At 38.8% G+C, this 57,671-nt stretch carries 61 protein-coding genes and 2 tRNA genes (1 of these 63 cut by a window edge); 14 read left to right on the top strand and 49 right to left on the bottom strand.

What is annotated here, in order from left to right; genetic code table 11:
• Positions 1–34 carry the 3' end of an SF1B family DNA helicase RecD2 gene (locus HMPREF2542_RS03500; RefSeq protein ID WP_070484333.1) on the top strand. 2,321 nt of this gene lie to the left of the window's left edge, so only the last 34 of its 2,355 coding nucleotides appear in the window; its start codon lies off the left edge, out of view; its stop codon occupies positions 32–34.
• 281 nt (positions 35–315) lie between these two features.
• On the opposite strand, the gene dinB is transcribed toward HMPREF2542_RS03500, so the two are convergent.
• Positions 316–1,383, bottom strand: a complete 1,068-nt coding sequence (gene dinB, locus HMPREF2542_RS03495; RefSeq protein ID WP_058670084.1) for a DNA polymerase IV — start codon at positions 1,381–1,383, stop codon at positions 316–318.
• Positions 1,384–1,618: 235 nt separating this feature from the next.
• Here dinB and pflB point away from each other — a divergent pair, with 235 nt between their 5' ends.
• The 5 genes from pflB (at position 1,619) to HMPREF2542_RS03470 (ending at position 7,852) form a co-directional block, all read left to right on the top strand.
• Complete coding sequence (pflB, locus tag HMPREF2542_RS03490) at positions 1,619–3,934, top strand: formate C-acetyltransferase (RefSeq protein ID WP_003070939.1); 2,316 nt, start codon at positions 1,619–1,621, stop codon at positions 3,932–3,934.
• Positions 3,935–4,034: 100 nt separating this feature from the next.
• The gene (locus HMPREF2542_RS03485) at positions 4,035–4,811 is read left to right on the top strand and encodes a threonine/serine exporter family protein (RefSeq protein ID WP_037596535.1); all 777 of its coding nucleotides are present in this window, start codon (positions 4,035–4,037) and stop codon (positions 4,809–4,811) included.
• 12 nt (positions 4,812–4,823) lie between these two features.
• Positions 4,824–5,264, top strand: coding sequence for a threonine/serine exporter family protein (locus HMPREF2542_RS03480; RefSeq protein WP_006270632.1), 441 nt, complete (start codon positions 4,824–4,826; stop codon positions 5,262–5,264).
• A gap of 133 nt (positions 5,265–5,397) precedes the next feature.
• Positions 5,398–6,570, top strand: coding sequence for a hydroxymethylglutaryl-CoA synthase (locus HMPREF2542_RS03475; RefSeq protein WP_058670083.1), 1,173 nt, complete (start codon positions 5,398–5,400; stop codon positions 6,568–6,570).
• Between the two features lies 1 nt (position 6,571).
• Entirely contained in the window at positions 6,572–7,852 is a 1,281-nt protein-coding gene (locus tag HMPREF2542_RS03470) for a hydroxymethylglutaryl-CoA reductase, degradative (protein ID WP_058670082.1), read from the top strand.
• Positions 7,853–7,880: 28 nt separating this feature from the next.
• On the opposite strand, the gene fni is transcribed toward HMPREF2542_RS03470, so the two are convergent.
• The 8 genes from fni to gla form a co-directional block, all read right to left on the bottom strand.
• Complete coding sequence (gene fni / locus HMPREF2542_RS03465) at positions 7,881–8,897, bottom strand: type 2 isopentenyl-diphosphate Delta-isomerase (protein WP_070484332.1); 1,017 nt, start codon at positions 8,895–8,897, stop codon at positions 7,881–7,883.
• Complete coding sequence (locus tag HMPREF2542_RS03460; RefSeq protein WP_058670080.1) at positions 8,894–9,892, bottom strand: phosphomevalonate kinase; 999 nt, start codon at positions 9,890–9,892, stop codon at positions 8,894–8,896. The genes fni and HMPREF2542_RS03460 overlap by 4 nt, the downstream gene beginning before the upstream one ends.
• A complete protein-coding gene (mvaD, locus tag HMPREF2542_RS03455) occupies positions 9,885–10,829 on the bottom strand; it encodes a diphosphomevalonate decarboxylase (RefSeq protein WP_039677451.1) in 945 nt (314 codons plus the stop codon). The genes HMPREF2542_RS03460 and mvaD overlap by 8 nt, the downstream gene beginning before the upstream one ends.
• The gene (mvk, locus tag HMPREF2542_RS03450; protein ID WP_058670079.1) at positions 10,811–11,689 is read right to left on the bottom strand and encodes a mevalonate kinase; all 879 of its coding nucleotides are present in this window, start codon (positions 11,687–11,689) and stop codon (positions 10,811–10,813) included. The genes mvaD and mvk overlap by 19 nt, the downstream gene beginning before the upstream one ends.
• A gap of 165 nt (positions 11,690–11,854) precedes the next feature.
• A complete protein-coding gene (locus HMPREF2542_RS03445) occupies positions 11,855–12,790 on the bottom strand; it encodes a serine hydrolase domain-containing protein (protein ID WP_058670078.1) in 936 nt (311 codons plus the stop codon).
• On the bottom strand, positions 12,787–13,527 hold the full coding sequence (locus HMPREF2542_RS03440; RefSeq protein WP_058670077.1) for a CppA N-terminal domain-containing protein: 741 nt from the start codon (positions 13,525–13,527) through the stop codon (positions 12,787–12,789). The genes HMPREF2542_RS03445 and HMPREF2542_RS03440 overlap by 4 nt, the downstream gene beginning before the upstream one ends.
• Positions 13,528–13,608: 81 nt before the next feature.
• Complete coding sequence (locus HMPREF2542_RS03435; protein ID WP_058670076.1) at positions 13,609–14,874, bottom strand: hypothetical protein; 1,266 nt, start codon at positions 14,872–14,874, stop codon at positions 13,609–13,611.
• A 338-nt stretch (positions 14,875–15,212) separates the two neighbouring features.
• Complete coding sequence (gene gla / locus HMPREF2542_RS03430; protein WP_006269234.1) at positions 15,213–16,064, bottom strand: aquaglyceroporin Gla; 852 nt, start codon at positions 16,062–16,064, stop codon at positions 15,213–15,215.
• 109 nt (positions 16,065–16,173) lie between these two features.
• Here gla and HMPREF2542_RS03425 point away from each other — a divergent pair, with 109 nt between their 5' ends.
• A complete protein-coding gene (locus tag HMPREF2542_RS03425; protein WP_058670075.1) occupies positions 16,174–18,453 on the top strand; it encodes a Xaa-Pro dipeptidyl-peptidase in 2,280 nt (759 codons plus the stop codon).
• Between the two features lie 36 nt (positions 18,454–18,489).
• On the top strand, positions 18,490–18,789 hold the full coding sequence (locus HMPREF2542_RS03420) for a YbaB/EbfC family nucleoid-associated protein (RefSeq protein ID WP_058670074.1): 300 nt from the start codon (positions 18,490–18,492) through the stop codon (positions 18,787–18,789).
• Between the two features lie 175 nt (positions 18,790–18,964).
• On the opposite strand, the gene HMPREF2542_RS03415 is transcribed toward HMPREF2542_RS03420, so the two are convergent.
• From HMPREF2542_RS03415 to HMPREF2542_RS03380, 8 genes are all read right to left on the bottom strand, one after another.
• Positions 18,965–19,825, bottom strand: a complete 861-nt coding sequence (locus HMPREF2542_RS03415) for a helix-turn-helix domain-containing protein (RefSeq protein WP_003034626.1) — start codon at positions 19,823–19,825, stop codon at positions 18,965–18,967.
• Between the two features lie 30 nt (positions 19,826–19,855).
• Entirely contained in the window at positions 19,856–20,476 is a 621-nt protein-coding gene (locus tag HMPREF2542_RS03410; RefSeq protein WP_003034658.1) for an ATP-binding cassette domain-containing protein, read from the bottom strand.
• A complete protein-coding gene (locus HMPREF2542_RS03405) occupies positions 20,463–21,095 on the bottom strand; it encodes a hypothetical protein (protein ID WP_020999434.1) in 633 nt (210 codons plus the stop codon). The genes HMPREF2542_RS03410 and HMPREF2542_RS03405 overlap by 14 nt, the downstream gene beginning before the upstream one ends.
• Positions 21,082–21,873, bottom strand: coding sequence for a hypothetical protein (locus HMPREF2542_RS03400; protein WP_070484329.1), 792 nt, complete (start codon positions 21,871–21,873; stop codon positions 21,082–21,084). The genes HMPREF2542_RS03405 and HMPREF2542_RS03400 overlap by 14 nt, the downstream gene beginning before the upstream one ends.
• 60 nt (positions 21,874–21,933) lie before the next feature.
• A complete protein-coding gene (locus HMPREF2542_RS03395; protein ID WP_003034674.1) occupies positions 21,934–22,323 on the bottom strand; it encodes a hypothetical protein in 390 nt (129 codons plus the stop codon).
• Positions 22,324–22,472: 149 nt separating this feature from the next.
• Positions 22,473–24,227 (bottom strand): glycerophosphoryl diester phosphodiesterase membrane domain-containing protein, encoded by a 1,755-nt coding sequence (locus HMPREF2542_RS03390; RefSeq protein WP_070484327.1) that lies wholly within the window; start codon positions 24,225–24,227, stop codon positions 22,473–22,475.
• A complete protein-coding gene (locus tag HMPREF2542_RS03385; RefSeq protein ID WP_070484339.1) occupies positions 24,224–25,042 on the bottom strand; it encodes a hypothetical protein in 819 nt (272 codons plus the stop codon). The genes HMPREF2542_RS03390 and HMPREF2542_RS03385 overlap by 4 nt, the downstream gene beginning before the upstream one ends.
• A 48-nt stretch (positions 25,043–25,090) precedes the next feature.
• Positions 25,091–25,585: a DUF536 domain-containing protein gene (locus tag HMPREF2542_RS03380; RefSeq protein ID WP_003029403.1), complete on the bottom strand. Its 495-nt coding sequence runs from the start codon at positions 25,583–25,585 to the stop codon at positions 25,091–25,093.
• A gap of 157 nt (positions 25,586–25,742) precedes the next feature.
• Between HMPREF2542_RS03380 and HMPREF2542_RS03375 the strand changes: the two genes are divergently transcribed.
• The gene (locus HMPREF2542_RS03375) at positions 25,743–26,918 is read left to right on the top strand and encodes an aminoacetone oxidase (protein ID WP_070484324.1); all 1,176 of its coding nucleotides are present in this window, start codon (positions 25,743–25,745) and stop codon (positions 26,916–26,918) included.
• Positions 26,919–26,962: 44 nt separating this feature from the next.
• The gene (locus tag HMPREF2542_RS03370; RefSeq protein WP_070484321.1) at positions 26,963–27,418 is read left to right on the top strand and encodes an 8-oxo-dGTP diphosphatase; all 456 of its coding nucleotides are present in this window, start codon (positions 26,963–26,965) and stop codon (positions 27,416–27,418) included.
• Positions 27,419–27,449: 31 nt separating this feature from the next.
• Here the strand turns inward: HMPREF2542_RS03370 and HMPREF2542_RS03365 are convergent, their stop codons facing one another.
• From HMPREF2542_RS03365 to tsaB, 10 genes are all read right to left on the bottom strand, one after another.
• Positions 27,450–28,190 carry a MerR family transcriptional regulator gene (locus HMPREF2542_RS03365; RefSeq protein ID WP_070484318.1) on the bottom strand — a complete coding sequence of 247 codons (741 nt, stop codon included), beginning with the start codon at positions 28,188–28,190 and terminating at the stop codon, positions 27,450–27,452.
• A 95-nt stretch (positions 28,191–28,285) separates the two neighbouring features.
• Positions 28,286–28,957 (bottom strand): CPBP family intramembrane glutamic endopeptidase, encoded by a 672-nt coding sequence (locus HMPREF2542_RS03360; protein ID WP_070484315.1) that lies wholly within the window; start codon positions 28,955–28,957, stop codon positions 28,286–28,288.
• Positions 28,958–28,991: 34 nt separating this feature from the next.
• Entirely contained in the window at positions 28,992–29,177 is a 186-nt protein-coding gene (locus HMPREF2542_RS03355; RefSeq protein WP_070484312.1) for a hypothetical protein, read from the bottom strand.
• A 217-nt stretch (positions 29,178–29,394) separates the two neighbouring features.
• Positions 29,395–30,621 carry an MFS transporter gene (locus tag HMPREF2542_RS03350; protein WP_070484336.1) on the bottom strand — a complete coding sequence of 409 codons (1,227 nt, stop codon included), beginning with the start codon at positions 30,619–30,621 and terminating at the stop codon, positions 29,395–29,397.
• 371 nt (positions 30,622–30,992) lie between these two features.
• Positions 30,993–31,904, bottom strand: coding sequence for a helix-turn-helix domain-containing protein (locus tag HMPREF2542_RS03345; protein ID WP_070484309.1), 912 nt, complete (start codon positions 31,902–31,904; stop codon positions 30,993–30,995).
• Positions 31,905–31,921: 17 nt separating this feature from the next.
• Complete coding sequence (locus tag HMPREF2542_RS03340; RefSeq protein WP_049476304.1) at positions 31,922–32,248, bottom strand: AzlD domain-containing protein; 327 nt, start codon at positions 32,246–32,248, stop codon at positions 31,922–31,924.
• On the bottom strand, positions 32,238–32,933 hold the full coding sequence (locus HMPREF2542_RS03335; protein WP_058670067.1) for an AzlC family ABC transporter permease: 696 nt from the start codon (positions 32,931–32,933) through the stop codon (positions 32,238–32,240). Before HMPREF2542_RS03335 ends, HMPREF2542_RS03340 begins: the two co-directional genes overlap by 11 nt.
• A 2-nt stretch (positions 32,934–32,935) precedes the next feature.
• A complete protein-coding gene (gene tsaD / locus HMPREF2542_RS03330; protein WP_006269210.1) occupies positions 32,936–33,949 on the bottom strand; it encodes a tRNA (adenosine(37)-N6)-threonylcarbamoyltransferase complex transferase subunit TsaD in 1,014 nt (337 codons plus the stop codon).
• Entirely contained in the window at positions 33,939–34,382 is a 444-nt protein-coding gene (gene rimI / locus HMPREF2542_RS03325; RefSeq protein WP_058670066.1) for a ribosomal protein S18-alanine N-acetyltransferase, read from the bottom strand. The genes tsaD and rimI overlap by 11 nt, the downstream gene beginning before the upstream one ends.
• Entirely contained in the window at positions 34,379–35,062 is a 684-nt protein-coding gene (gene tsaB, locus HMPREF2542_RS03320; RefSeq protein WP_058670065.1) for a tRNA (adenosine(37)-N6)-threonylcarbamoyltransferase complex dimerization subunit type 1 TsaB, read from the bottom strand. Before tsaB ends, rimI begins: the two co-directional genes overlap by 4 nt.
• Positions 35,063–35,339: 277 nt before the next feature.
• Between tsaB and HMPREF2542_RS03315 the strand changes: the two genes are divergently transcribed.
• Together HMPREF2542_RS03315 and rnjA are read left to right on the top strand one after the other, a co-directional pair.
• Entirely contained in the window at positions 35,340–35,570 is a 231-nt protein-coding gene (locus HMPREF2542_RS03315) for a DNA-dependent RNA polymerase subunit epsilon (RefSeq protein ID WP_003070969.1), read from the top strand.
• Positions 35,571–35,573: 3 nt separating this feature from the next.
• Positions 35,574–37,259, top strand: a complete 1,686-nt coding sequence (rnjA, locus tag HMPREF2542_RS03310) for a ribonuclease J1 (RefSeq protein ID WP_003070971.1) — start codon at positions 35,574–35,576, stop codon at positions 37,257–37,259.
• 153 nt (positions 37,260–37,412) lie between these two features.
• On the opposite strand, the gene gap is transcribed toward rnjA, so the two are convergent.
• The 11 genes from gap to rsgA form a co-directional block, all read right to left on the bottom strand.
• Positions 37,413–38,420 carry a type I glyceraldehyde-3-phosphate dehydrogenase gene (gene gap, locus HMPREF2542_RS03305; RefSeq protein ID WP_003070973.1) on the bottom strand — a complete coding sequence of 336 codons (1,008 nt, stop codon included), beginning with the start codon at positions 38,418–38,420 and terminating at the stop codon, positions 37,413–37,415.
• Between the two features lie 359 nt (positions 38,421–38,779).
• Positions 38,780–40,861, bottom strand: a complete 2,082-nt coding sequence (gene fusA, locus HMPREF2542_RS03300; protein ID WP_003074701.1) for an elongation factor G — start codon at positions 40,859–40,861, stop codon at positions 38,780–38,782.
• Positions 40,862–41,009: 148 nt separating this feature from the next.
• Positions 41,010–41,480, bottom strand: a complete 471-nt coding sequence (rpsG, locus tag HMPREF2542_RS03295) for a 30S ribosomal protein S7 (protein ID WP_003026449.1) — start codon at positions 41,478–41,480, stop codon at positions 41,010–41,012.
• Positions 41,481–41,499: 19 nt separating this feature from the next.
• Positions 41,500–41,913 carry a 30S ribosomal protein S12 gene (rpsL, locus tag HMPREF2542_RS03290; protein ID WP_003026451.1) on the bottom strand — a complete coding sequence of 138 codons (414 nt, stop codon included), beginning with the start codon at positions 41,911–41,913 and terminating at the stop codon, positions 41,500–41,502.
• 199 nt (positions 41,914–42,112) lie between these two features.
• Positions 42,113–42,679, bottom strand: coding sequence for a hypothetical protein (locus HMPREF2542_RS03285; RefSeq protein ID WP_058670064.1), 567 nt, complete (start codon positions 42,677–42,679; stop codon positions 42,113–42,115).
• 13 nt (positions 42,680–42,692) lie between these two features.
• Entirely contained in the window at positions 42,693–43,511 is an 819-nt protein-coding gene (purR, locus tag HMPREF2542_RS03280) for a pur operon repressor (RefSeq protein ID WP_020997566.1), read from the bottom strand.
• Positions 43,512–43,603: 92 nt separating this feature from the next.
• Entirely contained in the window at positions 43,604–44,548 is a 945-nt protein-coding gene (locus HMPREF2542_RS03275; RefSeq protein ID WP_037596486.1) for a 3'-5' exoribonuclease YhaM family protein, read from the bottom strand.
• A complete protein-coding gene (gene rmuC, locus HMPREF2542_RS03270) occupies positions 44,538–45,794 on the bottom strand; it encodes a DNA recombination protein RmuC (RefSeq protein WP_058670063.1) in 1,257 nt (418 codons plus the stop codon). Before rmuC ends, HMPREF2542_RS03275 begins: the two co-directional genes overlap by 11 nt.
• Position 45,795: 1 nt before the next feature.
• On the bottom strand, positions 45,796–46,428 hold the full coding sequence (locus tag HMPREF2542_RS03265) for a thiamine diphosphokinase (protein WP_058670062.1): 633 nt from the start codon (positions 46,426–46,428) through the stop codon (positions 45,796–45,798).
• Positions 46,421–47,080: a ribulose-phosphate 3-epimerase gene (rpe, locus tag HMPREF2542_RS03260; protein WP_058670061.1), complete on the bottom strand. Its 660-nt coding sequence runs from the start codon at positions 47,078–47,080 to the stop codon at positions 46,421–46,423. Before rpe ends, HMPREF2542_RS03265 begins: the two co-directional genes overlap by 8 nt.
• Before the next feature lie 12 nt (positions 47,081–47,092).
• Positions 47,093–47,971 carry a ribosome small subunit-dependent GTPase A gene (gene rsgA, locus HMPREF2542_RS03255; protein ID WP_037596477.1) on the bottom strand — a complete coding sequence of 293 codons (879 nt, stop codon included), beginning with the start codon at positions 47,969–47,971 and terminating at the stop codon, positions 47,093–47,095.
• A 112-nt stretch (positions 47,972–48,083) separates the two neighbouring features.
• Here rsgA and HMPREF2542_RS03250 point away from each other — a divergent pair.
• Together HMPREF2542_RS03250 and HMPREF2542_RS03245 are read left to right on the top strand one after the other, a co-directional pair.
• Positions 48,084–48,166 (top strand) — tRNA-Leu (locus tag HMPREF2542_RS03250).
• Positions 48,167–48,297: 131 nt separating this feature from the next.
• Positions 48,298–48,386, top strand: a tRNA-Ser gene (locus HMPREF2542_RS03245).
• Between the two features lie 64 nt (positions 48,387–48,450).
• On the opposite strand, the gene rsmA is transcribed toward HMPREF2542_RS03245, so the two are convergent.
• The 11 genes from rsmA to glpK form a co-directional block, all read right to left on the bottom strand.
• Positions 48,451–49,326 carry a 16S rRNA (adenine(1518)-N(6)/adenine(1519)-N(6))-dimethyltransferase RsmA gene (rsmA, locus tag HMPREF2542_RS03240; protein ID WP_049476295.1) on the bottom strand — a complete coding sequence of 292 codons (876 nt, stop codon included), beginning with the start codon at positions 49,324–49,326 and terminating at the stop codon, positions 48,451–48,453.
• Positions 49,327–49,344: 18 nt separating this feature from the next.
• Positions 49,345–50,061, bottom strand: a complete 717-nt coding sequence (locus HMPREF2542_RS03235; RefSeq protein WP_003070999.1) for a hypothetical protein — start codon at positions 50,059–50,061, stop codon at positions 49,345–49,347.
• Positions 50,051–50,629 carry a ribonuclease M5 gene (gene rnmV, locus HMPREF2542_RS03230; RefSeq protein ID WP_058670060.1) on the bottom strand — a complete coding sequence of 193 codons (579 nt, stop codon included), beginning with the start codon at positions 50,627–50,629 and terminating at the stop codon, positions 50,051–50,053. Before rnmV ends, HMPREF2542_RS03235 begins: the two co-directional genes overlap by 11 nt.
• Entirely contained in the window at positions 50,630–51,406 is a 777-nt protein-coding gene (locus tag HMPREF2542_RS03225; RefSeq protein ID WP_003071005.1) for a TatD family hydrolase, read from the bottom strand.
• A gap of 132 nt (positions 51,407–51,538) precedes the next feature.
• The gene (gene rpmH, locus HMPREF2542_RS03220; RefSeq protein WP_003026476.1) at positions 51,539–51,673 is read right to left on the bottom strand and encodes a 50S ribosomal protein L34; all 135 of its coding nucleotides are present in this window, start codon (positions 51,671–51,673) and stop codon (positions 51,539–51,541) included.
• A gap of 136 nt (positions 51,674–51,809) precedes the next feature.
• Positions 51,810–52,442, bottom strand: coding sequence for a hypothetical protein (locus HMPREF2542_RS03215; RefSeq protein WP_049476291.1), 633 nt, complete (start codon positions 52,440–52,442; stop codon positions 51,810–51,812).
• A 17-nt stretch (positions 52,443–52,459) separates the two neighbouring features.
• The gene (locus HMPREF2542_RS03210) at positions 52,460–53,470 is read right to left on the bottom strand and encodes a DUF6287 domain-containing protein (protein WP_058670059.1); all 1,011 of its coding nucleotides are present in this window, start codon (positions 53,468–53,470) and stop codon (positions 52,460–52,462) included.
• A 55-nt stretch (positions 53,471–53,525) separates the two neighbouring features.
• On the bottom strand, positions 53,526–54,563 hold the full coding sequence (gene jag, locus HMPREF2542_RS03205; protein WP_003071016.1) for an RNA-binding cell elongation regulator Jag/EloR: 1,038 nt from the start codon (positions 54,561–54,563) through the stop codon (positions 53,526–53,528).
• A 12-nt stretch (positions 54,564–54,575) separates the two neighbouring features.
• Positions 54,576–55,391, bottom strand: coding sequence for a YidC/Oxa1 family membrane protein insertase (locus tag HMPREF2542_RS03200; protein WP_037596440.1), 816 nt, complete (start codon positions 55,389–55,391; stop codon positions 54,576–54,578).
• Positions 55,375–55,734, bottom strand: coding sequence for a ribonuclease P protein component (gene rnpA, locus HMPREF2542_RS03195; RefSeq protein ID WP_003071021.1), 360 nt, complete (start codon positions 55,732–55,734; stop codon positions 55,375–55,377). Before rnpA ends, HMPREF2542_RS03200 begins: the two co-directional genes overlap by 17 nt.
• A 265-nt stretch (positions 55,735–55,999) precedes the next feature.
• A complete protein-coding gene (gene glpK / locus HMPREF2542_RS03190) occupies positions 56,000–57,511 on the bottom strand; it encodes a glycerol kinase GlpK (protein WP_058670058.1) in 1,512 nt (503 codons plus the stop codon).
• Positions 57,512–57,671 lie beyond the last annotated feature (160 nt).

The raw sequence follows: 57,671 nt of genomic DNA, 5'->3' as shown, positions 1-57,671 counted from the left end.
GGATGAAGATATTCAGAACATTTTTGGAGAATGATATAAAATAGGAGCGAGGCAGAACTAAAACTTGAAAATTTTTAATTCCTAACCTCACCCCCACAGAATTGCTCACCAACCCGAAAACTGTTGAGTTGGTGAATGACAAAAACGAAGCGTTCATCAAAAATCCTCTTCCGATCTAAAAAAGTGAATGAAGAAGGACTTACTTCGCAAATCCTAACTTCAACCCCAAAGCATCACTTTGAGCCATTAGCTACTACACTCTTTATTTATCGCATCATATCTTTTGAGGCTGAAGACTTTCGTTTCAGCCTCATTTTACATTCCAAATCCAGTTACTGTCACACCCAAAAGGCGTACACCTCTTGCTTGCTCATCTAAGCTATCATAAATCTCATGTGCAATGCGCTCAATCTGCTCTGCATCTTGCGTCCTGGTCACTAAACTTTGCCTCTTTGTCAACGTCGAAAAATCTGCATAACGAATCTTCAGGACAATCGTCTTTCCAGACTTTTCATGTTTTTTTAAACTACGAGCAACCTTTTGCGATAAAAGTGTCAATTCCTTTTTTATGTCGTCTTCGTCATACAATAATTTTCCGTAAGTCCTTTCCTTACCAATAGACTTACGAATACGATTGACTTTCACTGGTGAATTGCTGATGCCTCTTGCCTTGCGATAAAGGTCAAAACCAAACCGCCCAAACAAATCAATCAAAGTCATCTCAGAAATTTTCAACAAATCTTCCCCCGTATAAACACCCATATCATGCAGCTTCGCTACTGTCTTTTTCCCAACACCATAAAATTTGGCAACATCCATTTGAGACAGAAAAGATTCTGCTTCTCCCGGCAAAACCACGGTCAGCCCGTGAGGCTTTTCATAGTCACTAGCCATTTTTGCCAAAAATTTGTTATAGGAAACACCAGCAGAACTGGTCAAATGAAGCTCTGTCCATATCTCGTGCTGGATTAACTTGGCTATCTTGACAGCAGATTTCATTCTCAGCTTATTTTTGCTCACATCTAGATAGGCTTCATCAATACTAATGGGCTCAATCACATCTGTATATCGCCTGAAAATTTCTCGAATTTGCTGGCTAACCGCCTGATATTTCTCATAATTTCCCGAAATGAAAATCGCTTGCGGACAACGTTCGTACGCTTCTTTGGAACTCATTGCTGAATGCACGCCGAACTTTCGCGCTTCATAATTACAAGTCGAGACAACGCCTCGTCCACCTGTCAAACGGGGATCAGCTCCAATGATGACTGGCTTACCTTTTAGTGCTGGATTATCTCTTTCTTCTATAGCGGCAAAAAAGGCATCCATATCAATGTGAATAATTTTCCGAGACGTATCATTGATTAGAGGAAAGATTAACATCAACACAACTCCTTTCTTGCTTCTGTTCTTTCATTATACAATTTTTATATAATATTTGAAAATAGCTTGTGCTTTTTCAAATATATAATACAATTATTTCTTGTTTTTAAAACTGTATTATAAAAGAAAGTGTTTTTATAACCAGATTCTATTTGTGGAAACGATTACTATATGATATACTTACTTTATAAATGTAACAGTTTTCTGTTGCTAGAAAGATACAAGAGGAAAAAACATGGTTGTTAAAACTGTTGTCGAAGCACAAGATATTTTTGACAAAGCCTGGGAAGGCTTCAAGGGTGAAGATTGGCGAGAAAAAGCCAGTGTATCTCGTTTTGTACAAGCAAACTACACTCCTTATGACGGAGATGAAAGTTTCTTAGCTGGTCCAACTGAACGCTCTCTTCACATTAAAAAAATTATCGAAGATACAAAAGCACATTATGAAGAAACACGTTTCCCAATGGATACACGTGCTACTTCAATCGCTGACATCCCAGCTGGATATATTGACAAAGATAATGAATTGATTTATGGTATCCAAAATGATGAATTGTTCAAATTGAACTTCATGCCAAAAGGTGGTATCCGTATGGCGGAAACTGCTTTGAAGGAACATGGCTATGAACCAGATCCTAAGATGCATGAAATTTTTACAAAATATGTAACAACTGTAAATGACGGTATTTTCCGTGCTTACACAACAAATATCCGCCGTGCACGCCATGCGCATACTGTTACAGGTTTGCCAGATGCTTACTCACGCGGACGTATCATTGGTGTTTACGCACGTCTTGCTCTTTACGGTGCAGATTACTTGATGGCAGAAAAAGTTGAAGATTGGAATGCTTTAACTGAAATTGACGAAGAAACAATCCGTCTCCGCGAAGAAATCAACCTTCAATACCAATCATTGAAAGAAGTTGTCCGCCTAGGTGACCTTTATGGTCTTGATGTTCGCAGACCTGCTATGAATGTAAAAGAAGCTATTCAATGGGTGAATATCGCTTTCATGGCTGTCTGCCGTGTCGTAAATGGTGCTGCTACTTCTCTTGGACGTGTGCCAATCGTTCTTGACATTTATGCAGAACGCGACCTTGCTCGTGGTACTTTCACAGAATCAGAAATCCAAGAATTTGTTGATGACTTCGTCTTGAAACTTCGTACTGTAAAATTTGCTCGTACAAAAGCATACGATCAACTCTACTCAGGTGACCCAACCTTCATCACAACGTCTATGGCAGGTATGGGAAATGATGGTCGTCACCGTGTGACAAAAATGGACTACCGTTTCTTGAATACACTTGACAATATCGGTAACTCACCAGAGCCAAACTTAACAGTTCTTTGGACAGATAAATTACCATATGCATTTCGTCATTACTGCATGCACATGAGCCACAAGCACTCTTCTATCCAATACGAAGGTGTAACAACAATGGCGAAAGATGGCTATGGTGAAATGAGTTGTATTTCATGCTGTGTGTCTCCGCTTGACCCAGAAAATGAAGAACAACGCCATAACATCCAATACTTCGGTGCTCGTGTAAACGTGTTAAAAGCTCTTCTTACAGGTCTTAACGGTGGTTACGATGATGTTCACAAAGATTACAAAGTATTTGACATTGAACCTATTCGTGATGAAGTCCTTGACTTTGATACTGTTAAAGCGAACTTTGAAAAATCGCTCGATTGGTTGACAGATACTTACGTAGATGCATTGAATATCATTCACTACATGACAGATAAGTACAACTACGAAGCTGTTCAAATGGCTTTCTTGCCAACCCATCAACGTGCTAATATGGGATTTGGTATCTGTGGATTTGCCAATACAGTTGATACATTGTCAGCTATTAAGTATGCGACAGTCAAACCAATCCGTGACGAAAATGGTTATATCTACGACTACGAAACTACTGGCGAATACCCACGTTGGGGCGAAGACGATCCTCGTTCAAACGAATTAGCTGAATGGTTGATTGAAGCTTACACTACTCGTCTGCGCAGCCACAAACTCTACAAGAACGCAGAAGCTACTGTATCCCTTCTTACAATCACGTCTAACGTTGCCTACTCTAAACAAACTGGTAACTCACCGGTCCACAAAGGGGTATACCTCAACGAAGATGGTTCAGTGAACTTATCTAAATTGGAATTCTTCTCACCAGGTGCAAACCCATCTAACAAAGCTCGTGGTGGTTGGTTGCAAAACCTCAACTCACTAGCCAGCCTTGACTTTGGCTATGCAGCAGATGGTATCTCTCTCACTACACAAGTTTCACCTCGTGCTCTTGGTAAGACTCGTGAAGAACAAGTGGATAACTTGGTCACAATTCTTGACGGTTACTTTGAAAATGGAGGACAACACGTCAACTTGAACGTTATGGATCTTAAAGATGTCTATGACAAGATTATGAATGGTGAAGATGTTATCGTTCGTATCTCAGGTTACTGTGTCAATACCAAATACCTTACTAAAGAACAAAAAACTGAATTGACTCAACGTGTCTTCCACGAAGTTCTCTCAATGGATGATGCCCTTAGCTAATTCAATTCTATTCTCAAAAACCAGTTGGAAATTCCAGCTGGTTTTCTTCTTTTTTATGCTATAATAGAGATATTGTTAGTTAAAAGAAAAGGGTGTAAAAATGGTGAAGAAAAGAGATGTAGAAAGGGAAGACAAATTTAATCTAACTGTTGATGTCCTGATGTTAGCAGGTACGCTTCTGCTTCAAAGTGGTTCTGAAATTTATCGGGTTGAAGATACCATGATTCGGATTGCTCATTCTCAAGGAATTATGGATTGTAATGCACTCGCAATGCCAGTTGCCATTTTCTTTTCAATTGAAAACACCAATATTTCGCGTATGAAACGCATTACTCATTCAAACTATAATATTGAAAAAGTATGTGATGTCAATCAAGTGTCACGTGAGCTAGTTGGTGGGAAGATCAGTCTTGAAGAAGCTTTTAAGAAACTGATTCAGCTAAAAAAGAAAAAACCTCCATATACAAACAGGCAACTAACACTTGCTGCGACCATTAGTGCCCCTTTTTTCTCCATCATGTTTGGTGGCAATCTCTATGATGCACTCGGAGCTGCTCTTGCGACCTTCTTTGGCTTTTCTTTTTCTCTTTTGGTTAATAAATATGTGCGTATTCCCTTTGTCACAGCTTTTGCCGGTGCTTTTGTTTTTGGACTGCTGGCACAAATCTGGGCACGCTATTCTGGCTTTCCTTCAAGTGCTGACTTAATCATCGCAGGTGCTGTCATGCCTTTTGTTCCTGGTATTGCTCTAACCAATGCTGTACGTGATTTAATGACCAATCATCTCAACTCTGGAATGAGCAAAATCTTTGAAACATTGCTAATTACCCTAGCGCTAGGAGCAGGCACTTCCGTAGCTCTCGTCCTAATGAAATAAAAGGTGAATCCATTGATTGTCTTACTACAAGCTGCAGCAAGTTTTCTTGCGATTGTAACGTTCTTAATCGTTTTAAATGTTCAAAAAAGCATGCTCATTCCAGGGGGAGCTCTTGGAATGTTTATCTGGTTATTATATTATGTACTAAAAGGTCCGACAAATGTCATCATTGCTACGTTCATCGCAGCTATTATTGGGTCTTGCATTAGTCAAGTGTTGAGTATTCTCTACAAAACGCCCGCAGTCGTTTTTATCTTAGCCATTTTGGCTCCTTTGGTTCCAGGTTACCTTTCCTATCGTACAACCGCTTTTTTCGTTACCGGAAATTATAGCCACGCTATGGTAAATGCCACACTAGTGGTAATTCTGGCCTTAGTGATTTCGATCGGAATGGCAAGTGGCACAGTGGTGCTCAGACTATACCATTATCTACAAAAGCATCGCTCCTCATAATTCGACATAACTCCTGAAAATGTCCCAAGTCTTTCTTTTCGCAAGAAGGCTTTTTTCTCAGTTTCCACTTTAATTATGATAAAATGGAATAGAATAAGTTTGGTATCAAATCGAAAAATATATAGAGGTAATGATGAACATTGGAATTGATAAAATTGGCTTTGCAACAGCCAATTATGTATTAAAGTTAGCCGATTTAGCAGAGGCACGTAATATTGCGCCAGAAAAATTAAGTAAGGGACTTCTGGTAAAGGAATTCAGTGTCGCTCCTGTTACAGAAGATATTGTAACGATGGGAGCAAGCGCTGCTGCAGCCATTTTGACAGAAGAAGATAAAAATGAGATTGACATGGTTATCGTAGCCAGCGAATCTGGAATTGACCAAAGCAAGGCTTCCGCTGTTTTTGTTCATGGTCTGCTCAGAATTCAGCCATTCGCACGCAGCTTTGAAATGAAAGAGGCTTGCTATAGCGCTACTGCCGCATTGGATTATGCGAAGCTGCATATCGAAAAGCGTCCTAGTTCAAAAGTATTGGTCATTGCAAGTGACATTGCCAAGTACGGTATTGAAACACCGGGAGAGCCAACACAAGGGGCTGGAGCAGTAGCTATGCTCATCACAAATAACCCACGGATTCTCATTTTTAATGAAGATAATGTTGCTCAGACGCGAGATATTATGGACTTTTGGCGACCAAATTATTCTACAACGCCGTTTGTCAATGGTCTATATTCTACTCAGCAATATTTGGATAGTTTAGAAACGACTTGGATAGAATATCAAAAACGCAACCAAGTATCCTTAAAAGATTTTGCAGCAGTTTGCTTCCATCTGCCTTATCCCAAACTAGCCTTAAAAGGGCTGAAAAAGATTATGAATAAGAGTTTGCCAATTGAGCAGCAAGAGCAACTACAAGCGAATTTCGAGCAATCTATTCTTTACAGCCAAAAGGTTGGGAATATCTACACAGGCTCTCTCTTTTTAGGTCTACTTTCTCTGCTTGAAAATAGTACGTCTCTTAAAGCAAGTGACCGGATTGCACTTTTTAGCTATGGGAGCGGGGCTGTGTCAGAAATCTTTAGTGGTCAGCTCGTAGCAGGCTTTAAGCAGCAACTGCAAACCAATCATATGGAAATACTCAACAATCGCACGCTGTTAAGCATTCCAGATTATGAGAAACTATTTTTTGAAGAAGCAAATCTGGATAAAAACGGATCTGCTAGCTTTACAAACTATGAAAACCAGGACTTTGCTTTAGCAGAAATTGTTGAGCACCAACGTAGATACATCAAGGTGGAAAAATAACATGAAGTTAAGTTGGACAGGTTTTTCTAAAAAATCGCTACAAGAACGATTAAAGTTCCTGCAAGATTATCACTTGCTAAACGAAAACAATCAAGCAAACCTTGAATATAATCACACACTTCCTCTTTCAACGGCTGATCAGATGAGCGAAAATGTCATCGGAACCTTTGCCCTTCCTTACGCTTTCGTTCCCGATGTCATAGTAGACGGACAAGTTTATCAAGTTCCTTTTGTAACAGAAGAACCTTCTGTCGTTGCGGCTGCCAGCTTTGCAGCAAAAATGATTAAACGTTCTGGAGGTTTCAAAACAACCATTCACAATCGCCAAATGATTGGACAAGTTGCCCTCTATCATGTGCCAGATATTAAAAATGCCATAAACAACATTCAGGAAAAGAAGCAAAAGTTACTAGAATTGGCAAATCAAGCCCATCCATCAATTGTCAAACGTGGAGGTGGAGCACGCCATTTGCATGCGGAATACCTAAATGGTGAAGCTGAATTTCTAATCGTCTACCTAACAGTTGACACCCAAGAAGCTATGGGAGCCAATATCCTCAATACCATGCTAGAAGCATTAAAATCACCATTAGAAGAGTTGTCTGGTGGTAAAAGTTTGATGGCAATTTTATCAAATTATGCGACGGAAGCCTTAGTAACTGCCACCTGTGAAATTGATATCCGTTTTCTCGACCGAAATAAGTCAGAAGCCCTTGATATTGCTAAGAAAATAGTGTTAGCAAGCCAATTTGCCAAGCAAGATCCTTATCGCGCCAGCACCCACAACAAAGGAATCTTCAATGGGATTGACGCCGTCGTACTGGCAACAGGAAATGACTGGCGGGCAATTGAAGCGGGCGCACATGCCTATGCTAGCAGAAATGGAACTTATCAAGGATTGACGACTTGGTCCATCAAGGAAGCTACTCAAACACTCTACGGAGAGATTACTCTTCCACTTCCCATCGCTACAAAAGGCGGTTCCATCGGACTCAATCCTACGGTGCAAGTTAGCTTTGACTTGCTAAACCAACCAACCGCCAAAGAGTTAGCCAGTATCATTGCGTCTATTGGTTTAGCACAAAACTTTGCGGCTTTGAAAGCACTGGTCAGTACCGGCATTCAGCAGGGTCACATGAAACTGCAAGCTAAATCTCTCGCTCTTTTAGCCGGAGCTCAAGACACAGAAATCTCTCCTTTGGTTTCTCAACTCATTTCCGAGAAAAATTTTAGTCTCAAAAGAGCACAAGAAATTTTAGAAGACTTTCGTCAAAAATCATAAGCAAAAAAGAATCCGATAAGTGAACAACTCATCGGGTTTCTTTTTTCATTTGATTTTGTGCTTCTCGCAAACGTCCATACAAAAGATAAGGTACTTGCCTTAACTCCGTCAAATTTTGACAAGCAAGTGCACACATAATCAAGCGTATATCTTCCTTCCAACTATTGATAATAGAAATGACTTCGGTTACTGAATACCTCTCGATTAATTCTAACATCGTGCGCGAAAGCCCAACAGCTTTAGCGCCTAAAACAAATGCCTTAACCATATCAAGCGGCTGACGTACTCCGCCGCTAACAAGAAGGTCCATTTTATCCATCATCGACCGAGCATTCAATAAGGCTTGGAGAGTAGACTGCCCCCAATCATTGAGATAATCTCGATTGCCGCCACGCCTGTTTTCAATATAGGCGAAGCTCGTTCCGCCACGTCCAGAAAGGTCTACTGTTCGGATACCCAAGTCATAAGCCGTTTGAATCGTCGCTAAGTCCATACCAAAACCAACTTCTTTTAGTACGATTGGGACTGTGCTTTTTTCAGCATAGTCTTTTAAATGTGCTCGCCAAGTTTTAAAGGAGCGTTCTCCTTCAGGCATTAGTAATTCTTGCATGAGGTTCACATGCACTTGTAAAAATAGAGGGTGAAGATTTGTGATAGCTTGCTGTCCCAGTGAATAGGGCTTATCCAGTCCAATATTGGTGGCAAGGAGCAGGTTGGGCTTGTCTTTGTTTACAGTATAAGAATCGTCTGCTGGATTATTCAAAGCAGCACTGTAAGATCCTGTGACAAACAGAATACCGCACGCTTCCGCTACTTGAGCCAAGCGTTGATTGATGGCTTTCCCCTTCTCGCTTCCACCTGTCATAGCATTAATGTAAAATGGAAACTCCCAGTCTCTACCTGCAAAATGCGTTGTTACATCAATCTCGTCCAAATCATACTTAGGAAGCGAGCAATGAATGAGCTCCATATCATCAAAACTATTATAAGGCGACTCGTACTTGAGTGCGTACTTTATGTGTTCATCTTTACGATTTTGGCTCATCTATCCCACCTCTCCTTATATAAAACCTCGATTCCTGCTACTTGCCAACGCTCCACTAAGATTTGACTGGCTTTGGAATCAAAAGACAGGGCTATGCCACAGTCACCACCGCCAGCGCCGCTGCTCTTTGCCATACAGTCCAATCCTTGACTAGATCTTTTTAAAGCTCTCAATTTTTCATTATAAATAGCAGGGCTAAGTTGCAGCAGGAGGCAACTAACTTTTTCTAGACTTTGCTTCACAATTTCTTTCTCACCAACAAGCAACGCTTTCTCCAGTCGAAGGACTTCTTCTTGCGTTTGTGTTAAAAAACTTGATGAGATTTTTGCTTTGACTTGATTGATGAGAACGCTAGAAATAGCTGGTTCTCTCGTCCAGCCCACGAGGAAATCACATGGGAGCTGTGGATGGATTGTCCGGATAATGTATCCCCAATCTTGGGCCACTATCTTTTCTAAAGGAAGCTCATTGATCTGCTCTGCTATTTTTTTTCGATTAAAAGATTGGTAATAAATCAAGTCCTCATAGGCGATACAAGCTACATCCCCCATTGAACCATTATCTCCCCGTTTAAGGAGGACATAGGCTGCCAACTTAAAGGTTTCATCCGCAGATAATGGCACATCAAACAAAGATGCTATCGCCCTTATCGTCACAACCACTACGCTACCACTAGACCCCAAACCGATTTTTTTCCCATCTCGTTCCATTTTTCCAGTAATGGTTAAAGAAAACGGGCTTAATGAAATAGATTGATTTTGTAAAAACTCATTCATGACAGCAACCGTGTCTTGAATGAGACTGTAATCATCATCAGGTGTCAGATCCACAGCATGGTCAAACATATCTGAAAATAAGTGATACTGTTCAGCAAAATGAATTTTCCCAGTCATGTAGATAGGAATATGTTTCAAAATCGCTCCTTGCCCCGCCGTCAAGACAGAATATTCTCCTGCTAAATATAATTTCCCACATGTTCTTACTGTCTTAGTCATCTGGTAATTCCTTCGTTTTAGAAACAATAAGATGATATTTTTCAGCAAATATTGGTACTAAGTGTTCCAAATCTTCTTCTAAACACAAAACTTTTACATTTGGTCCTGCATCCATGGTGAAATAGCAGCGCTCTCCCTCACTTCGTAATTGCTTAACAAAATCCATCGCTTCATAACTTTTCTCGGTCAAATAAGAAAAAGGAGGGCTTGCAGTCTGAGTGGTAGCATGCATGGCAAGTGCATTTTTTTCTGTTAGTTCTCCAATTTTAGAAAAATGATTGTTAGAAAGATAAATCAACATAGCTTTGTAATCTTCTTCTGACTGTCTCACCCAATCATCAAATATTGTTGAAGTTTCTGCACACCGTTTCATACCTTCACGACTCGAAATGGGCTTTTTCTGATCATATAAGACCAACATAATCATGGCTAATTTCAAATCCGTCTTTACTGGATAAATTTCACCGCTATCTTTGTCCCAAGCCGAAATTGGACCATAAAAGCTCCGCGAAGACGAGCCAGAAGCTAATTTTGCTTTTTGCGCCAGTTGTTTTGTGGACAAGTGTAGTCCAAAAAATTCATTGCATGCCTTAACGAGGGCAGATAAACCGCTTGAACTAGAAGATAACCCTGCTGCTGTCGGCATATTATTTTTTGTATCAATTCGCACAAACCCAGAGCCTGCTGGACGGAAACGATCTATGATTTCACCCATTTTTTTGTGTTCAGTTTGATCTTGCAAAATACCATTGATGTAAAATTCATCTGACTGGGCACTGGCTGGCAAACTTGATAAGCTCGTTTCTGTGTACATATTTTCCAAGGTCAAAGAAATGCTGCTCGTCGCAGGAATCATCTTAGCAGTATCTTTCTTACCCCAATATTTGATAATGGCAATATTAGCATAAGACCGCACGTTTACAGACTTTCGATCCATGTATGCACCGCTCCTTTCTCTCTCAATAACTGGGATAGCCAACTAGCTTTTTCTTTGTTAGCCACTAGAGCAATGATACAACCGCCAAGACCACCACCGCTCATTTTCGCACCAAGCGCTCCATTTGCTTGCGCTATGGAAACCAGTTTATCTGCTTCTGAGCAACTAACACCTAAACTTTTTAGGCTTAGATGAGCTTCTGACATAGCCATACCAATTGCTTCTAAATCTTTAATTTTCAACGCCGCTTCAACTTCATTCGTCAATTTACCAAGCTGATGCAAATGTGGCAAAGCCCTTCTTCCAATACTTTCCACCTTTTGAATCGCTTCGCGTGTATGCCCATAAATCCCTGTGTCTGCTATCACAAGATAAGCTCCAAGATTCGTCTCGAACTCTGAAAAGCCAACATTTTTGATAAATTTAATAGCACGATCGCTCAAGCAAGTCTTCGCATCCAATCCACTCGGATTCATGTGGGCAATCATCTCCGCTCGATTCGCTAAAATCTCAAGAGTTTCTTTATCTAAATCTTGCTCATAATAGTCAAAGACAGCTCGAATCGCAGCAATGCTCACTGCTGCAGAAGAACCCATTCCCCGCTTTTCAGGTACCATTGATTCAATCTCGCACCGAATATCAGCCTCTTGTATCCCCAAAAATTCTAAAACAGCAAAAACCGCCATAGAGAGGGTATCTTCCTCGTATAAAACCCACGTATGATTTGACGGTAGAATACGACAAGTCACTTCGATATTATTTAAAGGCAAGGCTAACGCAGGGTAACCATATACAACAGCATGTTCCCCTATCAAAATAATTTTACTATGTGCCCGACCGACACCTACTTTTTTCGTCATAGTTTCTCTCTATATCACATACTTCATCTATTATTTTAATATAATTCAGAGAAAAAAGCGATTGTTAATTTCCAATTCCTTTTATATTAAAAACTAATTTATTTCAACTCCTAAAACAGCGAAAAAGAGCAGGAAACCCAGCCCTTACTCTTACTGTCTTCATTTTTACAGTTCTTGTTTTATAACATCCATGAGCTTATTGCGTTCTAAAATCCACTGCTCACGTTCATCCTTCTCATACGTCCGATTGGAAAGAAAAATAACTGCTTTCTGCTGCGCACGATTAAACATAATGAACGTTCCTGTATAGCCTGTATGCTGCAGCCATTCTCCATCTAAATCCCAAGCAAGGCTACGCTCTTTACCGGTTTCTTTTGAAAAATTTTGCCGCAAAGCTGCTGCAAAATCATCCTGCAAATAATGTTCCAAAAATATTTCTAAATCCTGAACAGTAGAAAACAGACCCGCACTCCCTGCATGTCTGCCCAATACACGCGCTTTTGGGTCATGTACAATTCCTGCTTTCACACCACGAACAGTCGGAACTGCCTGTGCGACAGGTCCAAAGACTGTTTTTTTCATATTCCATGGTTGAAAAATCTTCTGCTTAAATATGCCAGTCAAAGATTGACCAAAGATTTCTTCCAACATAAACCCTAACAACAAGAAATTCACATCTGTATAACGAAAACTCTTGTCGTCTAGTACTGTCAAATGATTCAAGGCATCCGTTAATTCTGTGGCATTGAGTTTATTACGATTGGGAATAAAAGGATCGACCCCTGATGTGTGAGTGGCTAGCTGCCTCACCGTGACAGAATCATCCTGAAAAGCTGGGTAGTAATTCGTCAAAGGCTGATTAAGATCAACAGCTTGCTGATCCACCAAGAAAGCAAGTATCGTTCCGACACCCACAACCTTACTGACACTTGCCAAGTCATACAATAATCCCGCCCGACTTTTCTCACCCTGTTCAGGATTGCTCTCACCAAAATAGTATTCTTGCCACTTTCCATGAGCATATAAAGCTAAGCTAGCTCCAGGATAGATTTGCTGCAATATCTGTTGTTCGACTTTTGAGAGAATCTTATTCAAACTCATACTGCTTCAATCCAAACTTCAATCTGGCTGTCATCTTTTGTTAAGAAAAATTTACCCGATTTAGGTATAAAATTTTCTCTTCCTTGAAATAAGGTTTGCAAAGCTGCTACGTCGAACTGTTCAACGGTAAATTTAAACATTGCCAAGTCCCAAGTTTGACTGCTCTCTGTCACCAAATCTGGCCCATCTGCTTGTGAGAATGCTAGAATAGACTGATTTTCTAGCCATTCCCGATAAAAAGTGACTGCCTTTTCCTCATCTAGAACGTTAATCTGAATTTTCTCTATGGTAAATTGACTAAGTCCAATAAAATCCTCTAGTGGCTCAAATGCTGGGGCTATCAGCATTCTATCCAAAGTCGTCCAGTCTTCCTCACTATGCAATAAAAACTTATCTCCTTCTGGAGAGCTTGCTTCAAAGGCATAACCATTTTTCCCTTGATACAGCGTATCAATCTTATTGCCACGCGCTAAAAGCGCTTCAATTTCTCGTGGATTGGCTACTTTGATAATAATTTTAGCTAATTTCTTTGTTCCTACAACTTTGCGAGTCCGCATACTGGGTGACTCTTCTAGCTGTAATTTTTCAACCTTTGTTTGATCTCCAAGACTGACAAAAGCTCCTTCTTCTAACAGATCTTTCATCCCTAAAGTTTGACAATAAAAGGCAAGATTGTTTTTCCGATTATTGATTTTTAATACTGGTATCGTATTTACAATTTTATTTGTTGAATGCATAACTTCCTCCAAGCCTTTCTATTTTAAATAATTTTTGTATATTTTACAAATATTTATGTTCAAATAGAAAAAATTGTACTATTACTGATAAATATTTTGCGCCACTACTAAATCATTCGCTGACTCAAATTCATATTGAAGGTAAGATTGATAAGTTCCCGGAGTAATAATCCCACGCATATCTAAAATAGCTGTTCCAGCCTGTCCAATAATACTGTCTGCAAGTAAGCAGCAATTAGTAGACAGGATAAAATAGGTTTTAAACTGACTCGTTTTAAACTTATATAATTGAGCTCCTAATCCATGCTTCAATTTATAAGCATATGTGTGTTCATTATTTTTTAACTCAGCCGATGGATTCCACACTGCCAGTAGTTCATCAATTTCAGCCAAGCGTTTCTCCACAGCACGTTTTTGTGCATCTGTTAAAGACAAACCATAACCAAACAAGGTTTTTTTGCTTTCTTCTTTGCACAAGTCAATATAAGCATCTTTATCCACTTTAAACAAAACACCATCTCCAATCGTACCAAATAAACGCTCAGAAAAGACATCATAACTACCATAAGAAATAACTTTTCCTTGATAGCAAATATCAACGTGCCCAATCATCCCAAAAAGATTTTGATCCGATGTATGAACGAGCACTTCTAAGTCAACCGACTTTTGATCATTTTGAATACGGCTGTAAACTTTTTGGTGACCTCGTTTTTCACCCTGCAACAAATGATTGAAACGATTCAATTGCTCTACTGGAAAAAAGGCGGCAATAATGACAGGCAGATTAATCCGAATACGACGCCAAAGCTGCTTTTGCTCCAAATCTGTATTGAAAAAAGCACCATCACGAACATTGGAAAAGCCTAACAATATCAGGTAAATACCAACGATCAAAAATTGTAAACGCCCATCTGTACTGGGTGAAAAAATGGTTGTTAAACCAATTCCTCCATAAAGTACGGTATCAAAAAAATAGCGAAAACCACCTTTTAATTTATTTTGACGATAAAGAAGATAAGTAATGCCATAGACAGCTGCCGTACACAGTTGATAGCATCCTAATATGATAATGACAATATTGACCGGCAAATTACTGGCACGATTAAGAAAACCAACAACCAGTCCTACAAGAACATGAAAAAAAGCAGAGCTTAGACTAATACGATTCTTCTTGACTAAAAAACGAAAGAAGAGGTTGCTAACTCCGACAAATAAAAAGTAAATGACTAATAAATCTAGAGCAAATTTTGTAACATTAACACCATTTGCGATAATAATGGCTCCAAAAAGAATCGCCAAAATGCCGAATAACAGTGTCCGTCTGCCACTTAATCTATCTAATTCCATCTCATCTCTCCCAAATAAAAGATGGGAGCAGGACAAAATCGGTATTTCGCAAAAAACGATTTTGCCTTCTCACTCCCGCATAATGACTAACTTTGTTGCCATTTTTCACACAGCAAGAATTTAGAACTACCAGTCAACCACTGCGTTTCGTTGTAAAAATAATATATATTGTAAGAGGCTGAAACATTTTGGTCTCAAACTCATTGCATTTGTTATCTCTAACCTGCCAGTATAACATTTTCACTCAGTAAGCGTCTAGTCACTTTCCCATTTTTAGCTCAATCTATCGCTTGCCCATCAAAAAACGGCTCGCAAGAACCGTTCTTCATTTTTACGGATTATCCATAAATCAACTTGTAAAGTGCCACAGCAACAATACCGGCAAGAATCGGAGATACGACTGGTACCCAAGCATACCACCACTTTGAATCTCCTTTATGTTCACCAAGAACTGATTTCGGAAGAAGGAAGTGAAGAATACGTGGACCTAAGTCACGTGCAGGGTTCAGACCTGGACCTGTAGGACCACCGAGTGATGTTACCAATGCCATCACAAGAAAACCAAGCGCTAAATGAGCCACAGCGAGACCAGCATTGATGTGGGATCCAATGGCAACTTTTCCTTGAAGTTGTGTTGCATCAACTCCTCGAGTTGCAGCGTATTTGATAACTTCTGCACCAAAATAATTTTTGGTCATCGCCATTGCCGCAAAGAACAGCACAAACGATCCAATAAATTCATTGATAAAACCATTTATCATAGAAGCAGCATGTGATTGCTTGCTTCCATCATCTGTATTCACAATGGTTGAGAACGAACCCAAAATAGCATTTGGATTGGTTGTTTGTAAGTAATAAGGGCGGTGACTTGCTACTACTAGTGCTTGACCAAACATTGCTCCTAATAACTGTGCAATAATGTAAGGTGCGACTTGCACCCAAGGGAAGTAACCGCTAATCGCAAGTCCTAGTGTGAAAGCAGGATTGATATGGTTTCCTGATACATTTCCAAACATAAGAGCAGGAATCATAACCCCCATACCGTAACCAACTGCAATGACTAACCAGCCACTTTGATGACCTTTCGTACCCTTTAACTCAACATTGGCAACAGCTCCGTTCCCCAAGATAATGAGAATTGCCGTTCCAAGAAATTCTGTAATATATTTCACAATCCATGTGACGTCCATTTTTGTTCTCCTCTTTCATTAAAAAATTTTAGACAAATCCTATTTTATCAGTTACAATGGATAATGTAAAGGTTATTTTTTGAGAAAATGTAAAAAAAGGAGTAAAAATATGCGTTACAACCAGTATAGTTATACACCAGAAACAAGCGAAAAAATCCTAGCTGAAATGGAAAGCATTGGATTTTCTTTCCGCCAAGAGTATTCTGATAAAGAAAATTTAGAGACTTTTGTACGTAAAACTTTTTTTAATTATAAAAATACAGACTATGCCTTAAAATCTTTGGTTGCCAATTCAAAAACAGACTTACTCAGCTTTTTTACGTCCAATCAGGAATTGACAGCAAAAATTTTTTATACGATTGCTTTTCAATTGCTAGAATTTGTGCCATTTGTTGACTTTGACGATGTAGAAAAGTTCCGAAAAAACGTAAATTTCCCCATTATCTATGGAAACCTACTTGAAAATCTCTATCAGTTGCTCAATACGCGCACCAAAAATGGTAATCTTTTGATTGACAAACTCATCAGCGACGGCTTGATCCCCGAAGACAACACCTATCACTATTTCAACGGAAAGAGTTTAGCTACTTTTACTAGCCACAATGCTATCCGTGAAGTTGCCTATGTAGAATCGCGCGTGGATACTGATAAGGATAGTCTACCTGATTTGATTAAGGTCAGTATCATTCGTCCTCGTTTTGACGGACAAATTCCTGCGGTTATGACTGCTAGTCCCTATCATCAAGGAACGAATGATAAGGCTAGCGACAAAGCTCTGTATAACATGAATGTGGACTTGATTAAAAAAGAAACTGGAAAAATTACTGTTCATGACCCAGAAGTGCACTTGATTGAGCCTCAAGGACAAGCTACATTAGTTGAGCAAGCAGAAGAAACACTCGGTCATATCGGAACTTATACACTCAATGACTACCTTCTTCCTCGTGGTTTTGCTAATTTATATGTATCAGGTGTGGGAACAAAGGACTCTAACGGTCTCATGACGAGCGGAGATTATTATCAAATCGAGGCTTATAAAAATGTTATTGATTGGTTAAATGGTCGCTGTCGTGCTTTTACTGACCATACCAGACAACGAGAAATCAAAGCCACTTGGTCCAATGGGAAGGTTGCTACAACAGGAATCTCTTACCTCGGAACTCTGTCAAATGGGCTGGCTACAACTGGCGTAGATGGTCTTGAGGTCATTATTGCTGAAGCTGGCATTTCTTCTTGGTACAATTATTATCGTGAAAATGGTTTGGTGACAAGTCCTGGGGGCTATCCTGGTGAAGATTTTGACTCTTTGACTGAATTAACTTACTCACGCAACCTCTTAGCTGGTGAAAATCTTCGTCACAATACTGCATATCAAGCTCATCTGGCGGAATTAAAAGAAAATCTAGATCGTAAAACGGGCGACTATAATCAATTTTGGCATGATCGCAATTACCTTATCCATGCCCACAAAGTCAAAGCTGAGGTTGTCTTTACGCACGGATCGCAAGACTGGAATGTCAAACCGCTGAATGTTTACAATATGTTCCACGCACTACCAAAACATCTCAAAAAACATCTATTTTTCCATAACGGCGCTCACGTTTACATGAACAATTGGCAATCTATTGATTTTCGTGAAGCTATGAATGCACTTCTTAGTAAGAAACTACTGAGTTACGATTCACGCTTTGAATTACCAACTGTGATTTGGCAAGACAATCGTCAGGCTCAAAGTTGGCTGTCTTTAGAAACATTTGGCGATCAGAAGTACGGCACTCATTTCAACTTAGGTAAAGGCACACAAATTATCCCAAACCAATATGCTCAAGAAGACTACGACCGTTTTAGCAAAACTTATCAGACTTTCAAAAATGAACTTTTTGACGGAAAACTCAATCAAGTGACAGTGAATGTGACACTGGAAAAAGATTTATTCTTAAATGGCCCTGTTAAACTTAACCTTCGCCTTAAATCCAGTACTGATAAAGGCTTGATTTCTGCACAATTACTGGATGTTGGTCAAGCTAAACGACTCCTTCCACTACCTAGTGTACTTGCACCAAAAGCTATGGATAACGGTCGCTTTTATATGTTGGAACATTTGATGGAATTACCCTTCAAAGAAACACCACATCGCGTCATCACCAAAGGTTTCCTAAATCTTCAAAATCGCACTGATTTGCTAACAGTCGAAGAAGCCACACCAGATCAATGGATGGAATTTTCTTTTGAACTTCAACCCACTATCTATAAAATGGCAGCAGGTGATACACTCCGTCTTGTTCTTTATACTACTGACTTTGAACACACTGTCCGTGATAATACCGACTATCACTTAACAATTGATTTAGAAAAATCTAGCCTAGATATACCAGATGTGTTAAAATAAAATCATAACTATTGAATATTAAGGAGAACCCAAATAATGATGAACATGCAATCAATGATGAAACAAGCACAAAAGCTACAAAAACAAATGGAAAAAGGACAGGCAGAACTGGCTGCGACAGAATTTATTGGCAAATCTGCCCAAGGTCTCGTAGTCGCAACCCTTACAGGTGATAAAAAAATCGTCAAAATTGACTTTCAAGAAGCCGTTGTAGATCCAGAAGATTTAGAAACTTTATCTGATATGACAACCCAAGCCATCAATGCAGCTCTTGATGAGATTGATAATGCAACAAAGAAAAAATTAGGTGCATTCGCAGGGAAAATGCCGTTTTAGGCATTAGAATAATCTATTCAAAACTAATTTTATCAAACTATAAAAGAACAGCCGCTAAATACTCACTTAATGGCTGTTCTTTTTCTTAATATCTTACCATTTTATTGGTGGTAAATCTCCTATCAGCGTAAATAGAATAACTCCTACAATAATTCCTAAAAACAATTTTTTCCATTCAGTCTTCATTTTTGACCTCTTTCTGTAGTTTAGACTGCAATGATAGAGCAATATTTTTCAACTGCCTATTATTTTCCAACTCAAATAGAACAATTGATCTTTTGCAAGTTGTCAACGCTTCTTCCATTAAGCCCTGAGCTTTAAAAATATTGGCTTGCATCAATAACAATTCCCCCAAGAGATAAAGCGATTTATGCTCTAGGACACTTTCGATAGCAATTGTATTATAATAAAGCGCCTTTTCGATATCGTTCAAGCAAAAATAGCACCTAGATATGCTAATCAGAAAGCTCCATTCATATTCTAATTGATTCAACAATTTATAATTTGGGAGAATTTCTAAAAAGTAAGACATGGACTGTTCATAGTCTTCTTCTCCCATATAGATATTGCCCAAACTATTTAACACTCTTAAGTGCAATTCAGGATATTCCTTAGAAGATTCTGCTAAAACTTCTAATTCCTTTTTAGATTTTTCAAAATTTGAAAAATGATGATAGTCTAAAATAGCTTTATACCAATCCACATATAGTAGTTCTTTTGGGGTGAAGTTTTCAACTGGAAAGTTTGAAACAATATAAAGCAGTGTCTGATGATCTCGCTTATAAAATAACTCTTGAATTTCTTTTGAATAAACATCATGATTAGTTGAATGAATCGCAAAAATTTCTTCCACTTGTTTCATATCAATTTCTAATTTTTTGATTAAACCAAAGAAAATATCGGTAGAGGGAACCATTTCACCTCTTTCAATACGACTGATAATTCCCTGTGCACAAATCCCTTGTGCCAGCTCTTTTTGAGACATTCCGCGTCTCTTCCGATAACGTTTGATTAAATCTGCGATTTCCTTTTTCATTCTACCAATCCTTTTATTCTGCTCTCTATATTATACCACCTTCCCCTCTTGAATGCGATAAACTACATCACAAAGATTATCAATATCAGAAGCTAAATGGGAAGATAATACGACCAACCCTTTCTGTTTTTGCTTCAAAATCAAGTCTTGTGTGACAGCTACACTTTTTTCATCAAGAGCATTCATTGGCTCATCTAAAATTAAGATTTCAGGAGAATCTATAAATGCTTGTATTAACGCCATTTTTTTCTTAGTACCAAGTGATAAATTTTTATAAGCAGTATGTGTGAATTTTTCTAAACCATACAAAGAAATCCAATAAGATAAATCAATTTCTTTCTTATGGCGGCATAATTGTTTAACTAATTCTAAGTTTTCCAACAATGATAAATGGGAAATAAACTCTGGATTTTCGATCAAAACCCCAGCTCTTTCAATATAGTTTTTTCGCTTACGAATTTGGATATTATCCTGATAAACAGTACCTTTATCCAATTTTATATAACCAGCTAAAGCTTTTAAAATCAAGGTTTTACCTGAACCATTGATTCCCACTAAGCCATAAATATGATGATTTTCAAATGTCAAATGAATATCATTTAGAACAACATTTCCTTTATAGGTTTTAAAACCATGTTCAATTTTTAACATGCTGTCTCTCCCTCCAATACGATTCTAATAAAAATAAAGCTACTATGATAAACACAAACCACCCTATATAGGTCATCAATAGATATCGCACTAAAATTTCCCCTGCAAGAGCCATAATGACAATAACAGATGAGGAGCTATAGAGTTCAATCATTGAAAAACATAGCCAATCAACCACAAACCAAGACACTAAGAGATACAAAACTTCTGCTAGATTCCAAGAAAGACTTGGTAAGGTTAATGCTACTCCTACAATGCACACAGCTTGTACGATAAACTCTACTAGATAGTGCGGTAAAACGACTTTTCCTATTTTATATTTATAGTCCATGCTATTTTTTGAATGAAAACGAACTAATTCCCTACCTCCATTTGATAAATCTGACAGTAAAAGAAAGGTCATGAAAAAGCTAGTAAAAGATAAGCCTAAAATCATAATTACTCTTAAAAAATTGAAATTTTCTTGTGGGAAGACAGGAAAAGGATATAGGATTTGGTAAGTGAGTAGCTGCTTCAAATCTGTTAGATGGCGATCATTAAACTTGGTCATTAACAGATAAATCATGACACAAGTAAGAACACTTTTACTAATGAAAACAAATCTTTTAATCCACCTCATAAGATTTTCTCACTTTTAAGACTCCATACATAAGCAAAAACGGAAGGTAGGTCAGCGCTACTTGCCACAGTGAAACACCTCCGTAAGCCGTAATCATAAGATTCGACATTGGTACCAGATAAACTGGTAAAAAGCTGTATAAAATTGGTGCTAAGCCCCACAATAGGAATAAATATAAAAGGGCTGCTTTTGGGAAACTAACATAATAATCAACAAGATAGCAGGCAAAGAGTGTTTGACCAAAGAGAGCGCTTGCTTTTATCAAAAAATAATAAAGCAAATAAGCCCATGTACCGCGCGCAAAAATCCTTAATATAGAATGAGGATTAAAATACATTTCTAATTGAGGATATTCCATCCTGTTTATCACTAGAGCAATACCAATGATTACTAGCAATAGTATGGTAAATAACCCAACAATCAATCCTCCCATTTGACATTTTAAAGAAAAAAGCCTACGATCATAATCCCTCTGCTTCCCAATTACATACTTCAGATGACGGGTTTTAACAAAATGATAAATAAAAACAGCAAAGACGATAAGAATAGGAAATATGAAAGATTGGAAAAAATTATACTCAAATAAACTACCCTGGATAGATAACATTGTTCGTAAATATTGTTGCTTGATAGCCGCTCCATCTAGTTTAGCCAAGTCTGGAGCTTTGGGATTAAAAAACAAAATATGTTCGATGGCAGCATGATAAATCATCCCTAAAAATAAAATGGGAATCAGGAACATTGAGCGTCGAAAAGGGAATAACTTATATTTGACCATTTTAGTCTCCTTTTAAAAAACGAGGAAGAAACTATTTCGTAAAAATACTATACTATCCGATTAGTGTGAGTCTGGAGACCAGCTTCCATCAATAAAGAAAGAGCCATCCCAAAAATTTTCACGAGCTAAATTCAAGTTGTAAATATAACCAGCTTGCGCATTATTTGTATAAACTCCACGTTGCCCTGTCCAAGTAAGGTCAACATCACTCCGACGTGCTCCGTTTGAATTTGCCAAATAGTGTTTTACACGAATTTGTGGACTTTTTGAATCTAAATTCACAACATAGTAACTACTATTCATCTTCTGCAAGTAAGAGGTTCCTGCAAAGGCAGGAGTAATCCGAAAGCGGGAAAGTTGACCTATTTGTCTGCCTCTTGCACCAACCAAACCTGCTGTCAAAAGAAGAGTAGCTAGTACAGCTATAAATCCTAATTTACTTTTTGTCATATTATACCTCATTTCTAAAATAGTTGCTTCCTCTCTACAAAATAATATAGCACATAGAGAAAACGCCGTCAATCTTTTTTAGATATTTTTATCACAAAAAGATTTTTGTCAAAACACCCCTCCTAGTTCATTACTAAGAGGGGCTTGTCTTATGTAAAATTAAAAAAGTCAAAAGCTTGATTGATTAGCAAGTCGGTGTATTTAGGATTATTTTGCAATTCTTTAATAGCTGTTTGTACTAACTGCACATCATCAGTGATAATGCCATCTACACCTAAACGCAACGATTTTGAAATAGCATTTTCATCATTGACCGTCCAATCATACAGTTTCTTGTCCGTTTGCCACAGCTTGAAAATAAAATTATCATCAAGTGTGGAGTACTCCATTGTATAGCCACTTGCCTTAGTGCGTGGGAAAATGGTATTGTAAGGAAGAATGAAAAAAGTTGGAATGCTGGCATCATATTTAACTACTTTATTGATGACTTTATAATCCAGTGAATGCATTTGGTGACCATATTGTTTAATGGTGTTCCCATATTTATTCAGAAAGCGATCCATCATATCAGGCGAATCTTTCTTACTGGTTTTTATTTCAATCAGCAAGCGTTGACCTAATTCATTAGCACGTTTTAAATAAGCATCAAAACTCGAAATCTTTGTACGATAGCCATTTTCAGTAACATCCAAAGCTGTTAATTCTGTCAACGTCAAATCTTGTGGCTTCGCGTTAACTCCAGTCAAGGCAGATAAATTCGCATCATGCATCATGACAAATTGTCCATCCTTTGTTTCTTGAACGTCCATTTCAATATAGTCTGGCTTTAATAAGGCTGTCTTCTCTAACGATTGAATCGTATTTTGGACACCGTTTGCCTGTGAAACACCACGATGCGAAATCACAGCAGGATTGTTGCTCAACGGAATCTGAAGATAGCTATAACCCTCAGCTGCAAATGCTAAAAAAGCAATCGACATAACAACCCAACGATAGAGTCGATCTAACTTCCTGCGTGCACTGTGACAAAGTCTTTTCTCTGTCAAAAAAGCTACAAATTTAACTAAAAAATAGGTCAACATCAAATAGTGAGTCGTTTTCATCAGCACATAATTGACAACTCCGGTTATAAGCGCAGTTTGATTGGACTGACCGTCCGTATAAGTTTGAAGGCACAATAATGGAATCGTTATGGCAAAAAAGAGTAGAAAACTCTTGGTAACAATCCAAAATAAGTGCCAAGAATAGAACAGCAAACGCTTATGTGTTTTTTCCAAACTAAATCGAACCGCTTCTCTGACAGAGACATTTTCAATCAGAATTTTTGGCAACGCAAACATCAAACGGACAGCAATCAACAGCATCAGCAATACTAGTAAAGCAAGTCCAATTCCAGCTAAAAAGTAAGTATCTCGTAAATAAGACACGATAAAATTCGGAATTAAAATTTTATTTAAATAATAAATTTTCAAGATTTTCCGAATGAACGGAAAAAGCAAAGCAATGTACAATAAAACAAATGCAACTTTGCTGGGACGAACTTGTTTTAAAAGTGAAAAACCATCAGAGACTGTTTTTTTAGTGAATGCAAAAAGTGTACTTCCCTGCTGAGTCAGCAAATTATGAGCACCTAAAAAGAGCAAACCAACCTGAAAATAAGCGACTAGCAGGTTCACCAAAAATAATACAATAAATGCTAGAGTTAGCAACAGATTGCTGGATAGTACCGCTAAGACATTATTGTACGATAAAAATTGATAACCTGTCAGCCTCAGCAAAGAATCTGCAGCCCAGGAATTAAAAGGTAACCAGAGATACTCCATTACCATAAAAATGATAAAAAATAAAAATAAAATTTTATCAAGGTTGTAATACAGCTTATGAAAGTCTAAACGTTGTTTCATCGTTCTCCTTTAACTATCTCATCAGTAGAAGCATAGAGAGGATTTGCTATGCGAATCAAATCTCCATAACTTTTCTTTAATGTTTCAAAAGCAGTTCTAACCTCTATAGGAATTTCTACGTGCGAAATATAGCTTCTTCCCCTTGGTCCATAGCCCGATTCATCATCTGACAAACGATGAATTTCTCCCATCAACAGACTGATATAATGCTCTATTTCCCACATACCGTAAATAGACTGTTTAAATTCAAGCTTCTGATTCTTTACGGTTACATCAGCCTGATAAGTAGCAAAATTGATGATACATGTATCTGGAGAAAGATAGTTCCTGATTCCCGCTTCCATACGCGCCTGCATTGTCGCATCTTGACTAAGAATGATAGAATGAAAATCAATCTTCTCTCTTTTCAGCAAATCCAACAAATAAGTGATGTTGTTCCCACAATTAGTCGAGTGAGATTCCAAGTAATCAGCCGTTAAATTATACCTTTCTTTCAAATAAGCATTAAAAATTTCTGCCTCCGAAAAAGTTTGGGTTCCTATTTTCGGATATTCCTTTGCGACCACTTGCCGAAGAGTCTCCGTCGTATGTCCTGCCCCACCGACAATAATATAAGTCTTTGCTATTCCCTCTAACATAGCCTGCGCCAAAACGTCTCCACCTGCCAAAATACTTCCGCCAAACAGAACCATGACATCAACTTGTTTCAAGTGATATTTCTTTTTCAATGCTAACTGTGTTAATTCTGGCAAATCGCGTTTTCCACAAAAAGAGCCAAGGATATTGATATTGTTTGCTAGTTCTTCCTTTACCATACTTTTCATTCTATAAAAAAATCCCAGTTTCTTCAACCGAGATTCTCATTATCTTCCAAATAATCTTGCAAAGAAGCCTTTTTGTTCTTGTGCTTGTACTTTTTCCTTAGCTTCGTCTAATTCTAATAGCAACGTTTCACGTTCATTCATGGCCTTTGCAGTCAGTTGTTGCTGTTGATCTAATTGCTTATCTTTTTCAGCAATTTGAACATCTTTCACACGCAACTGCTCATCTTTTTTAGCCAATTGAACATCTTTTGCTTTTAGCTGATCATACAAGCGCACGATTTCAGCATTTTTCTCATCTACTAAAATTTCCATGAGTTCACGCTGTTTCACGTCCTCGCTGACTGGTTCATCTTCAAAAATCGTCTTTTTGTAGATTTCCTCCAGTTTTATCAAACCGCTACGCGTTACAACAGTGACCCCTTTTTCATTTTTGTCAGTATCTTCGGGTGCAAGAGTTTTAACTCGATTGTTCATTGCCTGACGGCTAATTCCTAAAATTTCGGCTAACTCGCTGACTGTTTTTTCAATTGCCATAATTTCCTCTGAAACTTTTTCTAGATATAGATACCTAAATCTTATCATATCAAGGCTTAACTGTCAAATTTGCTCTGGATTTTAGGGAATTTCACTGCATTTATGATACAATGAAATTTAAAGATTCCTTACAGATTTATCTAAAGAAAGAGATACTATGAACCATTTTGATACAATCGTTATCGGAGGTGGTCCTGCCGGCATGATGGCTGCCATTTCCAGTTCTTTTTATGGACAGAAAACCCTGCTCCTTGAAAAAAATAAAAAATTAGGTAAAAAACTAGCTGGAACAGGTGGCGGTCGCTGCAATGTGACTAATAACGGTAACTTGGATGACCTCATGGCTGGCATTCCTGGCAATGGTCGCTTCCTCTACAGCGTTTTCTCTCAATTTGACAATTATGATATCATCAACTTTTTTACAGAGAATGGTGTCAAACTCAAGGTCGAAGACCACGGTCGTGTTTTTCCAGCTACAGACAAGTCTCGGACGATTATTGAAGCCTTAGAACAAAAAATGAAAGAGCTAGATGCTACAATTAAAACACAGACAGAAGTGGTTTCCGTAAAGAAAAATGAAGATTGCTTTATCATCAAATCAAGTAAATGCAGGTGGAGCTGCGACCGCTTAATTGTCACAACAGGTGGCAAGTCCTATCCTTCAACTGGCTCTACCGGCTTTGGCTATGAGATTGCTCGCCATTTCAAACATACGATTACCGAGCTAGAAGCTGCTGAAAGCCCGCTTTTGACTGACTTCCCACACAAGGATTTACAAGGAATTTCCCTTCAAGACGTCACTCTCAGCTACGATAAACATGTCATCACTCACGACTTGCTCTTTACCCACTTTGGCCTATCCGGTCCGGCAGCTCTGCGCTTGTCTAGCTTTGTCAAAGGCGGCGAAACCATCTATCTAGATCTTCTGCCACAGATGAGTAAACAGGATTTGGCAGACTTTTTAGAAGAAAATCGGGAAAAATCCTTGAAGAATGCCTTGAAAGCCTCACTCCCTGAACGCTTGGCTGAATTTTTTGTTCAAGGCTTTCCTGAAAAAGTCAAACAACTCACTCCTACACAAAAAGAAGAGCTTCTCAGTATTATCAAGGGATTAACCATTCCAGTCACAGGTAAGATGTCCCTGGCAAAATCTTTTGTCACAAAAGGCGGAGTCAGTCTCAAAGAAATCAATCCAAAAACCTTAGAAAGCAAGCTCGTACCTGGTCTACATTTTGCTGGTGAAGTGTTAGATATCAATGCTCATACTGGCGGTTTTAACATCACCGTAGCTCTTTGTACCGGCTGGGTGGCAGGGAGTATGCATTATGAGTGATTGCTCATATTTTACTATTCAGCTCAAACAAAAGGAATCATAAAATGAATCGACTCGAAAATGTAGAATTTGTTAACATGTGCATGATTTATGACGGAGAAAAAGTTCTCGTCCAAGAACGAGTGAAGTCTGACTGGCCCGGCATTACTTTTCCTGGCGGGCATGTAGAGCGCGGAGAATCTTTTACCGATGCAGTTATCAGAGAAGTCAAAGAAGAAACTGGACTAACCATCTCCAAGCCTCAACTTTGCGGTATAAAGGATTGGTATGATGACGAGGCTTTTCGTTATGTCGTACTGCTCTACAAGACAGAGGACTATTCCGGTGTGCTGCAATCCTCAGATGAAGGAAAGGTCTGGTGGGAAGATTTTAAAAATCTGTCCCATTTAAAGCTGGCAACCAGTGACATGTCTGAGATGCTGCGTGTTTTTTTAGAAGACGATTTAAGTAAATTTTTTTACTATAAAGACGGTGACGACTGGATTTATGACTTGAAGTAGAACAAAATAGGCTAGGAAATTCCTAGCCTATTTATTGCGCATTGGTTCGAACGTAAGCCGTAATCACTTCTGCAGCGTACTGAGCTGTACCTGAACCAAATTTATCAATATTCTCTTTAAACTCAAGATTTGCCACATAGCCTTTTCCGATAAAAGCAAAAACTTCCAACGAGCAATCAAAACCATAAGTTCGGATAGCTTGTAAAAGATTAGCTGCTTGCACTTGATTTTCTGCTGCATCTACTTTCAAACCTACTTGTAGATTTTCTGCCAAATTTCGGAATACTTGATTAAAGGCTTCCGTTGCTTGCTCCTCTTGACCTGCTTGTCTACTTGCCGCTTCATCTATAACAGCTTGCCCATATTTTTCGACAGCTTGGTCGCGATAGTTTTGATGATCTTGATAGGTAAATCCAACAAATTTTTCTTGTGTTGTCATTTTTCTTTCTCCTTTTTGCGCTTGAATTGTCTTTTGTAAGGTAGAAATCAAGGTATCTAAATGTTTCCTTTCCTGCTGCAAATACTGCAATTGTTTGTTCAAGTGAGGCAATAATTCCTGCTCTTGCTGACTTAGCAGCTCTGCTATTTCCTTTAAAGAAAATCCAAGATATTTGTAAAATAAAATAATTTGCAACCGCTCCAAATCTGACTCACTATAAACGCGATACCCGTTTTCAGACTTTTGCGGAATCAACAGTCCAATTTTATCGTAGTGATGCAACGTTTTAACAGAAATACCAGAAAGCTGCGCAGCTTCTTTGATTTGATACATGATTTCCTCCTTACAATGATGATTATACACCCTGACCTAAGGTCATAGTCAACACATTTTTAAAATATTTATCAAAAAAAGATAGCTGGGAGAAACTATCTTTGTGAAAGAGTATATAAGAGAGCAAGAAAGCTATTCCAGGCAACATGAGTCGCCATGCTATAGTAGATCCCATTTGTTTTCCTAAAGACCCAACCTAAAATGAGCCCAGGAACAAAATATAGGATAAAATCCGTCGTCGACCAACCAAACTGCACAATATGACCCATACTAAATAGACTAGCAGAAACGATTAAATCCAAATGGAAGCTTTGAAATTTCTTTAAAGCTGTCATGACAACACCTCGATAAATCAATTCTTCCCAAATGGGGGCCAGAATACCTAGAATAATCCACATCCCCCAAAATAAAGCAGCACCTGTTATTGAGTGCAAAACTTCATTGATGGCATTTTGATTTTGTCCATGCGGAAGGATCAGTGTCGCCAATGCATTCCACAGCAAATTCATAACGAAACCTGCTACACTATAACCTAGATAAGACCATTTGAATCGCGGTTTAACGATAATCAATTTTTCTTTATGTTTATAAATGACAAAAGTCAATAAAGCCACATGAACAGCTGTAGCAATTGCTAGCCAAAAATAATACCAAGCATCTGATAAACTTCTAACGAAGTCTAAATGAAACAGCAGCCCTAAACCAGAATAATAAGATAGGCAAATACAGCCTATGCATACATAATATCCTATTGTCTTCTTCCACATAGAGCATCCTCCCTCTATCTTTTATCACATCACATTATGGTCTTTTCTTTGAAAAAGCAGGTGCTAGTTGACCAACCCAGCCCCAAGCACCATTACCACCAGAATTTCCCCATCCCATATAGATGCCGGGAGTTCCATAAGGGGTACCCGGACCACCTCTAGGAGTGATTGTTGCTAGATTTCCGCCCGTTATTTGTGCTAAATTTTGTTCTTCTAACAATTGAAAGGTTGTATTTAATTTTGTATCTCCTTTAATTCTATCAAATCTCTATCAAAAAAATTCATCAAAATCCTGAATGGTAGTTATTTGGTTCTGAATGGTATTTTTTACCAAAAAAATTCTACTTTAGTAATTGATTGCAAATCATTTCCAAAGCAGAATGTTTATTTGATAGATGAAAGTCACAGATTGTCTAAATGATGCCTCACTTTAATTTCTATTCAGCAATATTCTTTATTGAATAAACTAAAAACATTCCTAAAAATAATAGAACTCCTAATGATACAGCAACATATACTACCCCCAGACTACTTGCTATCCCAACAAGTACTATAGATAAAATTCCTGGCAAAACAATACTGAGCATACTAATCCCAGACTGTACAGCACCCATTGATTGCTCCGGTACTAATCTAAAAACAGATTGTTGAAGACGAGGGCTTAGTATTCCAATTGAAAATGTATTGCCAAAAGCAGCAAGTAAGACAACTAGAAAATTATTGTTCAAAAATCCGACTAAAATCACGAATTCCATCACTTGGCTAAGATAAACACTTGTTTTTGTTGACATTTTTTTCATCACATTGCCACTTAGGAAATTACCGCACACTATACCAATCAATTCAACTGTTGTTAAGATAGCTATGGATTGACCAGTTTCTAAGCCAGCGAAAGGATACTTTATTAACAAAAGCGTCGTCACAGGAATCGTGACATTTATGACAGCTTGGTTGATGGATAAAATCCCAATCAGTCTAATAATATTTCCAAGACTTCCTAAAATCTTTAAAGAATCCAGCAAATGTTTCCAAAAATTTTTGCTATCTAAAGCCTGTGTAATTTCAATCTGTTCTTCAAAACGAACAAGATTTGTTCTAATCAATAAGATACCAAAAAACGCAAATAAAAAAGTTAAGGCATTCATCCCGGCAAACATTCCAATATTGATAAAACCAATCAAGGCGCCTCCGCTTAGATTACCAAAGACACGAACTAAATTTGCTGTCGCTTGCTTAAAACCTAACGCAGATGTCATATCATTGTTAATAATTTTTACATAAATAGGCGTTATCATAGCACTTGAAAAATAACCAATCGTATCCGATACAAAATTGATGAGGCAAATAAGAAAAACAGAAACAAGTGAAAATTTTGTCCCGACCAGTATCAATGCTACAGTTGCGTACAGGACAAACTTAACAAACATTAAAACAGAGTACTTTCCAATCCGATTCTTTTGAAAATCCGCTACAACTCCTGTGAATATCTGCATAATTTGCGGTAATGTTTCAGATGTTGTAATCATAAGAATCGCAAGAGGTGCAAAAGCATAAGAAGATACATAATTGATAAACGCTAAGTAAAAAACTGTATCACCAAATGTAGAAATCCATTCATTTATTGAAAGTTGCCTAAAGTTTCGATTTGAAAGAAAAATATTCAATTTCATCCCTCCAAGTGTGTTTCAAACGGGAATTTATTCCCCAATAATGCCCAATAAATTCCTAATGTCCCAATTCCAAAGTCAAAAACATCTTGACGATTATTTTCACTTTGAAAAACTAATAAATGATGTTTATCTCGATAAGAACGTGTTAATATTCTTTTGATTTTTTCTTGCAACTCTTTATTATCATTTAATGCTTAATGTGACTAGTATATCATTAAAATTCACCATTTCTTTAAAATCGCATATTTGACATTTTTATTCTATAGACTTTCTAATTTGAAATTATTGTAATTTTCTGAATTTTTAGAGTATACTACTTTTCAAAAAGGAAAGCTTAAATGAGCAAACGCAAATTTATCGCCATTCTATTCACTATTATCATGGATATTATTATTTTCTGTCCTGTTATCTTCTGTTTTTAATAATTTTTCATATTGCTGTAATTTCAAAGTTAATAATGCTATTAACTGCGGATTATCCAGTACTTTCAGAGATTGAATGAAATCTTCAATCTCTTTTTGATTTTCTCCTCCTGTCTGAAGATAGATATTGATTTTTCTTAAAAATTGCAAAAGTAATTTTTCAAAGACATCGTAGGGTGTCAGCAACTTTTCTAGCTCACTTTCAAAAATGCTGATGTATTGATAGAGTTCACGTTCCATCATTTCTGAAATGACATTTAATAACCCTTTCTTAAGATACAGTTTATTCTGCATTAATTGTTGAAATTCCTGTGATTTTTCAAGTAAAGCAGTTGATAAAAATAGCAGATCTTGGTCTGATAAAAAGGGCATCGTATTAAAAAATAGATATAACTCAAACCAAGTCCATGAATCAATGGCAAAAAGATAAGCTGTTATAAATTGCTTATCTTCTTCTTTTAAAATATAACTAGAATCCAAGGAGTGCAAGGCATTTTGAATCACAATTTTATTCAGACGGATATATTGTTGAGAGGATACTTTTTCTTGAACTTTGTGAAGCAGATCCTCCAAGCCGTCTTTATCCTGATGAACAAATAAATCAACAACTTGATGTCCCAATTGAACATGTTGAGATTCTTGATAACTATTGAGTTTATATGCAAACTCTGCAAATGTCATATTGATTCCTTCAATGGCAAGAAATAATTTATCTGCCGACAGCATAGATTGCCCTAACTCAAACTTAGAAAGCTGTGAAGCCGTCAGTCCTTCACACGCAACTTCATTTTGCTTCACACCTCTTGCTATCCGTAATTCTCTATAAAATTCACCTAGTTCCATTTTATCAATCATAAAGGTTCTCCATCACATCATAAAAACATAAATCGCAGACCAGCTACCAATATCACACCAAAAATCACGGTCACCACTAAGTTACGATAGCGAAAAGCAATATAAATTGTTGGAAAAACAGCTATTAAATCTAGCCATTTGAAGGTTGGAAACTGCCCTATCTTCCCATTTACAATGCTGGATAAAATCAAGGCAAAAATAATAGAAATTGGTAAATACTGTAAAAACCGTTCTACAATCTTAGGCAAACCACGATATTTCACCAATATAAATGGAGTAATCCGTGATAACCATGTCACCAGGGCAGAGAAAAGAATAGCGACAAAAATATAATTATTTATCATCTAGCATTACCCCCACAGCACAGCCTAATAAGGTCGACATTAGAACAGCTAAAGACGAAGAAACAAGCATACTTAAAGCATAGAACGATAAAGCTACCACAACCAAAATTACGATTAGTTTTTGAAGTTTTGTTTTATGTAGCATCACTAAAAATTGGGAAGAAAAAATACCAATAAACATGGCAACTAGAGCAAAGTCTAATCCAAACACTTCTGGATTCGGCAAAAGACTTCCTAATGTCGTTCCGACCACCGTTCCTATCATCCAAGCAAGGTAGCTTGTTATATTATTTCCATACATCCATTGAAGCGAAATATCCTTTGTATGAACGTGCTCACTTAGTAAAACGCCGTATGTTTCATCTGTCAAAAGGATTCCGATACCGATATTTTGCCATAGACTTGCATGTCGAAAAAAAGTAGATGTATGAAGTCCCAGCAAAAATAGACGCAAATTGATTAAAAAGACTGTCAGAACAATAGCTGTCACCGGTGCATGGATAGCGAGAAGCGCTAGCATAGCAAACTGAGCACTTCCTGCATAGACAAGAATACTCATCAGTGCCATTTCAAGAGGAGTGACATAAGAAGCACCAATAATGCCACAGGCTAACCCAATACTAATATAACCCAGAGCTGTTGGCACAGCTGCCTTAACACCAGCCTTAAAATTTTTTCCTATCATTCTTATTCTTCCATTGTCTCAAACGCCAGACTTGGCTTGGCATTCAGATTTAATGTTGCAAGATTGGCGTTGTTCCACTCACTGACACTGGCATAAGCAATCATTCCTGCATTGTCCCCACAGAGACGCAAAGGCGGTATGATAACTTTAATATCTGTTATTTCAGCTGCTAAACGTTCACGTAAGCCTTGATTAGCTGCAACACCACCCGCAACCACCAAGGTCTTGACAGGATATTTCCCTAAAGCCTTCTTTGTCTTTGCCATGAGAATATCTAAAACAGCAGCTTGAAAACTAGCTGCCAGATCTTCCTTGGAAAGAAACTCACCTTTTTGCTTGGCATTATGATGTAGATTAATAAAGGCTGATTTGAGACCAGAAAATGAAAATTCTAGATTGTCTTCCTTGATCATAGCCCGCGGAAAATCATAAATATCCCGTCCTTTATGGGCCAATTCATCTATCTCACGCCCTGCTGGATAAGTCAAACCCATCACACGACCAACTTTATCATAGGCTTCTCCGACCGCGTCATCACGTGTTTCCCCTACAATCTGATAATCACCGGCTTCGCTAACATAAACCAACTCTGTATGCCCTCCGCTGACTAGTAGTGCTAAAAGAGGATATTCTAAGTTCTCGACATTCTGAGCAGCCATTAGATGTCCCGCCATGTGATTGACAGGAATAAGTGGTAAATGATGTGCCCACGCAAAGGACTTGGCAGCCGCCAATCCAACCAAAAGAGCCCCCACCAAACCAGGTCCATAGGTCACAGCTACGGCTGTCACATCTTGCTCGATAATGCCTGCTTCTGCCAAGGCTTCCTCAATGCAAGCCGTGATAGTTTCCACATGGTGGCGACTGGCCACTTCCGGTACCACGCCGCCGAAACGCTTATGACTCTCAATCTGGCTGGCAATGACATTGCTCAAAAGCTCCGTCTCATTCTTCAAAACCGCCACGCTGGTCTCATCGCAAGACGTTTCAAAAGCTAAAATATATCTATCTTCCATAGTTCTCCCTTTTCATGACGATCGCGTCTTCCACTGGCGCATGGTAATAGGCCTTCCGCCGCGCGATTTCTTCAAATTTTTCTTTTTTGTAGAATAGCAGAGCTGGCTTATTGGACTCCCTCACTTCAAGGAAAATCTCTTTGTTAATTGGCAGATGTTCAAACAAAGCGGTCGCAATTTTCTTACCTTGATAAGCCTTCTTAACCGCAATTTGCAAAACTTCCGCTTCAAAATCTGACTCCTGAAAAGCCAGAAAACCAATTAAATTTTGACCCTCTAGAGCTAAAATATAGCTCGACAAAGGATGTTGTAAAGCTTTCTCTATTTGTTCCATACTCCACGGACTGACTGCATACACGTCTTTCAATACCTGATAAATCCGCTCTGTCAAATCAACGGTCTGCTTTTTTTCATCTTTTTTAATCTCAATCATAAGCGCTTAATGTAAGAATCGTTCGTTTCTTCATGGTTTTTGAGCCAATTTTCCTCCGCTTCCACTCGCTTGAGGTAGTTTGGCACAAAGTCATGAACAGAGCGAGCTGGTAATTGCAGACCGATTTTAGCAAGGAGTGCAGCGTTTGGCAGAGTTGTTTTGATAAAAGCTTCTGGCAAAACTGCTTGAATCTGCTCTGTGAAATTTTCCACTTCTCCTACAAAGGTTACTTGAGAATCAGGCTTGGCTTTTTCCAAGACCTCTTCAAAAGATAAATGAGCTTCTGGCTGAACGATCCTACCATTTTTATAAAAACCAGCATAAACATTGTTGCGTCTAGCATCCATGAGAGGAATAACCAAGCCATCAATACTTTCTGGTACCAGAATCCGTAAGCTAGAAACTCCAACCAAGCCAATCTTAAGGGTATGAGCCAGAGTTTTAGCTGTTGCTACAGCAATCCGCAAACCTGTATAACTACCCGGACCTTCTGCAACCACAATGCGTTCTAGGTCCGTTGGTTTTAAATCCAAACTTTCCATGAGAAAATCAATTGCTGGCATCAATGTAATGCTATGATTTTTTTTAATATTTATTGTCATCTCAGCAAGCAACTGTTCATCCTCTAAAATAGCAATTGCCAATGCTTTACTAGAGCTATCAAAAGCTAAAATTTTCATTTTTATATTTCCTTCGTGATAATCTAGTTTCTATTATACTACAAAAAATACGGATTTCCTCAATATGATTTCCAAAAAAATAAGACCTTGTGAAAATCATTTTCCTAGATTTTCTAACTTCTTTCTTTTACTAAATCAGCTTTTTATGATATAATGATTATAATTGTAACGTATCAAAATCAATTTATTACCCGGAAAATTAAATAGATGAAGACCGCCCTTGAAAATAAGGTGGCTATTTTCTGGTAGATTGATTATGAATGAGAAAGGAAATTAAATGATTTACAAAGTTTTTTATCAAGAAACAAAAGAGCGCAATCCACGACGCGAAAATACGCAGTCGCTTTACTTGGATATTGACGCTAAGGATGAATTAGAAGGACGCATTAAAGCGCGTAAACTCGTTGAAGAAAAAACGCCTTACAATGTCGAATTTATCACACGCTTGTCTGATAAACATTTAGAATATGAAAAAGAATCAGGCAACTTTACAATTACGGAGCTCTAAACCATGTCTTATACTTTAAAACCCGAAGAAGTCGGTGTATTTGCCATTGGTGGCTTAGGAGAAATTGGAAAAAATACCTACGGAATTGAATACAAAGATGAAATTATCATCGTTGACGCTGGTATCAAATTTCCTGAAGATGACCTTTTAGGGATTGATTATGTTATTCCTGATTATTCCTATATCGTAGAAAACGTTGACCGTATCAAAGGTGTTCTGATTACTCATGGACATGAAGACCATATCGGTGGGATTCCTTTCCTACTCAAACAAGCCAATGTTCCGATTTATGCAGGACCACTCGCTCTAGCACTTATCCGCGGGAAACTAGAAGAACACGGTCTTTTACGTGATGCTAAGCTCTATGAGATCAATCAAAACACTGAACTTCAATTTAAACATTTAAAAGCAACTTTCTTCCGCACAACCCACTCTATTCCAGAGCCGTTAGGAATTGTCATTCACACACCTCAAGGGAAAGTTGTATGTACAGGTGACTTCAAGTTTGACCTTACACCCGTTGGAGAACCAGCGGATTTGCATCGAATGGCAGCTCTTGGCGAGGATGGGGTTCTAGTTCTTCTTTCTGACTCAACCAATGCAGAAATTCCGACTTTTACAAATTCGGAAAAAGTGGTCGGTCAGTCCATTATGAAAATCATTGAAAACATCCATGGACGGATTATTTTTGCTTCCTTTGCTTCCAATATTTTCCGCCTACAACAGGCTACTGATGCGGCTGTCAAAACAGGACGGAAAATTGCAGTCTTTGGTCGTTCAATGGAGAAAGCCATCGCAAATGGAATTGAACTTGGCTACATCAAGGCGCCTAAAGGTACTTTCATCGAGCCAAATGAGATTAAAGACTATCCTGCCGGCGAAATACTTATCATGTGTACAGGAAGCCAAGGAGAGCCAATGGCGGCTCTTTCACGCATCGCCAATGGAACACATCGTCAAGTACAGCTTCAACCAGGTGATACAGTGATTTTCTCTTCTAGTCCTATCCCAGGAAATACTACTAGTGTCAATAAGCTTATCAACACCATTTCAGAAGCTGGTGTTGATGTTATCCACGGTAAAATCAACAATATTCATACTTCCGGACACGGTGGACAGCAAGAACAAAAACTTATGCTTCGTTTGATAAAACCGAAGTATTTCATGCCAGTCCATGGTGAATACCGTATGCAAAAAGTGCATGCGGGACTTGCAATGGATACTGGAGTGCCTAAAGACAATATCTTTATCATGAGTAATGGAGACGTTTTAGCCTTAACTGCTAATTCTGCTCGCATTGCCGGAAGTTTCAATGCACAAGATATTTATGTCGATGGCAATCGTATTGGAGAAATTGGTGCTGCAGTCCTCCGTGACAGACGTGACCTTTCCGAAGATGGCGTCGTCCTTGCAGTCGCTACCGTTGACTTTAAATCGAAGATGATCTTAGCCGGTCCTGACATTCTCAGTCGCGGTTTCATCTATATGCGGGAATCAGGTGAACTGATCCGTCATAGCCAACGTATTCTTTTCAATGCGATACGTATCGCATTGAAAAATAAAGATGCCAGCATCCAGTCTGTCAATGGAGCTATTGTAAATGCTCTTCGACCATTTTTATATGAAAATACAGAGCGTGAGCCTATCATTATTCCAATGATTTTAACACCAGATGAAGATACTTTATAACAGAATTCTTACATAGATATAAAAAGAACTTAAATCTATTTAGATTCAAGTTCTTTTTTTCGTGGAGCAAATCATAATCGGAGTAATTATATACGGTTTTCAAATAACAACAAAAAAGAGAGGGCAAACCTCTCTTCTCTATATACTAATGAATTATTTAGCGATTTTTGCAAAGTATTCAAGAGTACGTACAAGTTGTGCAGTGTATGACATTTCGTTATCATACCAAGATACAACTTTCACCAATTGTTTTCCATCAACGTCAAGAACTTTAGTTTGAGTTGCATCAAACAACGAACCGAATGACATACCTACGATATCTGAAGAAACGATTGGATCTTCAGTATAACCGTATGATTCGTTAGCTGCTGCTTTCATAGCTGCATTTACTTCATCAACAGTAACGTTCTTTTCAAGAACAGCAACCAATTCAGTAACTGATCCAGTTGGAGTTGGAACACGTTGAGCTGAACCATCAAGTTTACCGTTCAATTCTGGAATAACCAAACCGATAGCTTTAGCAGCACCAGTTGAGTTAGGAACGATATTTGCAGCACCAGCACGAGCACGGCGAAGATCACCTTTACGATGTGGACCGTCAAGGATCATTTGGTCACCAGTGTAAGCGTGGATAGTAGTCATCAATCCTTCAACGATACCGAAGTTGTCTTGAAGTGCTTTAGCCATTGGAGCCAAGCAGTTTGTAGTACATGAAGCACCAGAGATAACTGTTTCAGTACCATCAAGAACATCGTGGTTAGTGTTAAATACAATTGTTTTAACGTCACTTCCACCAGGAGCAGTGATAACAACTTTCTTAGCACCACCTTTAAGGTGTTTTTCAGCAGCATCTTTCTTAGCAAAGAAACCAGTTGCTTCCAAAACGATTTCTACACCATCAGTAGCCCAATCGATTTGTTCTGGGTCACGTTCAGCAGAAACCTTAACGAATTTACCGTTAACTTCGAATCCACCTTCTTTAACTTCCACAGTACCGTCGAAACGACCTTGAGTTGTGTCATATTTCAACAAGTGTGCAAGCATTACTGGATCTGTAAGGTCGTTGATACGAGTAACTTCAACACCTTCTACGTTTTGGATACGACGGAATGCAAGACGACCAATACGACCGAAACCGTTAATACCAACTTTAACTACCATTCGTGATTTCCTCCTTATGAAAATCAAAAAAATTTTTATGTGAAAAGAGTAACTTGAGTCGCTACAAATCACCTTTCAACATATCTATTATATACTTTCTCTCTTAAAATTGCAACTGATTTCATTGTTATTAACAAGTATTATGAGTTCTTTCACTAATTTTCATTTCGACTTTCATTGATTTGAAAAAGCAAGGTAATATCTTCTGAAAACAGAAGAACACAACTTACAAAATAGACAAGAATTTATAAATTCAGATTCATCAGATTGATTATTTTTTCTTTTGATTGACAGAGAGATTATTTTCCAAAAAAAGAAAAGGCACTCGCAAATGCGAGTGCCCAGGTTTAATTCAAAGCTTAAGCTTCACCTTTGTTTTTCTTAATGATTTCTTCTTGTACTGATTTTGGTACATCTTCGTAGTGGTCAAAGACCATCATGAAAGTACCGCGTCCTTGAGATGCTGAACGAAGAACCGTTGCATAACCGAACATTTCAGCAAGTGGTACATAAGCACGAACGATTTGGCTGTTACCATGAGCTTCCATACCATCAACACGTCCACGACGAGCTGTTACATGTCCCATAACGTCACCAAGGTTTTCTTCTGGAACAGTAATGGTAACAAGCATCATTGGTTCAAGAATAGTTGGTTGTGCAGTCTTAGCAGCTTCTTTCAACGCAAGTGAAGCTGCAACCTTGAAGGCTGTTTCAGATGAGTCAACATCGTGGTATGAACCATCATACAGTTTTGCCTTCACGTCAACGATTGGATAACCTGCAAGGACACCGTTTGCCATTGACTCAACCAAACCTTTTTCTACGGCTGGGATAAATTCACGTGGAACGACACCACCAACAATAGCATTTTCAAATTCGAAGCCTTTTCCTTCTTCATTTGGAGTAAATTCAATCCAAACATCACCGAATTGACCTTTACCACCTGATTGACGTTTGAAGAATCCACGTGCTGATGTTTGTGCACGGAAAGTTTCACGGTAAGATACTTGAGGAGCACCCACATTTGCTTCCACTTTGAATTCACGACGCATACGGTCTACGAGGACATCCAAGTGAAGCTCACCCATACCAGAGATAACTGTTTCACCAGTTTCAACGTTTGTTTCAACACGGAATGTTGGATCTTCTTCAGCCAATTTTTGAAGAGCAATACCCATCTTGTCTTGGTCGGCTTTAGATTTTGGTTCCACCATCAATTGGATAACTGGCTCTGGGACTTCGATCGATTCAAGGATAATTTTTGCTTTTTCATCCGTCAATGAGTCACCAGTCGTGGTATCTTTCAAACCAACAGCTGCAGCGATATCACCTGCGTAAACAGTTTCGATTTCGTTACGGTGGTTTGCGTGCATTTGCAGGATACGTCCGATACGTTCGCGTTTACCTTTAGAAGTATTCAATACGTATGAACCGCTGTTCAAGACACCTGAGTAAACACGGAAGAATGTCAAACGACCTACAAATGGGTCCGTCATAATCTTGAAAGCAAGTGCTGCAAATGGTTCTTCATCAGAAGCTGGACGAGTTTCTTCTTCGTCTGTATCTGGGTTTACACCTTTAATAGCTGGAATATCAAGTGGGCTTGGAAGGTAGTCAATAACTGCATCAAGCATCATTTGAACACCTTTGTTCTTGAAGGCAGAGCCAGCAAGAACTGGGAAGAATTCAACATTGATCGTTGCCTTACGGATTGCAGCTTTCAATTCTGCCTCAGTAATTTCTTCACCTTCAAGGTATTTCATCATCAAGTCTTCGTCAGTTTCAGCAACTGCTTCGACTAATTTTTCACGCCATTCTTGGGCTTGTTCAAGGTAATCAGCAGGAATTTCTTCTTCAAGAATATCTGTCCCAAGGTCGTTTGTATAGATTTCAGCTTTCATGCGAACCAAGTCAATGATTCCACGGAAGTCGTCCTCTGCACCAATTGGTAATTGAATTGGGTGAGCATTTGCTTGAAGACGATCGTGAAGAGTGCTTACTGAATAAAGGAAGTCAGCACCAATTTTATCCATTTTGTTAGCAAATACGATACGTGGAACACCATACTCAGTTGCTTGACGCCAAACTGTTTCCGTTTGAGGTTCAACACCTGATTGTGAATCAAGAACAGTTACAGCACCGTCCAATACACGAAGCGAACGTTGTACTTCAATAGTGAAGTCCACGTGTCCTGGCGTGTCGATAATATTGACACGGTAATCTTTCCATTGCGCTGTTGTTGCAGCAGATGTGATGGTGATACCACGTTCTTGTTCTTGTTCCATCCAGTCCATTTGTGAAGCACCTTCGTGTGTTTCACCGATTTTATGGATTTTACCGGTATAGTAAAGAATACGTTCAGTCGTTGTTGTTTTACCAGCATCGACGTGAGCCATGATACCGATGTTACGAGTTTTTTCAAGTGAAAATTCGCGAGCCATTTGCTTATTTCTCCTATTATTTTATTTACAGTTTATTATAACATATTTTAAGAAAAGCGAGTAGGCAAATCCTACCCGCTTGTTGATTACTCATGCTAATTAGTAAGAGTACTGAACTTTTTGCAAGTCTCTAAAAAGAGTAGCAATCTTACCAACGGAAGTGAGCAAAAGCACGGTTAGCTTCAGCCATACGGTGAGTATCTTCACGTTTTTTAACAGCTGCACCAGTATTGTTTGCCGCATCCATAATTTCTTTCGCAAGACGATCTTGCATAGTGTGTTCTCCACGTGAACGTGAAATAGTTACCAACCAACGAAGTCCAAGGGTTGTACGACGTTCTGGACGAACTTCAACTGGAACTTGATAGTTAGACCCACCAACACGGCGAGCACGTACTTCAAGTACAGGCATGATGTTTTCCATAGCTGTTTCAAATACTTCAAGTGCATCGTTTCCAGTAGCTTCTTTGATTTGCTCAAAAGCGCCATATACAATTGAAGCGGCTGTACCACGTTTCCCATCAAGCATAACGCGGTTGATAAGACGTGTCACTAATTTTGAATTGTAGAGCGGATCTGGCAATACTTCGCGCTTAGGCGCACGGTTTTTACGACTCATTTATCTTTATCCCCTTTCCTTATGCTTTTGGTTTTTTGGTACCGTATTTAGAACGGCCTTGCTTACGATCAGTTACACCTGCTGTATCAAGTGCACCACGAACGATGTGATAACGTACCCCTGGAAGGTCTTTTACACGTCCACCACGAAGAAGCACAACACTGTGTTCTTGCAAGTTATGTCCGATACCTGGGATATAAGCGGTTACTTCAATAAGATTGCTCAATCGTACACGAGCAAATTTACGAAGAGCCGAATTCGGTTTTTTAGGTGTCATAGTACCAACACGAGTTGCTACACCACGTTTTTGTGGTGAGTTTTCACGAGTAGGCACACGTTTCAGACTATTATAACCAACGTTTAAAGCTGGTGATTTAGATTTTTCTACTTTTGATTTACGCGGTTTGCGAACCAATTGGTTAATTGTAGGCATCTACATTTCTCCTGTATTTTTTAATTTTGGTGATGATACACTTGGTGACAGCTATCATCTGCGTGTACTTTTGCAACATTTGTCAGCACGTCTCTGTACACTTTTGAGAGACCAAAAGTAAAAAGTACCGTCTATTAGTATAACACGACGACACTTTCTTTGTCAATATATTTTTATAGTTTTCTTGTTGAGTTCCCATCTATTGTCCCGTAGTATTTGTGGCTGGGACACCTGCTCTGTTAGTCGTTGGAGTTTGAGCTGAATTGGTCTCAGCCTGTCCTGTGGTAGCTGAAGTTGCAGGAGCTTGATAGGTTTGTTGATAAGTTTGCCCTGCATCTGTTTGAGGCGTCACAGCGTTTTGATTTGCTGTAGCAGCTGCTTCATTGGCTTCACGCGCAGCAATCGCGTCACTAACTGCCTTAATCCGTTGTTGAAGTTGAGCTTTTTGAGCTTCGTCTTTCAACTTGTCCACTTTTTCTTGAGCAGGCGTTACATTAGCCGTCGTCTGCTCTGTCTCCAATTTTTTAACAGCATCTTCTGCCTCTTGTGCAATTTTGGCTTGCTCTTTTTTCTCTTTTTCTGCTTTCGATTCTGAAGATTTTGATGTTGAAATGGTTCGCCTTACAGTCGGAGCAGCTGCACGCGTCGCATCATCTTGCTTTTTAACGAAAAATAATCCAGCAGCAAGAATGAGCGCCAAAGCTATAACAATCGAAATTCTTAGCCACAAAGAGCTTTGATCCAATTTATCCAATATATTTTTCAAATTCTCACCTCATCTATTTGTCAAAAATATTGCCAACTTCTACACTGATTTTGTTAGACTTCACATCAATATTTGTTACTTTCAACAAAGATTTGTAATCTAAGTGCTCACGCTCTGTCTGTGCATTTTCCGCAAAAACTGCTACACCAGCTAATTCCGAATCAAATTCTCGTAAAAGGCTAATCATGCCGTTGACTGTCCCACCACCTTTTAAGAAATCATCTACGATTAAAACACGGCTTCCAGCTTTTAGGCTGCGTTTCGACAAGAACATCTTTTCAATACGATCCCCACTTGAACCCGACACATAATTGACGCTAACCGTTGAACCCTCTGTAATTTTCAAATCGCGGCGCACGATGACAAATGGGACATTTAATACATTTGCCACTGCATTTGCCAAAGGTACTCCTTTTGTAGCAACGGTCATAACAGCATCAATTTTTTGTTTTCTAAATGTTTTGGCAATAATGCGTCCAATGTTATTTAAAATAGAAGGTGTACTCAACAAATCTGACAAATAAATGTAGCCACCAGGTAGAATCCGATTACTTTCGGATAATTTCGTACAAAGTTCTTCCACCATTGCTCTAGCTTCTTTATCTGAGATAGAAGGTGTAAAAATAACACCTCCGCCTGCTCCTGTAATGGTTTCGATATATCCGATTTCCATTTCTTCAAAAGCACGTTTAATAATGACAATATCTTCGGAAATGGAGGATTTTGCGGACTCATACTTTTCAGCAAATGTATTGAGACTAGTTAGTTCATAAGGATGATTGATTAGGTAGTTAGAAATGACTACCATGCGTTCACTTCTTCTTAATTTCATTTTTTCACCAATTTTATTTTATTTTCTTCATTATATCATAATAAGACCAAAAAACGAACATTATTTTTGCAATAACATTCGTTTTTCGTTTTTTACTTATCAAAATTTGGTTTATAGAAGGAGCGGTTGTCCATAGCAAAGATTCGATTGGTCATTTCACCTTCACCAACTAAGGCTAAAGCTGAAGTCATCATCATCATTTCCGCATCTAAATTGTCAATCATGTGGATAATCTCTGCTTCCATGATTTTGGGACGAACAGGACTGCCGTATTCCAACAAACCGTGATGGCTTAGTAATACATGACGGAGAATGATGACATCTTCTTTGGTATCTTCGATTTTTAATTCTACCAATACCTTTGTCATTTCTTCGTCAATCAAGGCAATATGTCCGATGAGATTGCCTCGAACAGTGTATTCTGTCTGTTCAGGACCCGTCAATTCCAGCACTTTTGCTAGATCATGCAACATAATCCCTGCAAACAAAAGACTTTTATTTAACTGCGGATAAATATCTCCGATGCTATCTGCCAACCGCACCATTGTAGCTGTATGAAAAGCAAGTCCTGCTTCAAAAGCATGATGATTCGTTTTAGCAGCAGGATAAGAATAAAATTCTTTATCGTATTTAGCATACAAGGCTCGCACCACACGCTGCCAAATTGGGTTTTCAATTTTGAAGATCATTTGTGACAGATATTCACGTAGTTCTTGGACATCAACTGGCGGCTTTTCTTTAAAATCAGCTGGATTGTTTGGCTCACCAACTTTTGGCAGACGTAGTGTAATTTGATTCACTTGCGGAGTATTGTTATATACTTCTCTGCGCCCTTGCATATGGATGACTTTTCCAGCAGTAAATTCTTCCACATTGTGCGGTTGTGCATCCCACAATTTCCCTTCAATCGTTCCAGTGTCATCTTGAAAGGTGAATGCCAAATAGTTTTTCCCTGCCCTTGTTTGACGAAGTTCAGCAGATTTGATGAGATAAAATCCTTCAAATAGCTCATCTTTTTTCATTTGGTTAATCTTCATATTCTTCCTCTTCATCTTGAAAATCTAATAGACCATCTAAGGCCGACTTATCCGAAATTTCAACATGACGCAAAGTCCTCTCGATAGCATTAGTTCTTCGCGTCAGCAATTCATCAATATTGCCAGATGCATGTTGCAAATGTTTTTGTGCCTTGAGCAAAATACCACCAAATTTATTAAATTCTGATTTGACATTGCCCAGAACCTTGCTGATGTCATCTGCACTTCTTTGAATATTGAGCGTTTTAAAACCGACCGAAAGCGAATTAAGCAAAGCAGATAGCGTAGACGGCCCTGCCACCACAATCTGCTCATCCCGACGCAAATTGTCAAAGAATTCTGGATTGCGAACAATCTCTGAATAAAGCCCTTCCGTTGGCAAAAACATCACTCCAAAATTCGTGGTTGCAGGAGGTGCCAGATATTTTTTCTTAATGTCTTTAGCAAAACGTTTGACGCTAGTTAACAAAGACTTACGGCAAAAATCAATTTCTTCTTTATCTCCTGATTCATAAGCATCCTCCAAACGATAATAGTCTGCCAGAGGAAACTTGGAATCAATTGGTAAATAGATGTAGTCTTTTTCCACTTGTCCCGGTAATTTAATTGCATACTCTACACGTTCACTAGAGCCTGGAACCGTTGCAAACTCACGCTCATACTGGCTCGGTGTCAGAATGTCTTCAATGATTTGACCAAGCTGCAATTCGCCTAAAATTCCGCGCGTTTTAGTATTGGAGAGCACCTTATTTAGAGTGCCAACATCACGCGCTACATTTTGCATTTCTCCTAAACCGCGATTGACCGACTCCAACTGTTTAGAGACTGTTTCAAAGGAGGCTTGCAATCTTGTTTGCAGTGTTTTCTCTAATTTTTCTTCCACCGTTTGGCGCATTTGTTCTAAGCGACGATCGTTTGATTCTTGAATCTGGCGCATTCGTTCATCTGTTCTATCACGATTTTGGGTTAGATTTTCACTTATTTCTAAACGCATTTCCGTTAAATTCCGATGTAAATCCGTACGCACCTCAACCAAACGATCTCCCAGAGCCAATTCCAGTTGTTGTTGTGTCAGGAGACTTCGTTGCCGTTCTTGCTCAAAACGGTAATCTAACTGATCAGATAAGTGATCAGCTTGAGCTTCCAGAAATTTCTGTACCTGATCTGTCTGTTGCTGATTCTTTTGCCACAAAAGAAAGGTCACAATAAGATTTCCCAGCAATAAGAGGATAATTATAAACTCCATACTAACTCCTGTCTTTGCTATAAATGACAATAACATAACCTGATTGGCACTCTAAAAAAACGGGCTCATCTATAAATTCGTTAGAAGCATACACTTTTTTGAAAAAATAATTGGATTCGTTTAAAGGATATTTGGCTCCTTCAATCGTTAACTGACTATTGCTCACAGACATAAAAGCTAGATAATCCATACCAACTACCGGCTTTATCTCGTGACGCCCTTGAGGACAATAGCTGAGCTCATTTTGCGCACTACAAAGCCGAATTCGTTGCATATAAGGCGTGATTTCTGGATCGCTCGGCAAGAAAATATTTGCCAAAGTATGATCCAAGCGCCCGCCAAAAGCACCAAAAATAGTCACTTGTGCCTGCGGATAACGTACAAAAACAGTCTTGACAGCTAGTTCTAAATCTGTGTCGTTTTTTTCAGGTTGTGCTTGAAGTACCTCCTTAGATTGAGAACAAACCAAAGCCAGCTCTTCCTCCGAAACAGAATCAAAGTCACCGACCGCTAAGTCTGGACAAATGCCTTGTTCAATGAGAAACAGGCTTCCTCTGTCCACTCCGATAAAAATGTCAAAATCCACTTGAAAACTATCTATCATCCCGCCAGCAAAAAGAGCAATTTTAGTCATGCAATGCTTCTTTCAATGTTTGAACCTGATGAGCTACATCTCCTTTGAAAACGTAACTGCCCGCTACAAAGACATTGGCACCGGCTTCTTTGGCAACGCGAATGGTTTCATCATCAATACCACCATCTACTTCAATATCAAAGTCTAGTTGGTTCACTTCTCTCAAAACAACTAATTCCCGTACTTTATCCATTGTTTCTGGCAGAAAGGCTTGTCCACCGAAGCCTGGATTGACCGTCATAACCAAGACTTGATCGACTAAATTCAAAACATTTTTCACCACTTCAACAGGCGTCCCTGGATTGATAACGACACTTGCCTTGACACCTGCTGTCCGAATCTTTTGCAAAGCTCCGTGAATATGAGGGGTTGTTTCAGCATGGATACTGATAATATCTGCACCCGCACGAGCAAATTCTTCAATATGATGTTCTGGATTAGATACCATAAGATGACAATCAAATACCAATCTACTGTGCGGTCGCATGCTCGCGACCACACCCGCACCAAAGCTAATATTGGGTACAAAATGACCATCCATAATATCAATATGAACATATTCTGCACCAGTTGCTTCTAGCTTTTTTAGTTCCGATTCAAAATTAGCATAATCTGCACTTAAAATAGATGGTGCAATTTTATAAGGTTTCATTTGACTTCCTCCTCACTTAGGTTGCTTTTTAGCTACTTTTTTATAGGTTTCACGACGGTTTTCAATTTCACTCAGAAATTGCAAGTAATTCTCGAAACGAAAAGCTGCAATTTGTTCCTTTTCAACGGCAGGTTTTACTGCACAATTCGGTTCATGCGTATGCGTGCAGGTCCGGAATTTGCAGCCATGACTGACTTTTGCAATTTCAGGAAATGCTCGATTTAAATCCTCTGCATTGTCCACTTCATAATCCAGCGAAGAAAATCCCGGGGTGTCTGCAATTTTTCCCCCATTGAGATTGTAAAAACTAACCACTCTAGTTGTGTGGCGACCACGACCCAAACTTTCTGAAATTTTTCCGGTTTCCAACTGTAAATCTGGTACCATTTTATTGAGCAGAGTAGATTTGCCAACCCCAGTTTGTCCCATGAAAACAGTCGTCTTAGCTGTTAAAAACGGCAAAAGTTCTGTTATTGTCTTGGCAGTATCATAGCCGATAGAGCAATAAATATCAAGGAAAACGTCTAATTCCTTGTCGTCCGCCAACAAATCTAATTTACTGATATAGATAATCGGGTGGATAGCTTTCTGCTCCAAGAGGACTAAATAACGATCCAAAAGATTAGGATTGAAATCTGGTTCTTTAGCGCTCATTATTACAACAGCTTGATCTATATTGACAATAGGTGGTCGTACCAGACTGTTTTTTCGCTCTGCTATTTTTAAGATATAACCTTCAGAATCTTTCTCAGCAGAAAATTCGACCTCATCCCCCACATAGGGAGTTTGTCCTTTCTTGCGGAAATTTCCTCTAGCTCTAGTCTGATAAACCTTGCCTTCTGACTCTACATAATAGAAGCCGGCTAAGGCTTTCACGATTATTCCTTTCAAATGGACTCCTTTAACGCTTAATAAGTTCATTATAACAAAAAAAAGCAGTATTTTGCTTTTTAGTGCAAAAAAATGATGAAAAACGTTTCTAATATGGTATAATAGAAACCAAGCGGAAATGGCGGAACGGCAGACGCGCATGCTTCAGGCGCATGTGTCCATTCGGACGTGAGGGTTCAAATCCCTTTTTCCGCATTTTTATTTCGTTTGAGACTTCGTCAATTGTAGCGCACCTTACTCAAGTTATGCTACGCTTTGTCTTCTCGTTTGGAACGAAATAACATAGTTGGATATACCCCATTCAAAAAGCGCTTATTTTAAATTCTGGAAAGGTGGCCCAGCTTGGTACGGCACCGGACTCGAAATCCGGCAAATGGATTTTATTCATGCGCGGGTTCAAATCCCGTCCTTTCCTTATGAAGAACCTCACTAAGATGAACTTAGCGAGGTTCTTTGTTATGTGATACTTATTATTCAGTTTATCTGAATCCCTCATCATATAAGCTATCTGATAAGCGTGCAAATTCTTGCAAATCAAGTGCTTCTCCTCGAACATTTGGAGACAGATCAGCATTATTCAAAGCGATCTCCAGTCTTGTTTTAATTTCATCCGATTTGCCAAAACAACTAGTTAGATTATTCCAGAGGGTTTTCCGACGGTGAGTAAAACTAGCTTTTGAGACCTTGAAGAAGAAGGGTTCATCTTTGACCTCAACTGCCGGCTTGTCTCTACGAGTCATTTTCAGAATTGCCGAATCCACATTTGGGGCGGGAACAAAGACTGTCCGCGGTACGATAAAAGCTACCTTAGCTGTCATGTAATATTGCACAGCTATTGACAAACTACCATAAGACTTACTATTGGGCTGCGCCGAGATGCGATCAGCTACTTCTCGCTGCATCATCACAACAAATTCTGAAAAAGGAATCCGACTTTCTATCAGATGCATCAAAATCGGAGTCGTGATGTAATAAGGCAGATTAGCCACCACTTTGATAGGTAATTCTGGATTGGAAAATTCCTTAATTCGAGCCTGTAGGTCTGACTTAAGAATATCTTCATTGATAATCTTAACATTTTCAAATTCCTGCAGGGTATCTGCCAAAATCGGCATTAGACGCTCATCAATCTCAAAAGCCATGACTTCTGCTGCATTCTCCGCTAAAAACTCAGTCAGTGCCCCAATGCCTGGTCCGATTTCAATCACATTAACATGTTTATCAATTTCAGCTGTATCCACAATTTTTTGTAAAATATTGGTATCTGTCAGGAAGTTCTGACCGAATGATTTTTTAAAAGTAAAACCATGACGCTCAAGTACCGCTCGCGTCACGCTATAATCCGCAATTCTCATAGTTCTCATTTCTATCCATTAGCTAAATAAAATATATAAAATCCGCATAATTCCTAGCACAAGCAAAATCCAAAATGCCGGATGAATCCGACGTTTGTTACCTTTTGAATCGGATTCAATCACATTATCTGCCTGCTTGCTTTCTTGATTTTGCCGTTTCTTCAACTCATCTTGGTAAGCAGCTGATTTTAGAATATTGTCTTCTGGCAACATGTCTGAAGCATAATCATCTGGAAACCCCATAGCTAACCCAAGCAAGTCCTTATCCGTTAGAGAGAAATCCAAATCTTCTGGTTGATTTTGCTGAATAGCACGGATATTTTTTAAAAGTTTATCAGAAGCGATAGGCAATTCGTCCATAGAAACAATTTCTAAAACGTCAAATCCTAGCGTATCATCCTCTTTGACATTTGCAATAATATAGCGAACAAAATCATCATACAGTTGCAACACCTGTGGAGCATGTTGCTCTAAAAAAGACCGATTGTGGCGGGCATTTTGCTGGAATTTTTCAATGGAAAGAGTAACTCCCATATTCTGCTCTTGATAAAATTCTTCTGCTTTCTCTTTATCTTCTTTTTCAAGCTCTTCTACTTTTTTCCACAAATCAATAGCTGCTTGCAGATCTTCTTCATTCCAAAACAGTTGCCAGAAATAGGGAATACTATAAATTCCCTCCGCTAAAACACGTGTCTCATCTCCGTTTTTAAAATAAATATAACTTCTATTTGCCATGTCGCTTCCTTTCGTACTCTTTCATTACATTTTCAACATCTGTCAATCCAATCCCAAACAATTCTAGTCGTTTAAGCAACTGTTTCCCATTTGAATAGCCAATGCGGAGTTCTTCTCCTAAAAATTCACGACGTTTGCGGCTGTCATTGCCTGTCAGAAATCCTAAGCGAATCAAATCTGAACGTGTGATATCAAAATCAGTCTTTTTTTCAAAATTTTTAGTTACCTGAGAAAGAGCAGCTTTTAAATCGTCATAAGAAGCATGCTCGATCCCCAATGACTTCCCTTTATTTTTAGACTTAGGAGCGGCTTCATCACGCCTTAAAAAAGCATGTTGAACACTAGGAATAGCGGTCATGATCATCCTACGAATCCGCTCACCATTGACATCTGGATCGGTAAAAACGATCACTCCATGCAGGTCATGAAGTCTTGCAATTCGCTCTAAATCCTCTTGGTTAATCGCTGAACCTCTGGTTTCATAGGTTTTCACATCAAAATATCGTTGAAGATTAACCGTATCATCTCGTCCTTCAACCACAATGATTTGAGAAATTTTCTCTTTCATTTATTTTTCCTTTAAATCAAAAATGCGCAGAGCATTCTGATAGGTTGCTTCCGCCACTTCTTCCGTCGTCAAGCCGCGAAGCTCTGCTATTTTATCTACAACATAACGAGTATAAGCCGTTCGATTTTCACGACCACGTTTGGGTACAGGGGCTAGATAAGGTGCATCTGTCTCAACTAAAATCTTATCTAAAGGCAACTTCTGCGCAGCTTCTTGCACATCTACAGCCTTTTTAAAAGTCACCACACCAGAAAAAGAAATCATCATACCAAGCTCAACAAAACGTTCAGCCATTTCTAAAGAGCCTGAATACGAGTGCATAATACCACCCTGTTCGCCAACACTAGCTTCCTTAATAACTTCATAAGTATCTTCCAGCGCATCACGCGTATGAACAACAAATGGCAAATCGTGGTCTTTCGACAGCTGAATCTGACGTTTGAAGACCTCAATCTGCACATCTTTCGGATCTTCCATCCAGTGATAATCCAGACCAATCTCACCGAGGGCAATAACTTTGGAATCGTGCAAATGACTGACAATCATGTTTTCAACTTCTTGCGTATAAGAGCCTGCCTCAGTTGGATGCCAACCAATCGTGCTGTATAGTTCATCATATTGACGAGACAGCGCTAGCGACTTTTCAATGGTTTCTGTATCAAAACCCACAATATTCATCTTGGTAACACCTAACTCGCGTGCGAAAGCAATCTCTTCAGCTTCTTTTCCTGCAAAATTATCCACGTTAAGGTGTGTATGTGTATCAAAAATATTCATCATTCATTCCTCTTTATATCATTTTCTATTATATCAAAATCTCGTGGTAAATGCAGTTTGTCTCGTTGTTATCCAACAAAAAAACCAGCGGTCTCGAGTTTCCGTTGGTTCTTCATCTTGTATTCGTTTGGATTATGCAGCCAAAACTTTGCGTCCTTTACGACGACGGCTAGCAAGCACGCGACGACCGTTTTTAGTTGCCATACGATGACGGAAACCGTGTTTGCGCGCACGGCGGATTTTACTTGGTTGATAAGTACGTTTCACTTTGAATACCTCCTCTTAGATTCTTGTATTCGTTTAGCCGGCTATGTGATCAGTTACTAAACATACTTAACTATTCTATATGATTCTGGGGCTTTTGTCAATACTTACTGAAATAACTTTCTCTTTAAAAACGTAATCATAGGCTTCGAGTCGCTTCGTAAAAGGGAATTAAGCTTGTCATGGCCTCCTGCAACTGGGACAGCACCTGATCCCTTGAAGTGGCTCGATAGAGGGGAATATCGTATTTGACCAGAACCTTGCGAGCCTGACCGGCTGCCACTTGCTGGATAAGAAACTGACGATTTTTCTCCGTACCTTCAAAGCGCTGACTCAGGCCATTGATCTGGACAAAATAGTAAGCTGGTGACTGGATAGGCAGATTCAGTACTCGGTTTTGCTTACTAAGGCTATGCTCATCTTTCTTGCGCTCCATGAAACTCACCTCTAGTGACACCCCAAAGTCTTTTGCAGTTCCATACAAGCGCAGAGCAAACATAGGCTCCGTAATTCCCCCATAACCTTTAAGATAATTCCAAAAATGTGGCCGCAGCATCTGCGCCTGATTCATCCACTGACTAGTTCGCTCCAAGGTCAGCTTGGGATAAAGGCACTGAAAATCCTTGACCAAGTCTGCAAACTCCTTACGCGCTTCCTGTCCATTAGCCTTGAACTCCAGCATGGACTTGCGCAACTGGCCTGCCTTATCTGGAGAAATGTACTTGACTCCCTGATGGGGTAGAAAGCTTTCAATAGCTGGAAAAAGTGACATGAGAACTCCTTTCTTTTTTACTCTTTATAATAGAATGCTTCTGAGTTATTCACGTTAACGCTTTGCGTAATAAGAATCCTGTCCCTCTTACGATTAGAAGCATCCATTATTTTTTGATTATCCAAAGTCATAGACATATCTATACCAGCAGGAATAAATAAGACGGCTGCACCCGGTCCTCCAAAGGATACTCCACCTTGTAAATAAGAATTAATCATTTTAAAATTGTTTCCTAATTTCAAGTCATTATTAACCAAGCCATTTTTATCAAATACTAATTCATTCCCCCACCCATTTCTCCATGTACCTTCAACACTAGAATAATCTCCCTTTTGGATGGCTCCCAAATCCATTTGGGACGAACTATTTTGTTCTTTCTGATTTCTAACACTTGTCGTTGCTTGGTAGTTTTCTATATCTTTCCACCTTAACGAAGATAGATCAAGCTCTTTTTTAGAAGCTAACCCAAAAACTGAACCTACGCTTTTTTCAGAATTTGAATCTACACCAGTTATTTGAAAATCTGCTTCTTTTAGAACATCTATACCACTATTATCAGATTTCAGTTGATAAAGATAACCCTTAGCATCTGGACTTAGAGAATGCCATTGAGCATAAAAGACTGTCCCATCTGTATATATTGTGGCGCTTTCTCGACTTCCACCTACTGAAGCCACTTTTGATTGAGCTAAATAAGTTGATGTCCCTTGATTCAAATAATAAACAGCCGCTAAATAATAAGCCCCGTTAGAATGATGTCCTGTGATTAATTCATCCGTCCCATTTTTATCAATATCATAAAATGTGTATATCTTCGCACGGCCTTCAGAAGTATCTTTCTTTAATTTATCCAAAGTCGAAGCATATAATTTTTCATCTTGTGCTACTGAAATCAAAGCACTCTTTTGCTCTTTGTCTAATGTACTCTTACTCGAGTCAGAAGTATTCTCCTGCTTCTCTATTTTCTTTTGACCACAGGCACCAAGTAGTACTAACCCTAAAATAATTAGAAAAACTCTCTTCTTCATATATCCTTCTCCTAGTTTATTACTACAAAAGCCAGCATCTCTGCCGGCTTTCTCTTTATTCACTATCAATATCCACTACAACATAACGGTTTGGTTCGTCACCCTCTGAATAGCTGGTAAGCCCGTCCATTTTAGAAATAATTCGGTGAATAATTTTCCGCTCATTGTTAGACATAGGATCAGTCTTTTGACTATGTTGGTATTCCAACACACGATCAGCTAGCTTCTGAGCGTAGCTTTGTAGAACTTCTGCTCGATGTTCTACATAATCATTGACATTTATAGAAATGTAAAAACTCTTAGAGTAACGATTATAAAGATAATTCTGTGCCAATAATTGAAGAGCTTTCAGCACTTTTCCGTGATAGCCGATAATGCGACCAGGCTCATTGGTATCAATTTGCATATTGATTGTCCGACGATTATGAGCACTTGCAAGGCTAGCTTCTACGTCCATTTCATCCACGATGTTTTGCACATAACCCGTCACACTCGCAACAACTTCTTCAACATCATAATTTTCTTCAACTTGAATGCCCAAATCTTCAAAATCAGCCGGCTCTTCAGCTATCGGTTGACTTTCCGAGCGCTTTTCTATAGCCTGATCAAAAGAAATAATCTTATCAGTTGTCTTTTCTTCTTGAGCGACCGATTTTTGAAAATTTACGATATCACTATCTTTCAATAAGTCAATCGTTCCTGTCTCTTCAAGAATCGTGCTGGCTTCTTTTTCATGCTTCAAGATTTCAGCTTTGACATCATCTGAAATTTCTTTGCCTTCTTCTTCAACTTTTTTAATAGCTGCAACAACGTGGCCTAAGTCAACAGTTGCTTCACTGACGCTCTTGACAGGTTCATTTTGAGCATTGATTTCTTCTGGAACACCTTTGACAGCCTTTTGATTCGCCTTTACTACTGTCGTTTCGTTGATGGGTTCTACGTCAACTTGGGCTAATTTCTTGCCAAATAATCCCAAAAATCCTTTTTTCTCACGAGAAATCACTTTGATATGTGCTTTCATCCTTGGAATCTCTAACTCACGCAAGCCATTTTGAATAGCTTCTTCAACACTCGCTCCTGTAAATAATACCATACAAGCGCCTCCTTACTTTTTCTTTTTTTGTGCTTTACGATAGGCACGTTTTTTCTTTTCTTCACGTTCACGCTCGGCAGTCGCCTTTGCTTCTCTTTCTGCAATGATTTTATATGGATTGCTCAGTAAAAGCGTTTGGAACACTTGATAAGCATACGACGTACTCCAGTATAATGCAACCCCACTCGCTACGTTGACCGCAAAGAAAAAGACAAAGATTGGCATGATAAACATCATTCCTGTCATCAAACCATTACGTTCTGCCATTCCTTTATTGCTCAACCAAGTACTCAAAAAGGTGAACGCAGCTGCTAAAACTGGCAAAATATAATAAGGATCTGTCGCCCCAAGATTCATCCATAGGAAATGCCCAACTTTAAGAAACTCAACACGAATCAAAGCATGGTATAACGCAATCAGCACAGGCATTTGAATGAGCAAGGGCCAAAATGATGCCGAAGGCTTCACTCCTAATTCTTTATATAGTTTTTGCGTTTCTTGAGCCAGACGATTACGGCTTTCCATATCACGCCCTGGATACTTCGCCTGCAATTCTTTCACCAATGGCTGTGCTTCCTGCATTTTGCGTGAAGCATTGATCTGCAATTGGAAAACTGGCAGAAGAACAGTCCGGATAATTAAAGTGAAGAGGATAATCCCAATCCCCGTACTTCCATTAAAGGAAAGAAACCGAATCGTTACAGCGAAGAAATACACAAATCTTTCCCATAAATCTGGTGAACTCGCTGTAACCTCACTCGTTCCACATGCTGTTAGAATGAGCAAAGCCAGAGCTAAAAGCACCACCAACTTACTTTTCTTTTTCACAACTCAAACCTTCCTGATAAATTTTTGCTATTTTTAGTACATGAAGTAAATTTTGTTCCAATTCTGGATAAGTCAGAATTTCTACACCTTTCCGTGCAATGACGACAAAATCAAGCGTTGCTAACTTTAGTTTATGAGTTATCAAAACGTGTCGAATACGACGTTTAATCTTGTTGCGCATGACCGCGTTTCCTAGTTTTTTACTGACAGATATTCCTACTCGAAAGTGCTTTTGTTTCTTTTCTAATTTATAAATGACGAATTTTCTATTGGCAAAACTTTGCCCAACTTTGAAAATCGCATTAAAATCTTTCTCGCTCTTGACGCGATAGCTTTTCTTCAAAACTCAACTCCATCTACCAAAATTATATCTATTATACCATAATTTTCAAAAAAACCAATAAGAGCAGGTATATTCACCATTTTACTAATTTTCCAAGCTAAATGAGAATGAATTTTGTGAGCTGTTCTGCTTAAAATTTTATGCGAAAGCTATTTAAAATGGTGAACACGAAAAAGCGACTAAGATCTATTCCTAATCGCTTCTCTACGTCTGATACTCAATGATTGCACGTATTTATAAATTTGGGCAACATCATATTTTCCAATTATTTATTAGATTCTTTTGCAAAAAATTGTGTGGCTGCAACTGCTGCTTTCCAGCCTTTGTACAATTTTTGCCGCTCTAGCCCTGACATAGTTGGCTGGAATGTTTCCCCGACCGCATTTAATGTTTTCAACTCCTCCATGTCTTTCCAATAACCAACCGCAAGTCCTGCTAGAAAAGCTGCTCCAAGAGCCGTTGTTTCCAAATTTGCCGCACGCGCTAACTCAATTCCCAGAATATCTGCTTGAAACTGCATGAGGAAATCATTCATGGCAGCACCTCCATCTACCTTCAGGACTTGGATAGCTGTATCTGTGTCCATTTGCATCGTATCAATGATATCGCGCACTTGATAAGCAATGGATTGCAGAGTTGCTTTGATAAAATCTTCTTTACTCGTTCCACGTGTCAATCCAAAAATAGAACCTCTTGCTTCTGGATCCCAATAAGGCGCTCCAAGTCCCGTAAAAGCTGGAACAACATACACTTCATTTTCATTGGTGGAATTTTTTGCATATTGCTCAGATTCAGGTGAGCTAGCAATCATACGAAGGCCGTCACGAAGCCACTGAATGGCACTACCTGCAATGAAAATCGACCCTTCCAAAGCATAAGTCATTTTGCCATTTATCCCATAACCAATGGTTGTCAAAAGATTATTTTTTGATAAATTGCATTCCTGACCAGTATTCATAATGATGAAAGATCCAGTCCCATAAGTATTCTTCACCATTCCCGGTTCAAATGCTAATTGCCCAAAGAGAGCAGCTTGCTGATCGCCTGCCATTCCTGAAATCGGTACTTCTCCGCCATAGAAATGGTAGGGAGCTGTTTTTCCATAAATTTCTGAGTTTGAGCGAACTTCTGGTAGCATAGCCTTAGGAATGTTGAGCAAGGATAAAATCTCGTCGTCCCACTTCAAATCCTTGATGTTGTATAACATGGTCCGCGCTGCATTGGAATAATCAGTCACATGAGCTGCACCATCCGTTAATTTCCAGACCAACCATGTATCAATCGTTCCAAAGAGCAATTCTCCTCGCTCTGCACGTTCCTGTGCTCCTTCCACATGATCTAAAATCCAGCGCACCTTGGTCGCAGAGAAATAAGCATCTATAATCAAACCTGTTTTTCCATGAAAGAAGTCTACATATCCATCTTGTTTGAGCTTTTCTGCTAAAGAAGCTGTTTGCCGAGACTGCCAAACGATCGCATTGTAAATGGGTAATCCGCTTTTTTTATCCCACACAACCGTTGTCTCCCGTTGATTGGTAATCCCAATCGCTTCAATCTGATTTGGCTTAATGACACTTTCGATAAAGGCACCTGCAATGACCGACTGCACCGAATTCCAAATCTCATTTGCATTATGCTCAACCCAGCCTGCTTGTGGAAAAATCTGAGTAAACTCTTTTTGACTCGTGGCAACTTGTTCGCCCTTTTTATTAAAAATAATCGCCCGCGAACTGGTTGTCCCTTGGTCAATCGCCATGATATAAGTTTCTTGTGACATAAAACGCCTCCATTGTATGTTCTATTTTTATTATACATAATAAAGCGTTTTCTTTCTATCTTTTTCTTCTGTTTTTGTGAAAATTTCACTTGAACCCGGGCTCAGACATATTCAGACATATAAAAAGGGAGTGGGACAGAACTCAAAATTAAAAATTTTA

The organism is Streptococcus sp. HMSC034B05, assembly GCF_001809055.1.
Classification (GTDB): domain Bacteria; phylum Bacillota; class Bacilli; order Lactobacillales; family Streptococcaceae; genus Streptococcus; species Streptococcus constellatus.
This window is presented reverse-complemented; position numbering and strand designations above follow the sequence as displayed.

What these genes read in the sequence shown, in the direction of transcription:
- dinB (WP_058670084.1), bottom strand. Translation starts at nt 1,383, where the DNA reads ATGTTAATCTTTCCTCTAATCAATGATACGTCTCGGAAAATTATTCAC.
- pflB (WP_003070939.1), top strand. Translation starts at nt 1,619, where the DNA reads ATGGTTGTTAAAACTGTTGTCGAAGCACAAGATATTTTTGACAAAGCC.
- HMPREF2542_RS03485 (WP_037596535.1), top strand. Translation starts at nt 4,035, where the DNA reads ATGGTGAAGAAAAGAGATGTAGAAAGGGAAGACAAATTTAATCTAACT.
- HMPREF2542_RS03475 (WP_058670083.1), top strand. Translation starts at nt 5,398, where the DNA reads ATGAACATTGGAATTGATAAAATTGGCTTTGCAACAGCCAATTATGTA.
- HMPREF2542_RS03470 (WP_058670082.1), top strand. Translation starts at nt 6,572, where the DNA reads ATGAAGTTAAGTTGGACAGGTTTTTCTAAAAAATCGCTACAAGAACGA.
- fni (WP_070484332.1), bottom strand. Translation starts at nt 8,897, where the DNA reads ATGAGCCAAAATCGTAAAGATGAACACATAAAGTACGCACTCAAGTAC.
- HMPREF2542_RS03460 (WP_058670080.1), bottom strand. Translation starts at nt 9,892, where the DNA reads ATGACTAAGACAGTAAGAACATGTGGGAAATTATATTTAGCAGGAGAA.
- mvaD (WP_039677451.1), bottom strand. Translation starts at nt 10,829, where the DNA reads ATGGATCGAAAGTCTGTAAACGTGCGGTCTTATGCTAATATTGCCATT.
- mvk (WP_058670079.1), bottom strand. Translation starts at nt 11,689, where the DNA reads ATGACGAAAAAAGTAGGTGTCGGTCGGGCACATAGTAAAATTATTTTG.
- HMPREF2542_RS03445 (WP_058670078.1), bottom strand. Translation starts at nt 12,790, where the DNA reads ATGAGTTTGAATAAGATTCTCTCAAAAGTCGAACAACAGATATTGCAG.
- HMPREF2542_RS03440 (WP_058670077.1), bottom strand. Translation starts at nt 13,527, where the DNA reads ATGCATTCAACAAATAAAATTGTAAATACGATACCAGTATTAAAAATC.
- HMPREF2542_RS03435 (WP_058670076.1), bottom strand. Translation starts at nt 14,874, where the DNA reads ATGGAATTAGATAGATTAAGTGGCAGACGGACACTGTTATTCGGCATT.
- gla (WP_006269234.1), bottom strand. Translation starts at nt 16,064, where the DNA reads ATGGACGTCACATGGATTGTGAAATATATTACAGAATTTCTTGGAACG.
- HMPREF2542_RS03425 (WP_058670075.1), top strand. Translation starts at nt 16,174, where the DNA reads ATGCGTTACAACCAGTATAGTTATACACCAGAAACAAGCGAAAAAATC.
- HMPREF2542_RS03420 (WP_058670074.1), top strand. Translation starts at nt 18,490, where the DNA reads ATGATGAACATGCAATCAATGATGAAACAAGCACAAAAGCTACAAAAA.
- HMPREF2542_RS03415 (WP_003034626.1), bottom strand. Translation starts at nt 19,825, where the DNA reads ATGAAAAAGGAAATCGCAGATTTAATCAAACGTTATCGGAAGAGACGC.
- HMPREF2542_RS03410 (WP_003034658.1), bottom strand. Translation starts at nt 20,476, where the DNA reads ATGTTAAAAATTGAACATGGTTTTAAAACCTATAAAGGAAATGTTGTT.
- HMPREF2542_RS03405 (WP_020999434.1), bottom strand. Translation starts at nt 21,095, where the DNA reads ATGAGGTGGATTAAAAGATTTGTTTTCATTAGTAAAAGTGTTCTTACT.
- HMPREF2542_RS03400 (WP_070484329.1), bottom strand. Translation starts at nt 21,873, where the DNA reads ATGGTCAAATATAAGTTATTCCCTTTTCGACGCTCAATGTTCCTGATT.
- HMPREF2542_RS03395 (WP_003034674.1), bottom strand. Translation starts at nt 22,323, where the DNA reads ATGACAAAAAGTAAATTAGGATTTATAGCTGTACTAGCTACTCTTCTT.
- HMPREF2542_RS03390 (WP_070484327.1), bottom strand. Translation starts at nt 24,227, where the DNA reads ATGAAACAACGTTTAGACTTTCATAAGCTGTATTACAACCTTGATAAA.
- HMPREF2542_RS03385 (WP_070484339.1), bottom strand. Translation starts at nt 25,042, where the DNA reads ATGGTAAAGGAAGAACTAGCAAACAATATCAATATCCTTGGCTCTTTT.
- HMPREF2542_RS03380 (WP_003029403.1), bottom strand. Translation starts at nt 25,585, where the DNA reads ATGGCAATTGAAAAAACAGTCAGCGAGTTAGCCGAAATTTTAGGAATT.
- HMPREF2542_RS03375 (WP_070484324.1), top strand. Translation starts at nt 25,743, where the DNA reads ATGAACCATTTTGATACAATCGTTATCGGAGGTGGTCCTGCCGGCATG.
- HMPREF2542_RS03370 (WP_070484321.1), top strand. Translation starts at nt 26,963, where the DNA reads ATGAATCGACTCGAAAATGTAGAATTTGTTAACATGTGCATGATTTAT.
- HMPREF2542_RS03365 (WP_070484318.1), bottom strand. Translation starts at nt 28,190, where the DNA reads ATGTATCAAATCAAAGAAGCTGCGCAGCTTTCTGGTATTTCTGTTAAA.
- HMPREF2542_RS03360 (WP_070484315.1), bottom strand. Translation starts at nt 28,957, where the DNA reads ATGTGGAAGAAGACAATAGGATATTATGTATGCATAGGCTGTATTTGC.
- HMPREF2542_RS03345 (WP_070484309.1), bottom strand. Translation starts at nt 31,904, where the DNA reads ATGATTGATAAAATGGAACTAGGTGAATTTTATAGAGAATTACGGATA.
- HMPREF2542_RS03340 (WP_049476304.1), bottom strand. Translation starts at nt 32,248, where the DNA reads ATGATAAATAATTATATTTTTGTCGCTATTCTTTTCTCTGCCCTGGTG.
- HMPREF2542_RS03335 (WP_058670067.1), bottom strand. Translation starts at nt 32,933, where the DNA reads ATGATAGGAAAAAATTTTAAGGCTGGTGTTAAGGCAGCTGTGCCAACA.
- tsaD (WP_006269210.1), bottom strand. Translation starts at nt 33,949, where the DNA reads ATGGAAGATAGATATATTTTAGCTTTTGAAACGTCTTGCGATGAGACC.
- rimI (WP_058670066.1), bottom strand. Translation starts at nt 34,382, where the DNA reads ATGATTGAGATTAAAAAAGATGAAAAAAAGCAGACCGTTGATTTGACA.
- tsaB (WP_058670065.1), bottom strand. Translation starts at nt 35,062, where the DNA reads ATGAAAATTTTAGCTTTTGATAGCTCTAGTAAAGCATTGGCAATTGCT.
- HMPREF2542_RS03315 (WP_003070969.1), top strand. Translation starts at nt 35,340, where the DNA reads ATGATTTACAAAGTTTTTTATCAAGAAACAAAAGAGCGCAATCCACGA.
- rnjA (WP_003070971.1), top strand. Translation starts at nt 35,574, where the DNA reads ATGTCTTATACTTTAAAACCCGAAGAAGTCGGTGTATTTGCCATTGGT.
- gap (WP_003070973.1), bottom strand. Translation starts at nt 38,420, where the DNA reads ATGGTAGTTAAAGTTGGTATTAACGGTTTCGGTCGTATTGGTCGTCTT.
- fusA (WP_003074701.1), bottom strand. Translation starts at nt 40,861, where the DNA reads ATGGCTCGCGAATTTTCACTTGAAAAAACTCGTAACATCGGTATCATG.
- rpsG (WP_003026449.1), bottom strand. Translation starts at nt 41,480, where the DNA reads ATGAGTCGTAAAAACCGTGCGCCTAAGCGCGAAGTATTGCCAGATCCG.
- rpsL (WP_003026451.1), bottom strand. Translation starts at nt 41,913, where the DNA reads ATGCCTACAATTAACCAATTGGTTCGCAAACCGCGTAAATCAAAAGTA.
- purR (WP_020997566.1), bottom strand. Translation starts at nt 43,511, where the DNA reads ATGAAATTAAGAAGAAGTGAACGCATGGTAGTCATTTCTAACTACCTA.
- HMPREF2542_RS03275 (WP_037596486.1), bottom strand. Translation starts at nt 44,548, where the DNA reads ATGAAGATTAACCAAATGAAAAAAGATGAGCTATTTGAAGGATTTTAT.
- rmuC (WP_058670063.1), bottom strand. Translation starts at nt 45,794, where the DNA reads ATGGAGTTTATAATTATCCTCTTATTGCTGGGAAATCTTATTGTGACC.
- HMPREF2542_RS03265 (WP_058670062.1), bottom strand. Translation starts at nt 46,428, where the DNA reads ATGACTAAAATTGCTCTTTTTGCTGGCGGGATGATAGATAGTTTTCAA.
- rpe (WP_058670061.1), bottom strand. Translation starts at nt 47,080, where the DNA reads ATGAAACCTTATAAAATTGCACCATCTATTTTAAGTGCAGATTATGCT.
- rsmA (WP_049476295.1), bottom strand. Translation starts at nt 49,326, where the DNA reads ATGAGAATTGCGGATTATAGCGTGACGCGAGCGGTACTTGAGCGTCAT.
- HMPREF2542_RS03235 (WP_003070999.1), bottom strand. Translation starts at nt 50,061, where the DNA reads ATGGCAAATAGAAGTTATATTTATTTTAAAAACGGAGATGAGACACGT.
- rnmV (WP_058670060.1), bottom strand. Translation starts at nt 50,629, where the DNA reads ATGAAAGAGAAAATTTCTCAAATCATTGTGGTTGAAGGACGAGATGAT.
- HMPREF2542_RS03225 (WP_003071005.1), bottom strand. Translation starts at nt 51,406, where the DNA reads ATGAATATTTTTGATACACATACACACCTTAACGTGGATAATTTTGCA.
- HMPREF2542_RS03215 (WP_049476291.1), bottom strand. Translation starts at nt 52,442, where the DNA reads ATGTCACTTTTTCCAGCTATTGAAAGCTTTCTACCCCATCAGGGAGTC.
- HMPREF2542_RS03210 (WP_058670059.1), bottom strand. Translation starts at nt 53,470, where the DNA reads ATGAAGAAGAGAGTTTTTCTAATTATTTTAGGGTTAGTACTACTTGGT.
- jag (WP_003071016.1), bottom strand. Translation starts at nt 54,563, where the DNA reads ATGGTATTATTTACAGGAGCGAGTGTTGAAGAAGCTATTCAAAATGGC.
- glpK (WP_058670058.1), bottom strand. Translation starts at nt 57,511, where the DNA reads ATGTCACAAGAAACTTATATCATGGCGATTGACCAAGGGACAACCAGT.